This window comes from Aeromonas schubertii (assembly GCF_000820105.1).
GTDB lineage: Bacteria > Pseudomonadota > Gammaproteobacteria > Enterobacterales > Aeromonadaceae > Aeromonas > Aeromonas schubertii.
The window spans coordinates 1-41,136 of the sequence record NZ_CDDB01000037.1 but is presented as its reverse complement, the minus strand read 5'-3'; the positions used below and the strand labels follow the sequence as shown (position 1 = coordinate 41,136).

At 61.2% G+C, this 41,136-nt stretch carries 43 protein-coding genes and 1 pseudogene; 32 read left to right on the top strand and 12 right to left on the bottom strand.

Annotation, left to right across the window (positions count from 1 at the left end):
* The 12 genes and pseudogenes from BN1133_RS20295 to BN1133_RS06995 all read left to right on the top strand — a co-directional run.
* A pseudogene (locus tag BN1133_RS20295) lies at positions 1 to 438 on the top strand (alpha-amylase family glycosyl hydrolase); the annotation flags it as partial.
* A gap of 394 nt (positions 439 to 832) precedes the next feature.
* The gene (ribH, locus tag BN1133_RS07045; protein WP_050665834.1) at positions 833 to 1,303 is read left to right on the top strand and encodes a 6,7-dimethyl-8-ribityllumazine synthase; all 471 of its coding nucleotides are present in this window, start codon (positions 833 to 835) and stop codon (positions 1,301 to 1,303) included.
* 14 nt (positions 1,304 to 1,317) lie between these two features.
* Positions 1,318 to 1,731 (top strand): transcription antitermination factor NusB, encoded by a 414-nt coding sequence (gene nusB, locus BN1133_RS07040; protein WP_050665833.1) that lies wholly within the window; start codon positions 1,318 to 1,320, stop codon positions 1,729 to 1,731.
* 54 nt (positions 1,732 to 1,785) lie between these two features.
* Complete coding sequence (gene thiL, locus BN1133_RS07035) at positions 1,786 to 2,745, top strand: thiamine-phosphate kinase (RefSeq protein WP_050665832.1); 960 nt, start codon at positions 1,786 to 1,788, stop codon at positions 2,743 to 2,745.
* The gene (locus BN1133_RS07030; RefSeq protein ID WP_050665831.1) at positions 2,742 to 3,224 is read left to right on the top strand and encodes a phosphatidylglycerophosphatase A family protein; all 483 of its coding nucleotides are present in this window, start codon (positions 2,742 to 2,744) and stop codon (positions 3,222 to 3,224) included. Before thiL ends, BN1133_RS07030 begins: the two co-directional genes overlap by 4 nt.
* A gap of 487 nt (positions 3,225 to 3,711) precedes the next feature.
* Positions 3,712 to 5,436, top strand: coding sequence for a dipeptide ABC transporter ATP-binding protein (locus tag BN1133_RS07025; RefSeq protein ID WP_050665830.1), 1,725 nt, complete (start codon positions 3,712 to 3,714; stop codon positions 5,434 to 5,436).
* Positions 5,437 to 5,463: 27 nt separating this feature from the next.
* A complete protein-coding gene (locus BN1133_RS07020; RefSeq protein ID WP_050665836.1) occupies positions 5,464 to 7,020 on the top strand; it encodes an ABC transporter substrate-binding protein in 1,557 nt (518 codons plus the stop codon).
* Positions 7,021 to 7,111: 91 nt separating this feature from the next.
* Positions 7,112 to 8,086 (top strand): ABC transporter permease, encoded by a 975-nt coding sequence (locus BN1133_RS07015; protein ID WP_050665829.1) that lies wholly within the window; start codon positions 7,112 to 7,114, stop codon positions 8,084 to 8,086.
* A gap of 2 nt (positions 8,087 to 8,088) precedes the next feature.
* Positions 8,089 to 9,024 (top strand): ABC transporter permease, encoded by a 936-nt coding sequence (locus BN1133_RS07010; RefSeq protein WP_050665828.1) that lies wholly within the window; start codon positions 8,089 to 8,091, stop codon positions 9,022 to 9,024.
* Between the two features lie 90 nt (positions 9,025 to 9,114).
* Positions 9,115 to 9,708, top strand: a complete 594-nt coding sequence (locus tag BN1133_RS07005; RefSeq protein WP_050665827.1) for a DUF2057 family protein — start codon at positions 9,115 to 9,117, stop codon at positions 9,706 to 9,708.
* A 57-nt stretch (positions 9,709 to 9,765) separates the two neighbouring features.
* A complete protein-coding gene (locus BN1133_RS07000; protein WP_050665826.1) occupies positions 9,766 to 10,191 on the top strand; it encodes an HIT domain-containing protein in 426 nt (141 codons plus the stop codon).
* A gap of 113 nt (positions 10,192 to 10,304) precedes the next feature.
* Positions 10,305 to 11,000 carry a DUF3334 family protein gene (locus tag BN1133_RS06995; RefSeq protein WP_050665825.1) on the top strand — a complete coding sequence of 232 codons (696 nt, stop codon included), beginning with the start codon at positions 10,305 to 10,307 and terminating at the stop codon, positions 10,998 to 11,000.
* 42 nt (positions 11,001 to 11,042) lie between these two features.
* Here BN1133_RS06995 and BN1133_RS06990 read toward each other — a convergent pair whose 3' ends face one another.
* Together BN1133_RS06990 and BN1133_RS06985 are read right to left on the bottom strand one after the other, a co-directional pair.
* Positions 11,043 to 12,152: an anhydro-N-acetylmuramic acid kinase gene (locus tag BN1133_RS06990; protein WP_050665824.1), complete on the bottom strand. Its 1,110-nt coding sequence runs from the start codon at positions 12,150 to 12,152 to the stop codon at positions 11,043 to 11,045.
* Complete coding sequence (locus BN1133_RS06985) at positions 12,149 to 13,426, bottom strand: peptidoglycan DD-metalloendopeptidase family protein (protein ID WP_050665823.1); 1,278 nt, start codon at positions 13,424 to 13,426, stop codon at positions 12,149 to 12,151. The genes BN1133_RS06990 and BN1133_RS06985 overlap by 4 nt, the downstream gene beginning before the upstream one ends.
* A gap of 111 nt (positions 13,427 to 13,537) precedes the next feature.
* Here BN1133_RS06985 and tyrS point away from each other — a divergent pair, with 111 nt between their 5' ends.
* The gene (tyrS, locus tag BN1133_RS06980; RefSeq protein ID WP_005349086.1) at positions 13,538 to 14,737 is read left to right on the top strand and encodes a tyrosine--tRNA ligase; all 1,200 of its coding nucleotides are present in this window, start codon (positions 13,538 to 13,540) and stop codon (positions 14,735 to 14,737) included.
* Positions 14,738 to 14,744: 7 nt separating this feature from the next.
* Here tyrS and BN1133_RS06975 read toward each other — a convergent pair whose 3' ends face one another.
* Positions 14,745 to 15,653: a LysR family transcriptional regulator gene (locus tag BN1133_RS06975; RefSeq protein ID WP_050665822.1), complete on the bottom strand. Its 909-nt coding sequence runs from the start codon at positions 15,651 to 15,653 to the stop codon at positions 14,745 to 14,747.
* 109 nt (positions 15,654 to 15,762) lie between these two features.
* Here BN1133_RS06975 and budA point away from each other — a divergent pair, with 109 nt between their 5' ends.
* Positions 15,763 to 16,554: an acetolactate decarboxylase gene (budA, locus tag BN1133_RS06970; protein WP_050665821.1), complete on the top strand. Its 792-nt coding sequence runs from the start codon at positions 15,763 to 15,765 to the stop codon at positions 16,552 to 16,554.
* 17 nt (positions 16,555 to 16,571) lie between these two features.
* Complete coding sequence (gene alsS, locus BN1133_RS06965; RefSeq protein WP_050665820.1) at positions 16,572 to 18,242, top strand: acetolactate synthase AlsS; 1,671 nt, start codon at positions 16,572 to 16,574, stop codon at positions 18,240 to 18,242.
* Here the strand turns inward: alsS and BN1133_RS06960 are convergent.
* Positions 18,239 to 18,796 (bottom strand): DJ-1 family glyoxalase III, encoded by a 558-nt coding sequence (locus BN1133_RS06960; RefSeq protein ID WP_050665819.1) that lies wholly within the window; start codon positions 18,794 to 18,796, stop codon positions 18,239 to 18,241. The two genes, alsS and BN1133_RS06960, sit on opposite strands and share 4 nt — an antisense overlap.
* Positions 18,797 to 18,812: 16 nt before the next feature.
* Positions 18,813 to 19,733, bottom strand: coding sequence for a ketopantoate reductase family protein (locus BN1133_RS06955; protein WP_050665818.1), 921 nt, complete (start codon positions 19,731 to 19,733; stop codon positions 18,813 to 18,815).
* Between the two features lie 201 nt (positions 19,734 to 19,934).
* Between BN1133_RS06955 and BN1133_RS06950 the strand changes: the two genes are divergently transcribed.
* Positions 19,935 to 20,417 (top strand): YajQ family cyclic di-GMP-binding protein, encoded by a 483-nt coding sequence (locus tag BN1133_RS06950; RefSeq protein WP_050665817.1) that lies wholly within the window; start codon positions 19,935 to 19,937, stop codon positions 20,415 to 20,417.
* A gap of 93 nt (positions 20,418 to 20,510) precedes the next feature.
* Here the strand turns inward: BN1133_RS06950 and BN1133_RS06945 are convergent, their stop codons facing one another.
* From BN1133_RS06945 to BN1133_RS06925, 5 genes are all read right to left on the bottom strand, one after another.
* Positions 20,511 to 21,338 carry a nucleoside-specific channel-forming Tsx family protein gene (locus BN1133_RS06945; RefSeq protein ID WP_050665816.1) on the bottom strand — a complete coding sequence of 276 codons (828 nt, stop codon included), beginning with the start codon at positions 21,336 to 21,338 and terminating at the stop codon, positions 20,511 to 20,513.
* Between the two features lie 127 nt (positions 21,339 to 21,465).
* The gene (locus BN1133_RS06940; RefSeq protein ID WP_050665835.1) at positions 21,466 to 22,839 is read right to left on the bottom strand and encodes an AmpG family muropeptide MFS transporter; all 1,374 of its coding nucleotides are present in this window, start codon (positions 22,837 to 22,839) and stop codon (positions 21,466 to 21,468) included.
* Positions 22,840 to 22,923: 84 nt separating this feature from the next.
* Positions 22,924 to 23,496 carry a peptidylprolyl isomerase gene (locus BN1133_RS06935; RefSeq protein ID WP_050665815.1) on the bottom strand — a complete coding sequence of 191 codons (573 nt, stop codon included), beginning with the start codon at positions 23,494 to 23,496 and terminating at the stop codon, positions 22,924 to 22,926.
* A gap of 24 nt (positions 23,497 to 23,520) precedes the next feature.
* Positions 23,521 to 24,093 (bottom strand): YajG family lipoprotein, encoded by a 573-nt coding sequence (locus BN1133_RS06930; RefSeq protein ID WP_050665814.1) that lies wholly within the window; start codon positions 24,091 to 24,093, stop codon positions 23,521 to 23,523.
* An 11-nt stretch (positions 24,094 to 24,104) separates the two neighbouring features.
* A complete protein-coding gene (locus BN1133_RS06925) occupies positions 24,105 to 25,235 on the bottom strand; it encodes a methyltransferase (RefSeq protein ID WP_050665813.1) in 1,131 nt (376 codons plus the stop codon).
* Between the two features lie 78 nt (positions 25,236 to 25,313).
* On the opposite strand from BN1133_RS06925, the gene BN1133_RS06920 reads away from it, so the two are divergent.
* The 10 genes from BN1133_RS06920 to nqrM all read left to right on the top strand — a co-directional run bounded on the left by BN1133_RS06920 (position 25,314) and on the right by nqrM (position 33,698).
* Positions 25,314 to 25,892 carry an alpha-ketoglutarate-dependent dioxygenase AlkB family protein gene (locus tag BN1133_RS06920; RefSeq protein ID WP_050665812.1) on the top strand — a complete coding sequence of 193 codons (579 nt, stop codon included), beginning with the start codon at positions 25,314 to 25,316 and terminating at the stop codon, positions 25,890 to 25,892.
* 36 nt (positions 25,893 to 25,928) lie between these two features.
* Positions 25,929 to 26,240: a BolA family protein gene (locus tag BN1133_RS06915; RefSeq protein ID WP_050665811.1), complete on the top strand. Its 312-nt coding sequence runs from the start codon at positions 25,929 to 25,931 to the stop codon at positions 26,238 to 26,240.
* A gap of 380 nt (positions 26,241 to 26,620) precedes the next feature.
* Positions 26,621 to 27,961 (top strand): Na(+)-translocating NADH-quinone reductase subunit A, encoded by a 1,341-nt coding sequence (locus tag BN1133_RS06910; RefSeq protein ID WP_050665810.1) that lies wholly within the window; start codon positions 26,621 to 26,623, stop codon positions 27,959 to 27,961.
* Positions 27,962 to 27,964: 3 nt separating this feature from the next.
* Positions 27,965 to 29,194, top strand: coding sequence for an NADH:ubiquinone reductase (Na(+)-transporting) subunit B (locus BN1133_RS06905; protein ID WP_050665809.1), 1,230 nt, complete (start codon positions 27,965 to 27,967; stop codon positions 29,192 to 29,194).
* Positions 29,184 to 29,957, top strand: coding sequence for a Na(+)-translocating NADH-quinone reductase subunit C (locus tag BN1133_RS06900; protein WP_050665808.1), 774 nt, complete (start codon positions 29,184 to 29,186; stop codon positions 29,955 to 29,957). The genes BN1133_RS06905 and BN1133_RS06900 overlap by 11 nt, the downstream gene beginning before the upstream one ends.
* Positions 29,950 to 30,582 (top strand): NADH:ubiquinone reductase (Na(+)-transporting) subunit D, encoded by a 633-nt coding sequence (locus tag BN1133_RS06895; protein ID WP_050665807.1) that lies wholly within the window; start codon positions 29,950 to 29,952, stop codon positions 30,580 to 30,582. The genes BN1133_RS06900 and BN1133_RS06895 overlap by 8 nt, the downstream gene beginning before the upstream one ends.
* A 3-nt stretch (positions 30,583 to 30,585) precedes the next feature.
* On the top strand, positions 30,586 to 31,182 hold the full coding sequence (nqrE, locus tag BN1133_RS06890; RefSeq protein ID WP_050665806.1) for an NADH:ubiquinone reductase (Na(+)-transporting) subunit E: 597 nt from the start codon (positions 30,586 to 30,588) through the stop codon (positions 31,180 to 31,182).
* A 16-nt stretch (positions 31,183 to 31,198) separates the two neighbouring features.
* Positions 31,199 to 32,422, top strand: coding sequence for an NADH:ubiquinone reductase (Na(+)-transporting) subunit F (nqrF, locus tag BN1133_RS06885; RefSeq protein WP_050665805.1), 1,224 nt, complete (start codon positions 31,199 to 31,201; stop codon positions 32,420 to 32,422).
* Between the two features lie 3 nt (positions 32,423 to 32,425).
* Positions 32,426 to 33,472, top strand: coding sequence for an FAD:protein FMN transferase (locus BN1133_RS06880; protein WP_050665804.1), 1,047 nt, complete (start codon positions 32,426 to 32,428; stop codon positions 33,470 to 33,472).
* 1 nt (position 33,473) lies between these two features.
* On the top strand, positions 33,474 to 33,698 hold the full coding sequence (nqrM, locus tag BN1133_RS06875; RefSeq protein WP_005349134.1) for a (Na+)-NQR maturation NqrM: 225 nt from the start codon (positions 33,474 to 33,476) through the stop codon (positions 33,696 to 33,698).
* A 37-nt stretch (positions 33,699 to 33,735) separates the two neighbouring features.
* Here nqrM and BN1133_RS06870 read toward each other — a convergent pair whose 3' ends face one another.
* Positions 33,736 to 33,945 (bottom strand): hypothetical protein, encoded by a 210-nt coding sequence (locus tag BN1133_RS06870; RefSeq protein WP_050665803.1) that lies wholly within the window; start codon positions 33,943 to 33,945, stop codon positions 33,736 to 33,738.
* 137 nt (positions 33,946 to 34,082) lie between these two features.
* Here BN1133_RS06870 and dinB point away from each other — a divergent pair, with 137 nt between their 5' ends.
* The 6 genes from dinB to rlmM all read left to right on the top strand — a co-directional run bounded on the left by dinB (position 34,083) and on the right by rlmM (position 40,621).
* Positions 34,083 to 35,135, top strand: a complete 1,053-nt coding sequence (gene dinB / locus BN1133_RS06865) for a DNA polymerase IV (protein WP_153006739.1) — start codon at positions 34,083 to 34,085, stop codon at positions 35,133 to 35,135.
* Between the two features lie 68 nt (positions 35,136 to 35,203).
* The gene (locus BN1133_RS06860) at positions 35,204 to 37,333 is read left to right on the top strand and encodes a methyl-accepting chemotaxis protein (protein ID WP_050665801.1); all 2,130 of its coding nucleotides are present in this window, start codon (positions 35,204 to 35,206) and stop codon (positions 37,331 to 37,333) included.
* 289 nt (positions 37,334 to 37,622) lie between these two features.
* A complete protein-coding gene (locus tag BN1133_RS06855; protein ID WP_050665800.1) occupies positions 37,623 to 38,540 on the top strand; it encodes a transcriptional regulator GcvA in 918 nt (305 codons plus the stop codon).
* Positions 38,540 to 39,154 (top strand): alpha/beta family hydrolase, encoded by a 615-nt coding sequence (locus tag BN1133_RS06850; RefSeq protein ID WP_050665799.1) that lies wholly within the window; start codon positions 38,540 to 38,542, stop codon positions 39,152 to 39,154. Before BN1133_RS06855 ends, BN1133_RS06850 begins: the two co-directional genes overlap by 1 nt.
* On the top strand, positions 39,151 to 39,537 hold the full coding sequence (locus BN1133_RS06845) for a DUF423 domain-containing protein (protein WP_050665798.1): 387 nt from the start codon (positions 39,151 to 39,153) through the stop codon (positions 39,535 to 39,537). Before BN1133_RS06850 ends, BN1133_RS06845 begins: the two co-directional genes overlap by 4 nt.
* Positions 39,530 to 40,621, top strand: coding sequence for a 23S rRNA (cytidine(2498)-2'-O)-methyltransferase RlmM (rlmM, locus tag BN1133_RS06840; RefSeq protein WP_050665797.1), 1,092 nt, complete (start codon positions 39,530 to 39,532; stop codon positions 40,619 to 40,621). Before BN1133_RS06845 ends, rlmM begins: the two co-directional genes overlap by 8 nt.
* On the opposite strand, the gene BN1133_RS06835 is transcribed toward rlmM, so the two are convergent.
* Positions 40,618 to 41,034 (bottom strand): hypothetical protein, encoded by a 417-nt coding sequence (locus BN1133_RS06835; RefSeq protein WP_050665796.1) that lies wholly within the window; start codon positions 41,032 to 41,034, stop codon positions 40,618 to 40,620. The genes rlmM and BN1133_RS06835 overlap by 4 nt on opposite strands.
* Positions 41,035 to 41,136 lie beyond the last annotated feature (102 nt).

The following is a 41,136-nucleotide window of genomic DNA, read 5'->3' as shown; positions in this document are numbered from 1 at the left end:
CTGCTGACGGAGTCGGCGCTGCTCGCCTGCATGGCCTATGTGGAGCTCAACCCCATCCGCGCCAAACTCGCCGACCGACCCGAGGAGAGCGACTACACCAGCGTCAGCCAGCGTCTGGGAAGGGCCAAAACCACCGAGTTGCCACCCCTGCTGCTGCCGTTTGCCAAGCAGGGGGAACCCGAGTCACTCCCCTACACCTTCAGCGACTATCTGGCGCTGGTTGACTGGACTGGCCGTGCCATTCGCGACGACAAGCGGGGCCATATTCCGGCGGCGCTTTCCCCCATCTTGCAACGGTTGCAACTCGACGGTGACGACTGGCTCAAGCAGGTGAGGCTGTTTAAGCGAAGCGGCATCCGGGCCATCGGCCACGGCGTGGCGCGAGAGCGTTACGCCCACCACTGCGGCCAGCGACGGTGTCATCAGCCCGCTACCTGATTATTTGTGCATCTGGATACCACCGTATCATCCATGCGTCTCCTGCATGACCCACTGCTATTGCCATCGTGTGGATTGCGCATCCACAGCAGCTATATGATGACCGCCGATCCTCTGCTCAGCAGCCAGTCGTTAGATTCTTAGAGACCCCAAGAGCCGCAGTGATGGATTGTTTGTCTCTTATACAAAAAGGTGGATGTCCCAAGATAAAGAGGGGGGCATATTTGCATCAGAAGGTGCGTTCGGAGCTCCCTTGTGTGGAGGCGGCGTCGCTGCCGGCAAGAAGGGACGTTGGGGCGGGAGACGGGCAAGTCGTTATGCCGGTTTTGGTCCCTGACCCTTTGTGCTAGAATGTGCCCCACTTTGACTCAAGGCCTCTATCACAGGACTGCCCATGAAGGTTATCGAAGGGAATATTGCCGCCCCCGAGGCGCGTGTCGCCATCGTCGTGGCTCGTTTCAACAGCTTCATCAATGACAGCCTGGTAGAAGGCGCCCTTGATGTGCTCAAGCGTCAGGGCCAGATCGCCGATCACAACATCACCCTGGTCAAGGTACCGGGTGCTGTCGAGATCCCGCTGGCGGTCAAGAAGCTGGCCAAGAGCGGCCAGTACAATGCCGTTGTGGCGCTGGGTACCGTGATCCGGGGTGGCACTTACCACTTCGATCTGGTCGCCAATGAAAACAGCAAGGGCATGGCCCAGGTGATGATGGAGTACGAGATCCCCGTCGCCTTTGGCGTGCTGACCACAGAAAATATCGAACAAGCCATCGAGCGCGCCGGTACCAAGGCGGGTAACAAGGGTGCAGAGGCTGCACTGAGTGCGCTCGAAATGATCAACGTCCTGAAGCAACTGGACGTGTAACGAGGAGAGAGAGATTGAAACCGTCTGAGCGCCGCAAAGCCCGCCATTTCGCCATCCAGGCCATCTATCAATGGCAGATGACCAAGGATAACGTGGGCGATATCGAGGAGCAGTTCAAGGTCGAGCAGGAGACCAAGGGCGTGGATCTCGCCTACTTCCGCGATCTGCTGTTTGGCGTTTCGCTGTATTGCAACGATCTGGACAAGGTCTTCTCGCCCTTCCTCTCCCGTCCGCTGGAAGAGGTGGATCTGGTGGACAAGGCGATCCTGCGCCTGGCTACCTACGAGCTGACCCGTCGTGATGATGTGCCGCCCCGTGTGGCCATCAACGAGGCGATCGAGCTGGCCAAGGCCTTCGCCGCCGAAGACAGCCACAAGTTTGTCAACGGTGTGCTGGACAAGGTCGTCAAATCCCTGGGTAAGCAGTAAGCGCGGCCCAAAACCGAATAAGAGAGGAGCCAGCGCAAGCTGGCTTTTTATTGCATGGGTGAATTCGAGCTGATCGACAAGTACTTCAAGGTGGCCCACCACCGCAAGGATGTGGTGTTGGGGCCGGGGGATGATTGTGCCCTGCTGACCCTGCCTCCCGATACCCAGCTGGCGGTGAGCACCGATACCCTGGTGAGCGGGGTACACTTCCTGCCCGAGATGGACCCGGTGGATCTCGGCTACAAGGCGCTGGCGGTGAACCTCTCGGATCTCGCCGCCATGGGCGCCGAGCCCCGCTGGGTCTCCCTGGCCCTGACCCTGCCCGCCATCAACGAGCCCTGGGTCGCCGGCTTTGCCGAAGGATTTCTGGAGCTCGCCGAGTACTACAACGTGGCCCTGGTCGGCGGTGACATGACCCGTGGCCCACTCTCCATCACGGTTTCTGTCAAGGGAACTGTGCCCAGCGGCAAGGCCCTGCTGCGCAGCGGCGCCAAGGCCGGTGACGGCATCTATGTGACCGGGACGCTCGGTGACGCCGCCCTGGCCCTGAGCCACCTGCTGGCCAGACGTACCCTGAACGAAAACCAGCTGGCGGCCGTGCTGCCCCGCCTCGATCACCCTCATCCCCGCATCCTGGCGGGTCAGGCCCTGCGTGGCATCGCCAACGCGGCCCTCGATCTCTCCGACGGACTGGCGTCGGATCTGGGGCACGTGCTGCGCGCCTCCGGTGTGCGCGCCCAGATCGATCTGGACGCCTTGCCCCTGTCGCCGGTGCTGCAGGATGCGGTCTCCCCTGAGCAGGCGTGGCAGCTGGCCCTGGCCGGCGGCGACGACTACGAACTCCTCTTCACCGTGCCCGAAGAGCATCGCGGCGTGCTCGATACCGCCCTGGCCCATAGCGGGGTCAAGTTCACCCGTATCGGTCGCATTCTGGCCGGTGAGCCGGGAATCGAGTGGTTGCTGGCCGACAAGCCGGTCAGCCTGACCCTCAAGGGGTGGGACCACTTCGCATGATCAAACCCGAGCTGAAACGTCTTAACCTTGCCAACCCCCTCCATCTGCTGGCGGTGGGGTTTGGCTCCGGCCTCTCCCCCAAGGCCCCGGGAACCATGGGGACCCTGGTCGCCGTCCCCCTCTATCTGTTGGTGAGCGGCCTGCCTACCCCCTGGTTTATCGCCCTGTTGGTCGTGGGCTTTGTGGCCGGCATCCATATCTGTCAGGTGGCGACCGATGCCATCGGCATGGCCGATCACGGGGGGATCGTCTGGGACGAGATCATCGGTTTCGGGGTTACCATGATAGCCGCCCCGGCCGGCTGGGCCTGGGTGGTGGCCGGGTTCGCCCTGTTTCGCCTCTTCGATGTGATCAAACCCTGGCCCATCTCCTGGTTTGATCGCCGCATCCACGGTGGGTTCGGCATCATGCTCGATGATCTCATCGCCGGCCTCTTCGCCCTGATCTGTATGCAATTATTGGCCCACTGGTGGGGATGAGGGGTCATCCGGCAGAAGGGGACGCCATGGCGTCCCCTATTTTTTTCTGATTAATTGTTAATCACTGGTGCTCTATGCCAAGTAGAAGGCTTTGTGAATAAAAATTCACTACAAAGCTTCGTAAGAATCCTTTTGTCAAAAAAGAGAAACACTCTGCTTGTTGTGCTCTTGTTTATTAGTGATTTCTGCTCGAGCATGATTGTGTGGGATTTATAGCTGTTTTTCTGCTTATATTGTGATTTTTTATCTGTTTACACTCTTTCGGTCGATGCCGAGGTGACGGAATTGTATAAATCCATCATTTACACGGGGGGGTAAACAGTTTAGGTTACAGGCGGGTTATTCCAAAAAAATGCAAAAAACCCGCGCGGATCGCTGGTTTGCCTGTCTCACGGAGTGAGCCTGCCGAGGCTCGAGACCAATCCGGCATCTGCGGACTGTTTATGGACGAATTTGTTTGGGACGGATGTCCCCCGCAGAGGTAACCATGTCCTTGCTCGAAGTAAAGAACCTGCGGATCGAGTACCCCTCCCGCTACGGGGTGCACGCCGCGGTAAAGGATCTCTCTTTCTCCATTGAGAAGGGGGAGATCGTCGGTGTGGTCGGTGAGTCCGGCGCCGGCAAATCCACCATAGGCAATGCCATCATCGATCTGTTGAGTCCACCGGGGCGCATCGCCCGGGGGGATATCTATCTCAATGGAGAACTCATCTCTGGCCTTGGCCAGGGAGCGATGCGCGCCATCCGTGGCTCGCGTATCGGCTTCATCTTTCAGGATCCCATGACCTCCCTGAACCCCCTGTTCACGGTAGAGCGGCAGCTGGTCGAGACCATACTCGCCAACACCGAGCTAACCCGTCAGCAGGCCTTCGACAAGGCCCTTGAGCTGATGCAGGCGGTGGGGATCCCAAGTCCGGAGCTGCGCATCAAGCAGTATCCGCACCAGTTTTCCGGCGGCATGCGCCAGCGGGTGGTGATCGCCATCGCCCTGTCGTGCGACCCCGAGCTCATCATCGCCGACGAGCCGACCACGGCGCTGGACGTCTCTATCCAGGATCAGATCCTCCAGCTCATTCGCACCCTGTGCAAGGAGCGTCAGGTGGGCTGCATGCTGGTCACCCACGACATGGGGGTGGTCTCCAACGTCACCGACAAGGTGGTGGTGATGTATCGCGGTGATCTGGTGGAGTTTGGCACCACAGAGCAGGTGCTGGGCGCCCCCGAGCACCCCTATACCCGCAGCCTCATCTCGGCGGTGCCGCGCTCGGATGTCAAGCTGGTGCGCTTCCCGCTGGTCTCCTACATCGAGGATGCCAGTGCCCCCGACACCAGCATCGATCTCAAGACCCACTGGCTAGGCCAAACCCAGGATGAGCGCCCCTATGAGGGGGCCCTGTTGCGGGTCGAGCATGTGGATCTCAAGTTTGTCACCAAAGACTCCCTGTTCCCGAGTCGTCGCCAGTATGTGCAGGCGTGCAGCGACATCAGCTTCGAGATCTTCGAAGGGGAGACCTTCGGTTTGGTGGGGGAGTCGGGCTCCGGCAAGTCCACCATAGCCCGCGCCATCACAGGCCTCTATCCGCCCGACAGCGGCAAGATAGTGTTTGAGGGGGTCGATCTCACCGCCCTCAAGGGTGAGCACGAGCGCCGTCCCCTGCGTCGCCAGATGCAGATGGTGTTCCAGAATCCCTATTCGTCGATGAACCCGCGCATGAAGGTGCGTGACATCATCGCCGAGCCGATCCGCTTCCACCGCCTCGCCCAGAGCGAGCGACAGATAGAGCAGATCGTCGGGGACCTGCTCGATCACGTGGGGCTCGGCCGCGGGGCCGGAGTCAAGTATCCCCATGAATTTTCCGGCGGCCAGCGCCAGCGCATCTCGATCGCCCGAGCCCTGGCTACCCGTCCTCGTTTCCTCATCTGCGACGAGCCGACCTCGGCGCTGGATGTGTCGGTGCAGGCCCAGATCCTCAACCTGCTCAAGGATCTGCAGCAGGAGTTGGGGCTCACCATGCTGTTTATCAGCCACGACCTGCCGGTCATCCGCCAGATGTGTGACCGCATCGGGGTGATGAAACACGGTCATCTGGTCGAGGTGGCCGAGACCGAGAAGCTGTTTACCAATGCCGAGCATGAGTACAGCCGCAAGCTGATCTCGTTGATGCCGGAGTTCAAGGGAATGTCCCGCGAGGGGCTGGAAATCGCAAGCTAAAACAAAGAGATACGCATGGAGAACAAGATGAAGAAAGGAATGTCCAAGGTTGCAATGGCGCTGCTGGCCGCTGGCCTGGCCTTCAATGTCTCTGCCGCCGATATCAAGGTGGCCGTGGCCTCCGACCCGACCTCGCTGGATCCCCAGGAGCAGCTCTCCGGCCAGACCCTGGAGATGTCTCACCTGGTGTTCGATCCCCTGATGCGCTGGACGCAAGATCTGCAATTCGAGCCGCGCCTGGCCGAGAAGTACGAGCGCATCGACGACAAGACCGTCCGCTTCCACCTGCGCAAGGGCGTCAAGTTCCACTCCGGCAACGACTTTACCGCCGATGACGTGGTGTGGACCGTCAACCGTCTGAAGGCCTCCCCGGACTTCAAGGCGATCTTCGATCCCATCGCCGAGGCCAAGAAGGTCGACGACTACACCGTCGATCTGGTGACCGTGAACCCCTATCCGCTGATCCTGCAGACCGTCACCTATATCTTCCCGATGGACTCCAAGTTCTACACCGGCAAGACCGAGGATGGTAAGGACAAGGCCGAGATCGTGAAAAATGGTGCGTCGTTTGCCTCCACCAACGTCTCCGGTACCGGTCCGTTCACCGTCAAGTTCCGCGAGCAGGGGGTCAAGCTCGACTACGCCTGCAACCCCAACTACTGGGACAAAGCCTCCAAGGGTAACGTCGAAAACCTGACCCTGGTGCCGATCAAGGAAGACGCGACCCGCGTGGCCGCCCTGCTGGGTGGCGATGTGGACGTCATCTACCCGGTCGCCCCGAATGATCTGGACCGCGTCGAGAAGGGGGCAAGCACCCAGCTGGTGACCCTCTCCGGTACCCGCGCCATCATCATCGAGCTGAACCAGAACACCAACCCGGCCCTGAAAGACAAGCGCGTACGCCAGGCCATCGACTACGCCATCAACCAGGTGGGTATCGTCGAGAAGATCAACAAGGGTTTCGGTACCCCGGCAGGGCAGTTGAGCCCGAAAGGCTACGCCGGTTATAACGAGGCACTGACCCCCCGTTACGATCTGGCCAAGGCCAAGGCGCTGATGAAGGAAGCGGGTTACGAGAAGGGGCTCAAGCTCTCCTTCATCTCCCCGGCCGGTCGTTACGTGAACGATGTGAAGATTGCTCAGGCCGTCTCCGCCATGCTCTCCAAGATCAACATCAAGGTAGATCTGAAGACCATGCCGGTAGCCCAGTACTGGCCGGAGTTTGACAAGTGCGCCGCCGACATGCAGGTGATTGGCTGGCACTCCGACACCGAGGACAGCGCCAACTTCTTCGAATTCCTCACCTTCAGCAAGGACGCCAAGACCGGCATGGGTCAATACAACTGCTCCGGCTATGCCAACGCCGAGGCTGACAAGCTGGTGACCGAGGCCAACGCCGAGACCGATCCGGCCAAGCGTGCCGCCATGTTGCAGAAGGTCGAGGCGATCCTGGCCGAGGATGCTCCCTTCGTGCCCCTGCACTGGGAAAACCTCGCCTATGGGGCCAAGAAGAGTGCCGACATCAAGCCGGTGGTCAACGTGATGAACTTCCCCTACTTCGGGGATCTGGTCATCAAGCAGTAAGGCGTCTGCCACCAAGGACCCGGCGGGGGCGCGAGCCCCCGCCTTGATGGAAAGCCTGCACCCATAAAGCAGGCCACGTAGAAGGACCAGCATGTTTACATTTCTGCTCAAGCGGCTCTACCAGGCGATCATAGTGATGTTCGTCATCAGCCTGGTGGCCTTCTCAATTCAGGACAACCTGGGTGACCCCCTGCGCGAGCTGGTGGGGCAGTCGGTGTCCGAGGCGCAGCGCCAGATCCTGCGCGATCAGATGGGGCTCAACGATCCCTTCCTGGTGAAATATGCCCGCTTCCTCAAGGGGGCCATTCACGGGGATCTCGGCACTTCCTACTTCTTCAAGCGACCGGCCCTCGAGGTGATCCTCGACAAGCTGGTAGCGACCCTGGAGCTGGTCTTCGGGGCTTCTCTCATCATCGTCTTCGTCTCGATTCCGCTCGGGGTCTATTCCGCCATTCGCCCGCGCAGCATACTGACCAAGATCATCATGGGGGCGAGCAGCATCGGCATCTCTATCCCTGTGTTCCTCACCGCCATCATGTTGATGTACCTCTTCTCCATCCACCTGGGCTGGCTGCCGGCCTATGGTCGCGGCGAGACCGCCAACGTGCTGGGATGGGAGTCGGGCTTCTTCACTCTGGACGGTATCTTGCACCTGATCCTGCCGAGTGTGGCCCTCTCCTCCATCATGCTGCCCCTGTTTATCCGGCTGGTACGCTCAGAGATGCTCGAGCAGCTCTCCTCCGAGTATGTGAAATTTGCCCGGGCCAAGGGGCTCGATGACAACCAGGTCTACTATCGCCATGCGCTCAAGAACACCATGCTGCCGGTCATTACCGTCGGTGGCGTGCAGATCGGCACCATGGTGGCCTACACCATACTGACCGAGAGCGTGTTCCAGTGGCCGGGAACGGGGTTTCTGTTTCTTGAGGCGATCCACCGGGTTGATACTCCGCTTATCACCGCCTACGTCATCTTCGTCGGGCTCATCTTCGTGGTGACCAACACCCTGGTGGACCTCCTCTATGGTCTCATCAACCCGACCGTTAACCTGACAGCCAAGGGGTAAGCATGACTCACGCCGTGACCGCGAGCCGCTGGGCCCGCTTCAAAAACTCCGACATCGTCTACTACTTCCTGCGTGACAAGGTGGCGATGTTCAGCTTCGTGGTGTTTCTGGTCTATGTGGTGGCCGCCCTGCTGGCCCCCTGGATAGCACCGCACAATGTGTACGATCAGACCAGCTTCGATCTGATGGATGCCGAGATCCCGCCCTCCTGGCTGGAGGGGGGCGATCCCCGCTTCTGGCTCGGTACCGATAACCAGGGGCGTGACATCTGGAGCACCATCCTCTATGGCTCGCGTATCTCGCTCACCATAGGCCTGTTTGCCGTGGGTCTGCAGATGACCCTGGGGGTGGTGATCGGACTCATGGCCGGTTACTTCGGCGGTCGCATCGACAACCTGTTGATGCGCTTCGCCGACGTGCAGTTGTCGTTCTCCACCATGATGGTGGCCATCATCGTCTCGGCCATCTTTCAGGCGGCCTTTGGCTCTGATTTCTTCTCTCAGTACGCCATCCTGATGCTGGTGGTGATCATCGGCGTGGCCGAGTGGCCCCAGTACGCCCGTACCGTGCGCGCCTCGGTACTGGCCGAGAAGAAGAAGGAGTATGTGGAGGCGGCCAAGGTGATGGGCTTTCGTGCCCCGCGCATCATGTTTCGCCACATCCTGCCCAACTGTCTGTCGCCGATCCTGGTGATCTCGACCGTGCAGGTGGCCAACGCCATCATGAGCGAGGCGGCCCTCTCCTTCCTGGGCCTTGGTATGCCGGTGGACCAGCCGTCGCTGGGGTCGCTGATCAGCGTGGGCTTTAACTACATCTTCTCCGGCTCCTGGTGGATCACCGCCTTCCCGGGCATCTGTCTGGTGCTGCTGGTGCTGGTCATCAACCTGCTCGGTGACTGGTTGCGAGACGTGTTCAACCCCAAGATCTACAAGGGATAATCCTTCCAACAGGGCCTGCGGGCCCTGTTATCTTTCTGTCATCTTGAAGGGGTAAGGTGCCTGCCAGCCCCATGACAGAAGGATGTCACCATGAAACGTTCCCTGGCCGCACTCTGCCTCACCGCCCTCTGCGCCGCCCCCGCGCAGGCCGAAGTGCGCCTCACTCTTCCTGACGACCTGGTACTGCTTGGCTCCGCTCAAGGCCACGCGCAGGGGCAGAGCGTGACCCTGCCTGACGGGGTCAATCAGCTTCTGCTGCAGTATGACGGCGTAGAGGAGAGCCGCAGCTCGAGCGAGAGTGATCGCCACTACCGCTCCCGTCCCCAGGTGCTGCGCTTCGAGGCGAGCAACACCAGCCTGCAACTGACGGGATTGCCGGATGAGCGGGGCGACAAGGCGCGCTTTGCCGAGCACCCGGTGCTGACCCTGCACGACGGCGCCGGCCAGCCGGTGATCCTGGTACAAGACGAGCTGGCCGTGAGCGGCCTGCAGATCGGGGTGGACTGGAGTGGCAAGCTGGACGACTACAACCGCGGCACCGGCAAGGCCGCTTGGGCCGCCACCGGCGTCGTGTCTGCCACGGCGCCTGCCGACACCCTGGAGGCCGAGTTGCAGCGCCTCTTCCTCGGCGCCGATCCTGCCCTCAAGCGCCGCTTCATCGGCTGGGCCGCCAATCAGCTTTGAGTTCCTCCTCCCTTGCAGTATGGTGGGCGCAGTCTTGTGTCCACCGGAGTCCTCTCCATGTTTGAACTGCATCCCCGCCTCGCCGCCGACACCCGGGTACTGGGCGACCTTCCCCTCTGCCGCGTGTTGCTGTCGCGCGATAGCAACTACCCCTGGCTCATCCTGGTGCCGCGCATCGACAACTTGCGCGAGATCCACCATCTGGCTGAGGCCGACCGCCAGCAGCTGATGCGTGAGTCCTGTGCCGTTGCCGCCCTGATGGAGGCGAGCCTGCAGCCGGACAAGATCAATATCGGCGCTCTCGGTAACCTGGTGCCCCAGCTGCACCTGCACCATGTGGCTCGTTTCACCGGCGACGCCGCCTGGCCGGGCCCCATCTGGGGGGCCAAGCCGGCGCAACCCTATGAGGAGGCCGGACTCGAGAAGCAGGTGGCCCTCTGGCAACACCGCCTGGTGGGGGTAGAGGGGTTCGTATCGGCCTGATTGGTGATGCAGGCCTCAACTGGGAGCCAGATCTCGGCCTGTCCATGATCTCGCTCCGGGCAAAGCGGGACTATGGTATAGATAGTCCCACCGCAACGTGTTCAGGATGTCACATGATGTTTAACAAAGATGAAGAGTCCCGGGTATTGACCACAGAGGATGTGCTGCTCAGCCTCTGCCATTCGGTAACCGGTGTACTCAGTGCCGCTACCCAGAGCCAGGTCCGTTTCTCCGGCATGGTACAGCGCATCAGCAAGACCTGCCTCAAGCCCGATATCGGTTGCTTCGTGCTGTTCGACGGTGGTTTCTCCGGCCTGGTGGTGATCAACTTCTCCGCCGCCGCCGCCATGGAGCTCTATCAAAACTACATGTTGAGCATGGGGCTCTCCAAGGAGGATCTGGCCATCTCTCACACCTCGGATGAGGTGAGCAATGTGATGGGTGAGTTGATGAACCAGATCGTCGGCAGCTTCACCGGCAAGGTCGGGCGTGAGCTGCAGACTCACATCACCCAGAACCAGCCCAAGATGCTGGCTCTTAACAAGCAGGTGATGCTGAGTGTCGACACCAATCTGGACCATCCCGAGTCTCGCCGAGTCACCTTCTTTACCTCCAATAACAACATCTTCTACCTGGAGCTTGCCATGGACCGTACCGAGTTCATCAAGATTCACGATGGGGAGGTGCACGAGGAGATCGATCCGGACGAGCTGATCGCCCAGGCCAACCAGGCCAAGCCTGCCGCCCCGGCGCCGGCTGCCGCAGGGGGGGGCGATCACGACGATCTGCTCGACTCACTCGGGATCTGATCCCTCATAGCAAGAGGCCACCGCGAGGTGGCCTTTTTCGTTTTAAGGGGCAGGAAAGAGGGCGCCAAGTACGGCGGGGCGTGCGGCTCCCGTCACCGCCGGCAAATTGCCGGGCTCACGGGCGAGAAAGCGCTGCGCCAGCCAGGCGAAGGCTGCACCTTCGACCCAGTCCGGGTGGATGCCGAGGGCACAGGTGTCCGCTATCTGCCAGCGGGGTGACAGGGCTGCCAGGCGAGCCATCAGAAGCGGGTTATGGGCCCCGCCGCCGCAGACGAAGAGTGAGCCTGCCCGGGCCGGCAGAGCATCGGCAATGGAGCGGGCGGTCAGCTCCAGCAGGGTCCGCTGCACATCGGCCGGCGCCAGTGCGGGGTATCCGGTGAGCAAGTGATCGAGCCAGGCCAGGGTAAAGGTCTCGCGCCCCGTGCTCTTGGGGTGGGGCTGGGCGAAGTAGGGGTGGGCAAGCAGCTCCCCGAGCAGCGCCTCGTGCACCTCTCCCTCAGAGGCCCAGGCCGCGCCGGCATCGAAGCTGCCGCCCCGGTGGCGCCGGTGCCAGCCGTCGAGCAGGGTGTTACCCGGGCCTGTATCGAAGCCGTAGACCCCCTCAGGGGGGCCCGGCAGCACCGAGAGGTTGGCGATGCCGCCGATGTTGAGGACTACGCGAGGCTCTGTCTGGCTGGCAAAACAGGCCTGATGGAAGGCGGGCACCAGGGGGGCCCCCTGACCGCCCAGGGCCATGTCCATGGTGCGAAAATCGGCCACCACGTCGATCCCTGTCAGGGCGGCCAGCCGGTGGCCATTGCCGATCTGCAGGGTGAAACCGAGCTCGGGTCGGTGGCGTACCGTCTGACCGTGGGAGCCGATGGCCCTGATGTCATTCGCCGTCAGCCCCGCCTTGGCCAGCAGGGCCAGGGTGGCGGCGGCAAACTCGTCGGCCACCCGGTTATCGGCGACCCCGAGCCTGTCTATTTCGTTCTCTCCGGGCATGCAGAGCGCATGCAGCTCGTCGACCACTGTGGTGGGCCAGGGGTGGCACAGGGCACTCTCTACCTCCCAGCACGTCTGGTCGCCTTGGGAGGGGCTGCGGCGTATCAGCACCGCATCGATGCCATCCATGCTGGTGCCGGACATGAGTCCTATGTAGCGCTCTCTCATGGTTTCTCCCGGCTCATGGCCAATCTGTCATCCCCCGGACTGTCGAGGCGGGCGAGCAGGGGGGCGCTGCTGGCGCGAAACGCCTTGAGCTCCCGTCCTGCCAGTGCCTCGGCCTTGGGCAGGGTGACGGTGCGTGGATTCTTGTGCACACCCGCCACCAGAAACTCGTAGTGCAGGTGCGGGCCTGTGACGCGCCCGGTGCCACCCAGCAGGCCGATGGTCTCACCCTGTTTGACCCTCTGCCCCTTGTTGACCATGCGCTTGGAGAGGTGCAGGTACTTGGTGACATAGGTGCTGTCGTGGCGGATGAAGACGTAGTTACCGTTGAACTGGTTGTAACCGGCGGCCACCACGTTGCCGGAGCCGGAGGCCATGATGGGGGTACCCACAGGTGCCACATAGTCGATGCCGTTATGGGGGCGAACCTTGCCGGTGACCGGATGCAGGCGGCGCGGGTTGAAGTTGGAGCTGATGTAGCGGAAGTTGACCGGTGCGCGCAGGAAGCTCTTGCGCATCGCCTTTCCCTCCGGGGTGTAGTAGGTACCATCCTCCCCCAAAATGGCGCGATAGCGCTCCCCCTGATTGACGAACTCGGCGGCCAGTATGTCGCCGGCGGCGACCCGCTCGTCGTCCCGGTATTTGTCCTGGTAGATGACGGTGAAGCGATCGCCCGGTTGCAGGTCCTGGGCAAAGTCGATATCCCAGCCGAAGATGGTGGCCAGACTCATGATCTGCGGCTCGTCCAGGCCGGCCTCCACCGCCGAGCCCCAGAAGCTGGCGCGGATCTCCCCCTGAGCCAGGCTCTCGCGGGTATCGAGGTCAATCTTGAGGTGGCGGGCCGCGAAACGCTCTCCATCCCGGCTCACCCTGAGGGTCTGATCCAGGCTATGGGGGTAATAGAGGCTGTGGAGATCCCCTTGCGGGGTCAGCTTGAAGGTGAGCTCGTCGCCGGGCTTGAGGCGGCGCAATGGCTCTGCCGCTGCCAGCTGATCGATGGTGTGCAGATCGCCGCTGTCGAGGCCAAGGCGCTGGAAGATGACGCCCATGTTATCCCCGCTGCGTACCGTGACATTGCGGGTCACCAACTTGGGCTTGACGGGCGCCACCGGCCCGGATGGCACGAGCTGAGGGGGCGGCGACGGTTCGGACACGGTGCGAATCGCTTCGACACGCTCGCTCGGCCAGATGGCCAGCATCATGGTCAGAATTCCCACGATCAGCACCATTCGGCGGTGCCAATGGGGGAGGTTAATAAAGGCGTTCCAGATAGCCATGAAAAAGGGGGGACAAACGAGCACAATGCCGCGATTTTACAGGCTTTCCAATTGTCCTGCCATTCCAGTAAGATGAGCGGTCTTGTGGAAACGTGATTGGAGAGTCAAAACATGTCCCAGCTCGAGATGGCGCTGGCCGAGATCAAACGCGGAGCAGAAGAGATCCTGGTTGAAGAGGAACTGGTTGCCAAGTTGAAGGAAGGGCGCCCGCTGCGCATCAAGCTGGGGATGGATCCGACCGCCCCGGACATTCACCTGGGCCACACCGTCATCCTCAACAAGCTGAAGACTTTCCAGGATTTGGGCCATGAGGTGATCCTGCTCATCGGTGACTTCACCGCCCTGGTGGGGGACCCCTCCGGCAAGAACGCCACCCGTCCGCCGCTCTCCGAAGAGGCGATCAAGCACAACGCCATGACCTACGCCGAGCAGGCGTTCAAGATCCTCGACCCGGCCAAGACCCGTATCGAGTACAACTCCAGCTGGCTCAAGGAGCTGGGGGCGACCGGCATGATCAAGCTGGCGGCCAAGCAGACCGTGGCCCGCATGCTCGAGCGCGACGACTTCAAGAAGCGCTACGCCGGCGGTCAGTCCATCGCCATTCACGAGTTCCTCTACCCGCTGCTGCAAGGCTATGACTCTGTGGCCCTCAAGGCCGACGTCGAGCTGGGCGGTACCGACCAGAAGTTCAACCTGCTGATGGGGCGCGAGCTGCAAAAGGACGCCGGCATGGCGACCCAGTGTGTGCTGATGATGCCACTCTTGGTGGGGCTGGACGGGGTCAAGAAGATGTCCAAGTCGGCCAATAACTACATCGGTGTGCACGATGCCCCGAACGAGATGTTCGGCAAGATCATGTCCATCAGCGACACCCTGATGTGGAACTACTACGAGCTGCTCTCCTTCCGTCCCCTGAGCGACATCGAAGGGTTCAAGGCGGGCATCGAGGCCGGTACCCTCAACCCGCGTGACGTGAAGATCTGGCTGGCCAAGGAGATCATCGCCCGTTACCACGACGAGGCGGCGGCCGAGGCGGCTCACGAGGACTTCACCCAGCGCTTCTCCAAGAACGCCATCCCGGACGAGATGCCGGAGCTGACCCTGGCCCTGGAAGGGGAGGGGATGCCGGTGGCCAACCTGCTCAAGGAGGCCGGCCTGGTGGAGACCACCTCCGAGGCCCTGCGCATGATCAAGCAGGGGGCGGTCAAGATCGACGGCGAGAAGCTGGATGACGGCAAGGCGCTGCTGGGTGCCGGTACCGCCGTCTATCAGGTGGGCAAGCGCAAGTTCGCGCGCATCACCCTGGCGTAAGCGGTGCTTACCTTGCCAAGAGGCCTCCTTCGGGAGGCCTTTTTTGTATCTGACAAATGAGCCGGCGCAGGGCCGCGCTGCGCGGGTGGGGGCGGGTGGCCAGGCTCACCTCGGTGATGAGCCCCCCTCCCAGCACAGGGTGATAGCTCACTCCTTGGGGATGCAGGGCTGCCACCGAGCGCGGCACCAGCGTGATGCCAAACCCCGCCTGCACCATGCCTACCGTCGAGATCACCTGGGGGCACTCGTGGCCGAGCCGTGGCACAAAGCCGGCCCCCTGGCACAGGCCGATCACCCCGTCGTAGAGACCGGGACCTATGTCGCGCGGGAACAGGATAAAGGACTCATCGCGCAGCTGATGCATGGCCAGAGCATCGGCACCGGCCAGGGGATGCCGGGCGGGCAGGGCGATCACCAGTGGTTCGCGCTCAATCAGGTGATGCGCCAGGTCGGCACTGGCGCTGCACGGCAGGCGAAGAATGGCGGCGTCGAGCCGCTCGTCGTAGAGGGCGGCGACCAACCCCGGCATGCTCCCCTCCTGGGGAGTGAGCATGACCTCGGGGTGGCGCTCGCGAAAGTCGTGCAGCAAGGCCAGCACCGCCGGATGGAGCACGGTGGAGCCGGCGAAACCGATACGCAGGACCCCCGCCTCGCCGCGGGCGATGCGTTCGACCCGCTGACGTGCCCCTTCCGCCAGGGACAGGATGCGGGCCGCATCTTGATAGAGGCTCTCGCCCGCTTCGGTGAGCTCGACGCTGCGGGTCAGGCGGCGCAGCAGGGGAGTGCCCAACCCCTCCTCCAACTTGCGAATTTGCTGGCTCAGGGGCGGTTGAGCCATGCCGAGGCGCTCGGCGGCGCGGGTGAAGCTGCGCAGCTTAGCCACCGTCATGAAGTATCTGAGGGTTCGCAGTTCCATATCGAAGGCGTCTCGAAGTCGTGGGTGCTGAGTATTGGTCATCGGAGTGTGAAATGGGTCACCATTGACTCCGAACAGTAACAGGACGAGATCGAGAGGTGAAACTCAAATGGGAGAGATTGCCGTATCTGACAGCCAGGATAGCTGCGCGCTTGAGGTGAGTCGCCAGTTTGACCGCTGGCGCCGCCATCAGGATGAGGGTGTGATCTATCAGAGCTCCCTGATGAGCGCCCTGCTGGCCGGCGTTTACGAGGGGGAGACCACCATGAGTGAGCTTCTGCACCATGGAGACTTTGGTCTCGGCACCTTCAACCACCTCGACGGGGAGCTGATCGCCTTCGAGCGGCAGATCCATCAGCTGAAAGCCGACGGCTCCGCGCGTCGGGCCGATCCCTGGCAGAAGACGCCGTTCGCCGTGATGACCCAGTTTCGCCCCTGCCTGGAGCGGCACTTCGACCACCCCCTGAGCCGGGATGAGATCCACCAGTGGGTCGATCGCCTGGTGGGGTCGGACAATGTCTTCGTGGCCCTGCGTCTCGATGGTCGATTCGAAACCGCCAAGGTGCGCACAGTGCCGCGCCAGAGCCCACCCTATAAGCCCATGCTGGAGGCCATCGAGGCGCAGCCGCTGTTTCGCCTGGCCGGGGTGGAGGGAACCCTGGTTGGCTTTCGCTGCCCCCCTTTCGTGCAGGGGATCAACGTGGCGGGATTTCATGAGCACATGATCACAGAGGATCGCTGCTGCGGAGGCCACCTGCTCGACTACGCCATGGCGCACGGTACGCTGCGCCTCTGTGTGGTGCGCCATCTCAATCTGACACTGTCGCCCGACACCGCTTTTCGGGGCGCCAACCTCTGCCCGGCCGAACTGGATCGGGCGATCCGCGCCGCCGAAGGCTGACACACAAGGAGGATTCGATGGAAAACACGCAGTGGCAGTGTGGCGCCCAGCTGGTGGTGCGCCACCTTGAGGCGCAAGGAGTCAGACAGGTGTTCGGCATCCCGGGCGCCAAGATTGATCGGGTATTCGACGCCCTGGAGGAGTCGCCCATCGAGACCATAGTGGTGCGCCACGAGGCCAACGCGGCCTTCATGGCGGCGGCGGTGGGGCGCTTGACCGGCAAGGCGGGAGTGGCGCTGGTCACCTCGGGGCCGGGTTGCACCAACCTGGTGACCGGGCTCGCCACCGCCACGTCCGAGGGGGACCCCATGGTCGCCCTGGGAGGGGCGGTACGGCGGGCCGATGGCCTCAAGCTCACCCATCAGAGTCTCGATACGGTGAACCTGTGTCGGCCGGTCACCAAGTTCAGCGCTCAGGTTAGCAGTGGCGCGGCGCTCTGCGAGGTGATGGCCAATGCGTTTCGTGCTGCCGAACTGGGGCGACCGGGGGCGGCCTTTGTCAGCCTGCCGATGGACATCATCAACAAGCCGGTGCAGGGGCGGGTGCTGGTGCCGCGCGAGGTGCCCGAGCCCGGCTGTGCCGATGAGCGTAATCTGGAGCAGGCGCTCGCTCTCATCAGTGAGGCGGACAATCCGGTGGTGCTGCTCGGTCTGATGGCGAGCCGGCCTTCCACCGCCGAGGCGGTGCGCGCCTTTCTCGACAAGGTGCGTTTGCCAGTCACCGGCACTTACCAGGCGGCCGGGGTGGTCGACAGCGAGCACTTCGATGACTTTGCCGGCCGGGTCGGCCTGTTTAACAACCAACCGGGTGATCAGTTACTGGCGGGGGCGGATCTGGTGATCTGCATCGGGTACAGCCCCATCGAGTACGATCCCGTGCTGTGGAATGGGGATCGTTCGCGGCGCATCCTGCACATCGACGTGCTGCCGGCGGAGATCGACAGCTGCTACTGCCCGAATGGCGAGCTGGTGGGGTCGATCAGCGCCAACCTGCAGCGACTGACACACACCCTGGGTCATCCCAAGGAGCGTACTACCGAGGTTCAACGCCTGCTGCATGGCGTCCGTCAGCAGCGGCTGCGATTGGCCCTGCGCGCCGACGATCTGCACGGCATGCCGGTGCACCCCTTGCGCATCGTGCGCGAGCTGCAGGATCTGGTGCGTGGCGACATGACCCTGTGCGTCGACATGGGCAGCTTCCACATCTGGATCGCCCGCTATCTCTACAGCTTTCGGGCCCGCCAGGTGCTTATCTCCAACGGTCAGCAGACCATGGGGATCGCACTGCCCTGGGCTATTGGTGCGACCATGGTACGGCCGGGGGAGAAGGTGGTGTCGGTATCAGGGGACGGCAGTTTCATGCAGTCGAGCATGGAGCTGGAGACGGCGGTACGCCTTGGCAGCAACATCTTGCACATCATCTGGGTCGATAACGGCTACAACATGGTGGCGATGCAGGAGGAGCAGAAATACCGGCGCACCTCGGGGGTGGCGTTCGGTCCCATCGACTTCAAGCGCTATGCCGAGTCGTTCGGGGCGGCGGGATTTGCGGTGAGGTCGGCCGACACCCTGCGCGCCACCCTGAGGGCGGCGCTGGAGGTCGACGGGCCGGCCGTGGTGGCCATTCCGGTGGATTACTCGGACAACCCGAGCCTGATGGCCCAGTTGAGTCCCGAGGTGATGGCCTAGACCACCATGGGGGCGGCGACCTGGCGCGCCAGATCGTCTCCTCTCAGCTCGGCGAGGATGGTCAGGGCGAATTCGAGGCTGGTGCCCGGCCCCTGGCTGGTGATGAGGCGATGCGTCCGATCGACAACCACCCTGTCTGTGCTCAGCTGGGCGGCGGGCAGCCGCTCCTGAAAGCCCGGGTGGCAGGTGACGCGGGCGCTACCTATCAGGTCGTGGTGGGCCAGCACCAAAGCGGGAGCGGCGCACAGGGCGGCGCGCCAGCGCCCCGCGGCGGCTTGACGGCGCAGCAGGGCGATAGCCTCATCGCTGTCGCGAATGGCCTCGCTGCCGGGCACCCCCCCCGGCACCGCCACCAGATCCCAGGGCTCATCGGGCAGATCCCGCACATGGCCATCGGTCACTATCTTCACTCCGCGCGAGGCGGTGAGGGTGAGCGCACCATCCTGGGCGCAGGAGGCGAGCGTCACCGCCACGCCACCACGCACCAGCACATCGACCAGGGTCACGGTCTCGATCTCCTCCGAGCCCGGCCCCATCAGGACCACTGCCTTCATCCCTGCCTCCCAGGCATCAGCCTGCTTTTTGTGAAATGGCCTCAAACAGGCTGCGGTTAACCGGCACGGCGATGCCGTGATGGTCGGCGCGCGCCAGCAGATAGCCCGTGATGGCGTCGATCTCGGTGACGCGTCCTGCCTCCCTGTCTTGCAACATGGAGGAGTGGTTATCCGCCGTCAGCTCTGCCACTGTGAGGGCCCGGCGCAGCAGTTCGTCGGCGCCCGCTTCCATCCCCTCTGCCTGCATCACGTCGGCCAGCTCCACCGAGAGCTGGGTCAGGGCGTCGCCAAAGCGGGGGGTGGAGAGCTCGCCATTCTTGACCCTGTGCAGGGCGGTAAGCGGATTAATCATGCAGTTGATGGCGAGCTTTTGCCACTGACGACGCTGGATCTGCTCGTCCCATTCGGCTTGGCCGAGGGCTCGGGCCAGGTCATCGGCGATATGGCGGTGTTGGCGACCCGCCTCATTGAAGGGGCCGATCCAGGTCTCTCCCTTGCCGGTATGGCGAAAGCTGTAGTGCTGACCGCGCATGGCTCCGTGGCTGGTTACCCCCACCAGCAAGGGATTGTCGGGGAACAGCTCGGCCACTTGTTCGGCGATTCCCATGCCATTGTGCAGCAGCACTATGGGCACCTCGCGCCCGAGTATTCCCTGCAGAGGGCGCAGCGCCTCGACCACCTGACCGGCCTTGGTCATCACCAGCAGGCGGCGGGTCGTGGCGCCGTCGCTGGCGAAGCAGCGCGGGATGGGGAGCAGATGCGCCGAGCCATCCAGGGCGGTGAAGTCCAGGGTCGGGTGCAGGCGCGAACGCTGGCTGTCGCGCACCATGAGACGTACTCCCTGGCCGCTTTGGGAGAGCAGGCTGGCGAAGACACCGCCGAGGGCGCCGGCACCGAGCAGGGTCCAGAGGGGGGGGAGTGTATTGCTGCGTGGCATCGAATTCTCGTTATGCGGGCGGGGACCCGGCTCCTGCCGATCGGCCGCCTGATGGTGGTACGTGAGCAATGGCCCTGTATGGGGCTTATCCATCATGCTTCGGGGTGGCATTCTAGCAAGGGGGCAAAGTGGGGTCAGCTTTTTTGGCGGGATTTTGGTAGAGTGTGCCCCCTGCGATTCAGATTAGATGAGGAGGCCCAGATGCCGTCATTCGATATTGTGTCCGAAGTCCAGATGAACGAGGTGTTGAACGCGGTGGACAACGCCAACCGCGAGCTCTCGACCCGCTTCGATTTTCGTGGTGTCGAGGCCTCGTTCACCCTCAGCAAGGAAGTGGTGAAGCTGGAGGCGGACGCCGATTTTCAGCTCAAGCAGATGGTCGACATCCTGCGCGAGAAGCTCATCAAGCGGGGCATAGATACCAACTCCATGACGGTGGGGGACTCGGTCCACTCCGGCAAGCGCTTCTCCCTCGAGGTGAGCTTTAAGCAGGGGATCGAGAAGGAGACCGCCAAGAAGCTGGTGAAGCTGATCAAGGACTCCAAGATCAAGGTGCAGGCCGCCATCCAGGGCGACGAGGTGCGCGTCACCGGCAAGAAGCGTGACGATCTGCAGGAGGCCATCGCGCTCATTCGCGGTGCCGAACTGGATCAGCCGTTCCAGTTCCAGAACTTCCGCGACTGAGTATCAAGGGGGCAGGGCACTGCCCCCTTGCTTATCAGGGGCAATAAAAAAACCGGAGCAGATGCTCCGGTTTTTTGGTTACCCGAGGTTCGATTAGAACTTGTAGGTAACGGAGAAGTAGTGGCCAAAACCGGTGGACTTGAAGCCATCGGAGTTGTTGACGCCGTACACGTCGTTGAAGTACTTCAGGCCGTAACCGACGGCGTAGCGGTCGGAGTGCCAGTACAGGCCGTGGAAGGTGGCAACGCCAGTGGCATTGCGGTCGGCGCGGCCATAGGTGTCGGCGCCGAACAGGTAGTCCAGGTAGCCCTGATAGGAGATGAAGGAGCCGTTGGAGAAGGTGTAGAAGGGCTTGAACCAGTTCATGGAGAACTGATAGCCGTTCCAGGTACCCTCTTCTTCCTGGAAGTACTTGCTCTCGGTGGCGTGACGAGCGTACAGGTTCATGCCCACCTTGCCAAACCAGGGAACCATCACATCGGCGCCCAGACCGATCTGGTTCTCCATCATGGTGTCATCGACGTTGTTCAGGGAGGCGATGTAGAGCTCTTGAACCGGGCCGAAGGAGAGATCTTTACCGGTCAGGGCATCCAGGGAGAGACGCGGGGCAAACTTCATGAAGATGTTTTTGCCATCGCCATAACCATGCTTTTCGCTGTGACGGTTGTCGAAGATATCGAAGACGTCGACATAGCCGTACAGATCGAACAGGCCGGAGCGACCACCAAACTCCATTTCGAGGTAGGTGTCGTTGTAGTCGTGATCGCCACTCGGCAGCTGGCCGATGGTGTGCATCACGTTGAACTGCATCCACTTGTAATCGTTCTTGTGGATGTCACCGCTGTAGTCGGCGGCGAAGGCGGGGGTAGCGGCGGCGGCCAGCAGGCCGGCGGCGATCAGGGATTTGGTGAACTTGGCCATCTTCTTATCTCTTATGTCCGTAGTTGAGGATTTCCGTAGCCCGCTCCAGCGAGGGAGCGAGTGGATTCTAGGCCAAACATCCCGGGGGATAAATAAATTGTTGGGAACTTTGTGATGAAGTGTGAGTCTAATCACCCCCACTATTTCGCAAACGATTATCTTGTGACCGCTCTCTCGTGATAGCCGTTGTCCGTTTGGAGACGATCGGGATCAGGCAGATGGCGGGAATACCCAGCAGGGCGGTGCCAATGAAGAAGTGGCTGTAGCCAATTTGCTCCACCACGGCGCCGGAGAAACCGGCCAGAAATTTGGGCAGCAGCAGCATCATCGAGCTGAACAGGGCGTACTGGGTGGCCGAGAAGGCGACGTTGGTGAGGCTCGACAGATAGGTGACAAAGGCGGCGGTGGCGATGCCGGCGGCCAGGTTATCCAGCGAGATGATGACGGTGAGCAGCCAGGTGTTGTGTCCCACGACCCCCAGCAGGGAGAAGAGCAGATTGGTGCTGGCGGTGAGCAGGGCGCCGATCAACAGGATGCGCAGGGTACCAAAGCGCATCACCAGCACCCCCCCGACGCTGGCGCCCACCAGGGTCATGATGACGCCGTAGACCTTGGTGATGGTGGCCACCTCGGTCTTGCTAAACTGCAGGTCCACATAGAAGCTGCTGGTCATCACCCCCATCACCACATCCGAGATGCGATAGCAGGCGATAAGCGCCAGGATCAGCAGCGCCGTCTTGCCGTAGCGCTCGAAGAAGTCGCTGAAGGGACGCCAGATAGACTCGATGCACCAGGCTCCCACAGCGGCGATAGCTGGGGGCCAGCCCCGCTCCAGCAACGACGCTTTACAGGCGGCTTGCTCCTCGCTCTGGCGTTGCAGATCGGCTTCTGGCTCATGACAGAGCAGTGTAGTGACAAGGCCGACGCTCATGCAGGCGGCCATGATGAAATAGGTCAGTTGCCAACCATCCCGAGAGTAGCCAGTATCACTGCCGAGCCAGGCGGCCAGGGCCAGGGCGCCGGCGCCGGCCAGGATCATGGCGAGTCGGTAGCCCGTCATGTAGGCCGCCGCCATGGCCGCCTGCAGGCGCTCGGGGGCAGACTCGATGCGAAAGGCGTCGATGACGATATCCTGGGTCGCCGAGGCGAAGGCCACCAACAGGGCAAACAGGGCGAGATGGGTCAGGCTCAGTTTGGGGTCGCTCATCCCCATGCCGATCAGGGCACCCATGACCAGTAGCTGGGAGAGCAGCATCCAGCTGCGTCGCCGTCCAAGCAGGCTCGAGAGCAGAGGCAGGGAGAGGCGATCGACCAGTGGAGACCACACCCACTTGAAGCCATAGGCCAGGGCCACCCAGCTCATGTAGCCGATATCAGTGAGGCTCACCTCGGCCTCTCTCAGCCAGAAGGAGAGGGTGCCAAAGACCAGCAGCAGGGGCAGCCCCGACGAGAATCCCAACGTCAGCAGGGTGAGAACTCTGGGCTCCAGATAGATGGCCATGGCCTGCAGCCAGCCGGATGTGTTGCGCACCTTGCACTCCTCGCAATAACAAAGTGAAAGGCGGGCTCTGGGCCCGCCTGAGGCTTACTTGCTCTTCTTGGCTGCCGGCTGATCGGGCAGCAGGGTGACATGCCGCAAGATGACGGGGGTGGTGGGCACGTTGTTGGCGCGCAGTATGCTGCTGTACTGGGTCGGGGTCTGGGCCAGCTTGTCCAGCACCTCGAGTCCGCTCACCACCTGGCCAAACACGGTGTAGCCCGCTTGCCCGGCGCCATCCAGATTGGTGTTGTTGACCAGGTTGAAGTAGAACTGGCGAGTGGCGCTGTCCACCGCCTGGGTTCGGGCCATGGCGATGGTGCCCCGCTTGTTGGAGAGGCCACCGATGGATTCATTGACCACGGGATCATAGGTAGGGAGCTGCTGATACTGCTGGTTATAGCCTCCCCCCTGTACCACGAAACCCGGTACTATGCGGTGGAACAGGCTGCCATCGTAGCTGCCGTCGGCCACATAACGCAGGAAGTTTTTGACCGTCTGTGGCGCCGCCTTGGGGGCGAGCTCGACCACGACATTGCCATGATTGGTTTCAAACTGAACCCTTGGCGCAGCCTGCAGCAGAGCAGGCAACAGGCTGGCAGCCAATGCCAGCACACTCATCCATCTTTTCATCATGACTCTCCGTTAGCCCGGTTGGCCCTTGAGGTAGCTGCGCAGCTGCTGATCCGCCAGGATCTGTTGCAGCAGATTACCCAACTGCTGGTTCAGGGTGGACTCCAGATCGCTCATGTCCGGCTCACCCGGCCCCTCTTTGGAGGAGGTGGCGTTGAACTGCTTGCTCACCCGATTGCCCTGGAAATCGGCGGTGGCCTTGAGGCTCACTCTGGACTTGGTCACATAGGTGAAGGTCTTCTCCTCCACATTGACGGCCGCCTGCAGCACCTCCAGTTGCAGGTGTGTCGAGCCGATACCGCCCACGTTCAGCCCCTGGCTGCGCAGCCCTTCGGATAGCTTGTCGGCGAGGACCTGCCCGAGAGGGGCGTAGGCGTTGACCAGCACCGGGGCCTTCTCTCTCTTCTTGACCGAGATGACATAGGCTGCCTCACGGCGATCGACGCCCTCCAGGGTGATGCTGTTACCCGAGTAGTATTGCTGGTTGGCCGGGATGATTTGGGGATTGATATAGGCCGTTTCCGGCCAACTGGTGGCACAGCCGCCGAGCAGCAGTGCCCCCATCAGGATGAGAGACTTCTTCATCTGGGGTTCCTTTAACGTTTGATGGCTTTCAAGATAACGAATTTTTTATTGCCTGCAATGAGTTGAGCATTGCCAAACAACCGCTTGAGCTTGAGGTGGTAGTCGAGGTGGCGGTTGCCCACCACCCAGAGATCCCCACCGCGCGGGAGCACCCTGTGTGCATCCTGGAACATCTGCCAGGCGATGTGGTCTGTGATGGCTTGCAACTGATGAAACGGGGGGTTGCAGAGGATACGATCTGCACTGCCTGTGGCCATTCCGTCAAGACAGTTATTGACCATAAAGTGGGCGCGTTCGAGAGCATCGGGCAGGTTCTTCTGCACGTTTTCCCTGGCCGAGGCGATGGCCATGTAAGACTCATCGCAGAAGGTGACAGCGACTTGCGGATCCCTGGCGAGCAGAGAGAGCCCCAGCACCCCGTTGCCACAACCGAGATCGATCACCTGACGGGCACTCATCACCGGCAGGTGATCAAGCATGAAGCGGGCCCCGATATCGAGGCTGGTGCGAGAGAAGACGTTGGCGTGATTGCGCAGCACCATGTCGGTCCCCTCCAGTGGCCAGATGGTGGGGTAGGGGTCGCTGGCCTTGCAGGGCTCGCCGCGCGGCACGCAGTGGATGAGGCGTGCCTTCTTCCAGGCCAGCGAGGTGGTGGTGGCCCCGAGCCACTTCTCAAACAGCTGCAGGGTGGAGGTGTGGATCTCCTTGGCCTTGCCGGCGGCGAGGATACGGGTCTGCGGTGTCACCACCCGGGAGAGGGCGATCAACTGCTGCTCGAGCAGGGCCTGGTACTTGGTCACCTTGATGACGACCAGCGCCGGTGCCGCAGGCAGAGGAGCCAGGGCATCCTGCCAGACGACGCTGTCGGGAGCCAGGCCGTTGCGCCTGAGGTTCTCTTCGGCGCCGCGGCGGCTGACGAAAGAGTCGCTGACAAAGTGCGGGTGATGGGCGTGCAAAAATGCGGTGAGTGCACCAAAACTGTCATTCATGATCACCACGGCGCCGGCCGCTATCCCCTCCTCGGCCAGGGTGGTGATCAGGTATTCGTCGGCAGCATCCCAGGCCTGTAACGGGTCGTTGGCTTGTGGCGGATAGCGCAGCAGCTCAAACTGGCAATGGGGATGATCGAGACGGGTCAGCATCAGGGCTCCGGCGTGACATAAACGGGGCCGCTATTTTAGCGGCTCGGCGTCAGAAGTCATATCTCATCGGGAGGATAAATGAAGGCCACTCATCCGGAGGGGGCCGCCCTGCGGTATTGGCCCGGCTGGCTCACGCAAGAGGAGCAAGTGTGGTGGTGGCAATGGCTGGAGGAGATAAGGTGGCAGCAATACCGGGTACGGCTGTTTGGCCGGACTCTGCCACAGCCGAGGCTGAGCGCCTGGTATAGTGACAGCCCCTACCACTATTCGGGCTTGCAGCTCCCCGCCACCCCCTGGCCTGAGCCCTTGGCACAGCTGCGCGACAGGGTCTGCACCGCCACGGGATATGCCTTTAACAGCGTGCTGCTCAATCACTACCGAAGCGGCAGTGACAGCATCGGGTGGCATCGGGACGATGAGGCCGAGCTTGGTGCGGATCCTGCGGTGGCGGCCGTCTCTTTGGGGGCATGCCGACGCTTCTTGCTGCGCCGACTGGAGGATCATCGGTGCCGCGAGGAGTGGTGGCTGGAGCCTGGCTCCTTGCTGCTGATGGCGCCGGGTCTGCAGTCATGCTGGCAGCACTGCCTGCCCAAAACCCGGAGTCGGGTCGGGCCGCGCATCAGCCTCACCTTTCGTTTGATCCAGCCGGGCCGTTAGAATGGCTCTCCATCGTCAGTCAGCGGAGTCTGTTTTATGCAGTTGCAAACCCACATCGAGCAAAAGTTACGGGAGGCCCTCGCCCCGAGCCATCTCGAGGTCATCAATGAGAGTCACATGCATCGTACCGAGCCGGGGGCCGAGAGCCACTTCAAGGTGATTGTCGTGAGCGAATGCTTTGCCGGTGAGCGTCTGTTGGCACGTCATCGCAGAATCAATGCCCTGTTGGCCGAGGAGCTGGCAAGTACTCTGCACGCCCTGGCTCTGCACACCTACACTGACGCCGAGTGGCAGGCTCGGGAAGGGGCGCCCCGCACGCCTTCCTGTGTGGGCAAACCGACACTGTAAGGCACTGTGTTCCCTCATCGGTCGGCAATCGATGGTGCTTTATCCGGTGTCAGGATGGATTTTAATCATTAAATTTTCTTGACCATGGAGGGGATAAATTTTGTTTATCCCTTAATGGGTATGTTGGGGTTATCCCCTTGTCCTGCTTGAAAAGTCACTTCGAATTCACTATCACAGTTTGTAGGGTGATTTTTGTGATGTTGCGTGAATTTTCCTGTTTTGTCATGGCGGGGGGAATCACCGAGATGATAAACTCAATCGCTTTTTGAATTTCCATGGATGTGGTCGCCTTCGACTACATCCCGGAGAGTCAATCCACAGTCGGGAGCCTCTCCCGGCACTTACCAACCTGTCTTCCCGTAACGGTAGTGCAAGTGAGTATGATTACAATTAAAAAAGGACTGGACATCCCCGTGTTGGGTGCGCCAGAGCAAGTAATCTACGATGGCCCCGCCATCACCCGTGTCGCTACACTCGGCGAGGAGTACGTGGGGATGCGTCCCACCATGGCCGTCAAGGTCGGGGATCGCGTCAAGAAGGGCCAGATTCTTTTTGAAGACAAGAAGAATCCTGGCGTGAAATTCACTGCCCCTGCTGCCGGTGTCGTTGCCGAGATTAACCGTGGTGACAAACGAGTTCTGCAATCCGTCGTGATCGATATCGACGGCGACGAGCAGATCACCTTTGCCGCCTTCTCTTCCGCCGAGCTGCCCCAGCTTGACCGGGCCAAGGTCCAGGAGATCCTGGTCGAGTCCGGCCAGTGGGTCGCCCTGCGCACCCGCCCGTTTAGCAAGGTGCCCGCCGTGGGTAGCGCTGCGCGCGCCATCTTCGTCACCGCCATGGACTCCAATCCGCTGGCTGCCAGTGCCGAGCTTGTCATCCGCGAACAGGCCCAGGCCTTCGTCGATGGTCTGGCGGTACTGAGCCGTCTGACCGATGGCAAGGTGTATGTGTGCAAGGCCGAGGGTAGCCTGCCCCAGTCCACCCTGTCTCAGGTACAGGAAGAGGTCTTTGTGGGCCCGCACCCGGCCGGTCTGCCCGGTACCCACATCCATTTCCTGGATGCGGTGAGTGCCCACAAGTGTGTCTGGCACATCAACTACCAGGATGTGATCGCCTACGGCAAGCTCTTCACCTCCGGTGAGATCTGCACCGACAAGGTAATCTCCCTGGCCGGTCCGAACGTGCTCAAGCCGCGTCTGCTGCGTACCCGCATCGGTGCCAGCATGGCTCAGCTGACCAATAACGAGCTGCGTGCCGACGAGAACCGCATCATCTCCGGCTCTATCCTGAGCGGTGTGCATGCCAGGGGTGAAGTCGCCTACCTGGGTCGCTACCACAATCAGGTCAGCGTGCTGGGTGAAGGGCGCGAGAAGGAGTTCCTCGGCTGGGCCAATCCCAGTGCCGACAAGTTCACCATCACTCGTACCACCCTGTCCCACCTCTTCAAGGGCAAGCTGTTCAACTTCACCACCAGCACCAACGGTAGTGATCGCTCCATGGTGCCGATTGGTAACTACGAGCGAGTGATGCCGCTGGACATCTTGCCGACCCTGCTGCTGCGCGACCTGGTCGCCGGTGACACGGACGGTGCCCAGGCTCTCGGTTGCCTGGAGCTGGATGAAGAGGATCTGGCCCTGTGTACCTTCGTCTGCCCGGGCAAGACCGAATACGGTCCGATTCTGCGCCACTGCCTGACCAAGATCGAACAGGAAGGTTAAGCGATGAGTTTTAAGCAACTTCTTGAAAAGATGGAACATCACTTCGAGCCGGGCGGCAAGTACGAGAAGTACTATGCCCTGTTCGAAGCGGCGTACACGCTTTTCTATACCCCGGGTTCCGTGACCCGCTCCTCTTCCCACGTCCGTGATGCGCTCGATCTCAAGCGCATGATGATCATGGTGTGGCTGGCCGTCTTCCCGGCCATGTTCTGGGGCATGTATAACGTCGGTAACCAGGCCATGAGCGCCGTCGCCCAACTGGGCAGCGTCGCCGGCCTCGATACCTGGCAGTACACCCTGGCCTCCCTGCTGGGGGCTTCTCTGGATCCGGCCGTGGCGGGTGTCGGCAGCAAGATGCTGATCGGTGCCGCTCACTTCTTCCCGATCTATATCACCGTCTTCTTCGTCGGTGGTTTCTGGGAAGTGCTGTTCGCCATGGTGCGCAAGCACGAGATCAACGAAGGCTTCTTCGTGACCTCGATCCTGTTTGCCCTGATCGTGCCGCCCGAACTGCCCTTGTGGCAGGCTGCACTGGGTATCACCTTCGGTGTGGTCATGGCCAAGGAAGTGTTCGGTGGTACCGGCAAAAACTTCCTGAACCCGGCCCTGGCCGGTCGTGCCTTCCTGTTCTTCGCTTACCCGGCCCAGATCTCCGGTGATGCAGTCTGGGTTGCCGTCGATGGCTTCTCCGGCGCCACCGCGCTGAGCCAGTGGGCCCAGGGTGGTCAGGCTGGTCTGGTCAATGCGGCGACCGGTCAGGCTATCAGCTGGATGGACGCCTTCCTCGGCAACCTGCCGGGCTCTATCGGCGAAGTCTCTACTCTGATGATCCTGCTCGGCGGCGCCATGATCGTCTACATGCGCATCGCCTCCTGGCGCATCATCGCCGGCGTGATGATCGGCATGATCGCCACCTCCCTGCTGTTCAACGTGGTCGGTTCTGATACCAACCCCATGTTCAGCATGCCGTGGCACTGGCATCTGGTGCTGGGCGGTTTTGCCTTCGGCATGATGTTCATGGCCACCGATCCTGTCTCTGCCTCCTTTACCAACACCGGTAAGTGGTGGTATGGCGCCCTGATCGGCGTGATGGTGGTGCTGGTGCGCGTGGTTAACCCTGCGTTCCCGGAAGGCATGATGCTGGCCATTCTGTTTGCGAACCTGTTTGCCCCGCTGTTTGACCATTTCGTAGCACAGGCGAACATCAAGCGGAGGATCGCTCGTGGCGTTTAACAAAGATACGACTATCGGCACCGTCAGCGTCGTTGCTGGCCTGTGCCTGGTCTGCTCCATCGTCGTCTCCGTGGCGGCCGTGGGTCTGCGCCCTGCCCAGCAGGCCAACAAGGCCCTCGACAAGCAGTCCAACATCCTCTCCGTTGCCGGTCTGGATGTGAGCAATGTGACCAAGACCTATGGCGAGAAGATCGAGGCTCGTCTGGTCGATCTGGCCAGTGGTCAGTTCGTGGAAGGGGATGCCGACGGCTTCGACATGCTGGCCGCCGCCAAAGACCCGTCACGAAATTTCCTGATCCCCGCTGACGCCGATCGTGCCGGTATCAAGCGCATCTCCAAGACCATGCCTGTGTTCCTCGCCAAGGGGGAAGATGGCAAGGTGGAGAGCGTGATCCTGCCGATCTATGGTCAGGGCCTCTGGTCCACCATGTACGCCTTCCTGGCGGTCGCGCCGGATGGCCAGACCATCAAGGGCATCACCTATTACGATCAAGGTGAGACCCCGGGTCTGGGTGGTGAGGTCGAGAATCCGGCCTGGCGCGAGCTGTTTGTTGGCAAGAAGCTGTTTGATGCTGATGGCAAACCGGCCCTGCGCGTGATCAAGGGTCATGCGCCGGAAGGCTCCGAGCACGAGATCGACGGTCTCTCGGGTGCCACTCTGACCTCCAACGGCGTCCAGCACACCTTCGAGTTCTGGATGGGTTCCAATGGCTTTGGTCCGTTCCTGGCCAAGCTGCGTGCAGGAGAGCTCAACAATGGCTGACAAGAGCGAAATGAAAAAGCTGCTGCTCACCCCTGTGATCGGCAACAACCCCATCGCCCTTCAGGTGCTGGGTGTCTGTTCCGCTCTGGCGGTGACCAGCCAGATGAAGACGGCATTCGTGATGACCCTGGCCGTAACCGCGGTCACGGCCTTCTCCAACCTCTTCATCTCCCTGATCCGTAACCAGATCCCCAACAGTGTGCGGATCATCGCCCAGATGGCGATCATCGCCTCTCTGGTTATTGTGGTGGATCAGGTGCTGAAGGCGGTCGCCTATGACATCTCCAAGCAGCTCTCCGTGTTCGTTGGTCTTATCATCACCAACTGTATCGTGATGGGGCGCGCCGAAGCCTATGCCATGAAGAGTGCCCCGCGGCCCTCCTTCCTGGATGGTATCGGCAACGGCCTGGGTTACGGTGCCGTGCTGCTGACCGTGGCCACCGTGCGCGAGATCCTGGGCTCAGGTACCTGGTTTGGCATCGAACTGCTGCCGCTGGTAAACAACGGTGGTTGGTACGTGCCCAATGGCCTGCTGCTGCTGCCGCCGAGTGCCTTCTTCCTGATCGGCCTCATCATCTGGGCGGTCCGCACCAAGGATCCCAAGCAGGTGGAGGCGAAGGAGTAAGAGATGGAACACTATATCAGTCTGTTAATCCGCTCGGTCTTCATCGAAAACCTGGCACTCTCCTTCTTCCTCGGGATGTGTACCTTCCTGGCGGTCTCCAAGAAGGTTAAAACCGCCATCGGTCTCGGCATCGCCGTGGTCGTGGTGCAGACCATCGCCGTACCGGCCAACAACCTCATCTACAACTTCGTGTTGAAAGACGGGGCCCTGGTGACTGGCCTGGATCTCAGCTTCCTGAGCTTCATCACCTTCATCGGTGTGATCGCGGCTCTGGTGCAGATCCTGGAGATGGCGCTGGACAAGTATTTCCCGGCCCTCTACAACGCCCTGGGTATCTTCCTGCCGCTTATCACGGTGAACTGCGCCATCTTCGGTGGCGTCTCCTTCATGGTGCAGCGTGATTACAACTTTGCCGAATCCGTCGTCTATGGCGTGGGCTCCGGCTTTGGTTGGATGCTGGCCATCGTGGCCATGGCGGGTATCCGCGAGAAGATGAAGTACTCCGATGTGCCGGACGGCCTGCGCGGTCTGGGTATCACCTTCATCACCGCCGGCCTGATGGCGCTGGGCTTCATGTCCTTCTCTGGTATCTCCCTGTAATCGGAAGGAACGATAGATGGAAATTATTTTGGGTGTGGTCATGTTCACCGTGATCCTGCTGGCGCTGGTGGCAGTCATACTGTTCGCCAAGTCCAAGCTGGTGACCGCGGGCGACGTGACAATCGTGATCAACGATGACCCGGCCAAGGCGGTGAAGACCCCGGCCGGTGGTAAGCTGCTCGGGGCCCTGGCCGGCAGCGGTATCTTCGTCTCCTCCGCCTGTGGTGGCGGTGGCTCCTGTGGCCAGTGTAAGGTTCGGGTGAAGGCGGGCGGTGGTGATATCCTGCCGACCGAGCTGGATCACATCAGCAAGCGTGATGCCCGCCACGGTGAGCGTCTGGCCTGCCAGGTGACCGTGCGTCAGGACATGGACATCGAGCTGCCTGAAGAGATCTTCGGCGTGAAGAAGTGGGAATGTAGTGTCATCTCCAATGACAACAAGGCCACCTTCATCAAGGAGCTCAAGCTGCAGATCCCCGACGGGGAGAGTGTGCCGTTCCGCGCCGGTGGTTATATCCAGATCGAAGCGCCGGCTCACAAGGTGGAGTACAAGAACTTCGACATCCCCGAGATGTATCGTGGTGACTGGGATCGCTTCAAGCTGTTCGACCTGGTGTCGACCGTCAACGAGCCGATCATCCGTGCTTACTCCATGGCCAACTATCCGGAAGAGTTCGGCATCATCATGCTGAACGTGCGGATTGCCACGCCGCCCCCCAGCAACATGCAGTTGCCGCCGGGCCAGATGTCCTCCTTCATCTTCAACCTGAAGGCGGGTGACAAGGTGACCATCTCCGGTCCGTTTGGTGAGTTCTTTGCCAAAGAGACCGACAACGAGATGGTGTTCATCGGGGGTGGTGCGGGTATGGCGCCGATGCGTTCCCATATCTTCGACCAGCTGCGTCGCCTGAAGTCCAAGCGCAAGATGAGCTTCTGGTATGGTGCCCGCTCCAAGCGCGAAATGTTCTATGTGGAAGATTTCGACATGCTGCAGGCGGAAAACGACAACTTCCAGTGGCATGTGGCGCTCTCGGATCCGCAGCCGGAAGACAACTGGACCGGCTACACCGGCTTCATCCACAACGTGCTCTATGAGAACTACCTCAAGAACCACGAGGCCCCGGAAGACTGCGAGTTCTACATGTGTGGTCCTCCCGTGATGAACGCCGCCGTCATCAACATGCTCAAGAGCCTGGGCGTGGAAGACGAAAATATCCTGCTCGACGACTTCGGTGGCTAATCGATGCGTTCTGCGGTAAAGACATGGCTGGCCCTTATCGGGCTGGCCTTTTTCTTGACAGGGTGCGGTCAGGAGAAGGTCAACACAGGGCCGGAGATCCACATCACCGGCAGCACCATGGGAACCTATTACTCCATCAAGGTCGCCGACAAGATAGCCAAGACCCCCGAGGCCTTTCAGGCCGAGGTGGATGCGCTGCTCGAGCGGGTCAACGACCAGATGTCCACTTATCGTCCCGACTCCGAGCTTTCCCGTTTCAACCAGACCCGCGACAGCAAGCCTGTGGTCGTCTCTCGTGACACTGCCCGGGTGGTGACCGAGTCGCTGCATCTGGGCCGTGAGACCCGGGGGGCGCTGGATGTGACGGTTGGCCCTCTGGTTAACCTGTGGGGCTTTGGCCCTGACAAACGGCCTACCAAGGTGCCGAGTGATGAGCTGATTGCCCAGACCCGTCAGAAGACAGGCCTGGGTAATCTTCATGTGACCACCTCGGTCGATGCGGATACCCTGCAAAAGGACATACCGGATCTCTATGTGGATCTCTCCTCCATCGCCAAGGGATTCGGTGTGGACAAGGTAGCCGAATACATAGAAGCGCTCGGCTCGCGCAACTACCTGGTCGAGATTGGCGGTGAGCTGCGTATCAAGGGGCTCAACGGCAAGGGACACCCCTGGCGGGTGGCCATCGAGAAACCGGTAGCCGGTAGTGCGGAAGGCTCGGTGCAGGAGGTGATCGTGGTTGGTGACAACGGCGTCGCCACCTCGGGAGACTACCGCAACTACTACGAGATGGATGGCAAGCGCTTCTCCCACACCATAGATCCGGCGACCGGCAAGCCCATCACTCACCGTCTGGTATCAGTGACCGTGGTGCATCCCTCCTGCATGACGGCGGATGGGTTGGCTACCGCCTTGACCGTGATGGGACCGGAGAAGGGAATGGCCTATGCCAGGGAGAAGGGATTGGCTATCTTCATGGTTACCAAGACCGACGAAGGGTTCCGTGAGGAGTACTCGGATGCCTTCAAGCCCTATCTGGTGAGAAAGTGATATGCAAATCTTTCTGATAACCTTCGCCGTCTTCCTGTTGTTTGTCGCGGCCATGGCCATCGGCTACATCATCAAGAAGAAGACCATCTCCGGCTCCTGCGGGGGACTGGGTGCCATCGGCATCGAGAAGGAGTGCGACTGTCCCGAACCCTGTGACAATCGCAAGAAGAAGATGGCCGCCGAAGAGGCGCGCCGCAAGATGCTCGAAGAAAATCGCATCATCTAGTAATCACAGCGCGGGGCCATCGGCCCCGCGCTGTTTTTCAGTAGTCATACTGGTGACACTCCTTCTTCCTGAACTCACCCCGCCAGCGAGTCAGCTCTTCCCGGGTGCCGAGGGTATCTCCCTTCTTGATCGCAATTTCCAGCGTCTCGATACGATCGTGGAGCCATTGGCACTCGGCCGTGGGGTTATTTTTGGCGGCCAGTGGCATGGCCAGTATTACCATCAGCCAGGCGGCTTGTGCGTCCATTTGCTTCTCCTGGGGCCATTAGTCCCCTAGGGATAGCCCCTTTCTCTCGGGAGCGGACTGTCAAAATGCACAGGTGAACCTGTATACTGTTTTTTTATCCAGCGCTTGGCATGTCACCGGTCGGTTTGGAGGGCACAATGGGACGTAAAATCATCCATATCGACATGGATTGCTTCTATGCCGCCGTGGAGATGCGCGACGATCCGGCCCTGCGTGAGGTGCCTATGGCCATAGGTGGCAGCGTCGAGCACCGTGGCGTCATCTCGACCTGTAACTATGTGGCGCGTCGCTTCGGGGTCCGCTCAGCCATGCCGACGGCGGTGGCTCGCCGTCTCTGCCCACCCCTGGTATTGCTGCCCGGGAGGCTTGCCTATTACAAGGAGGTCTCCGGTCAGCTGCATGATATCTTCCGCCGTTATACCTCTCTCATCGAGCCCCTCTCTCTGGATGAGGCCTATCTGGATGTGACCGAATGTCCCCTGCTGGGAGGCTCGGCGACCCGGATCGCCGCCGAAATCCGAGAGCGGATCAGGGAGGAGTTGGCCCTGACCGCCTCTGCCGGTGTTGCCCCCAACAAGTTTCTGGCGAAGATCGGCTCCGAGCGCAACAAGCCCGATGGCCAGTTTGTTATCGCCCCCCATCAGGTCGATGAGTTTGTGTGCCAGTTGCCGCTCTCCCAGATCCCCGGCGTGGGACGCAAGAGTGCCGAGCGGATGGCGGCGCTGGGCTTTATTACCTGCGAAGATCTCAGAGCCCTCGACCTCGAGCGGGCTCGCCGTCTCTGGGGGAAACCGGGAGAGGCACTGCTCGAGCGAGCCTGGGGGAGAGATGAGCGACCGGTGGCAGTGAGCCGGGAGCGCAAGAGCGTGGGAGTGGAGACCACCCTGGATGAGGATCTGCCCCCTCATGAGCCCTTGGTTCTCACCTGTCTCGAGGCGCTCTGGCCCGAGTTGCTGCGTCGTCTCGAGCGCCATCAGGGGCGTCGACCGGTACGGGGAGTGGGGATCAAGCTCAAGTTTGCCGATTTTCAGCAGACGACCGTCTATCGTAGTTGTGAAAGGCCCGATGCCGCATTGCTTCCGACGCTGCTGCGCGAGGGGCTGCTTCGGGCTCGCGGCCGGGGCATTCGCCTGGTGGGCGTGGTGGTTGGAGTAGGGGACTCGTCTGAACAGTTAGCTCTTGATTTATAAATATATTATTAAGTTATGAAGCATGGCCGCCGATATAATTCGGTATCGAATACAACAAGGATGTTTCCATGAAATCTCTCTCGGTCCAGTGGCGCATCACCCTCTCTGCCGGTCTCTGCCTGTTGCTGCTCTCGGTTTCACTCATCAGCTTCTCCCTCTATCAAGGGCGTGAAGTGCAGTCTCGCATCGAGATGCGCACCGCCGAGAGTGCGCGTGGTGCCGCCCAGCAAGTGATGCAGGCTCAGGGATTGGCCCAGTCCGCCAGGGTGACGGCCTATCTGGATGAGTCTTTCTATCGGGCCTCCCTGCTGGCTCAGGGGATCCTCTTCCAGCGCAAGAATGCCCAAGACAATTTCATGCACTCCGAGGCCCTGCGCGGTGCCCTCAACCAGATGTTGCACGAGTCGTTGCTGGCGGCTCCCAACTTGCTCGGTGTCTACGGGGTATTCGAGCCCGATGCCCTCGATGGTGAGGATGCCAACTATGTTGATTCGAGTGCCCTGGGCTCCAACGAGAAGGGGCGCTTCTCCGTCTACTGGGCGCGCGGCAAGGAGGGCATAGTCGCCGAGACCATGAGTGAGGAGGATCTGGCCGACAGCGCTCCCGATGAGAGTGGTACCCCTGCCAATTACTGGTATCGCTGTAGCCTGGAGAGTCGCAGCAGCTGCCTGCTCGAGCCCTATCTGGATGAGGTCGAGGGACAATCCCGTCTGATGACCTCGGTCACGGTTCCGCTCATGGAGGAGGGGAAGGTGATCGGTATCGTGGGTGTGGATCTGGCCCTGGACAGTCTGCAGCAGGTGGTGCAGGGCATGGATGAGGATCTTTACCGGGGCAGCGGCGATGTGATGCTGATAAGCCAGGGAGGGACTGTGGCCGCCCAGAGCGGTTTTAACACCCCGGTAGGCAAGCCGCTTGGCGGCGATCCCCTGGGGGGGCAGCTCAAGGGCTGGCTCAAGGAGGGAGTGCCACTCTCACGCTGGAGCGAGGATGGGGCCTGGCTACAGAGCTTCACGCCGATCCGGGTGGTGGGCCACAGCTGGGGGGTCTATATCCAGCTGCCCCGTGCCGTGGTATTGGAGGAGGCCGATCGGCTCAGTGCCGAGCTGGCCGAGCAGGCCGCCAGCAGCGGCTGGATGCAAATTGAGATCGGCATCCTGATCACCCTGCTTGCGCTCGGTGCCATTACCCTGTTGGCGCGCCAGGTGGTCTCACCCATTCGTGCAGTGGTCAGTCGGTTGCGGGATATCGCCAGCGGTGAGGGGGACCTCACCCAGCGGCTGCAGATAGACCGCCAGGATGAGCTCGGGGAGTTGGCTCGCTGGTTCAATCTCTTCCTCGACAAGCTGCAGGGCACCGTCTCCCAGGTGGTAGAGACGGTGGCGGGAACTCGCGAGACGGCGAGCCAGGCGGCAGCGGTGGCCGAGCGTACCCGCGACAGCCTGCAGGCCCAGTTCAAGGAGGTGGAGATGGTCGCCGCGGCCTTTGAGGAGATGAATGCCAGCGCCGCCGAAGTGGCCGGGAGTGCCGGCAGTGCCGTGGCCTCGGCCAAGGAGGCCGAGGGGATGGCGCGTCATGGACAGCAGGCGGTCAATGAGAGCCAGCGCGCTATGGATGAGCTGATGCAGGTGATTGAGGCGGCCAGACCCATGGCTGAGCGGCTCTCCGATGAGAGCGACAATATCGGCAATATTCTCGAGGTGATCCAGGCCATCGCCGAGCAGACCAATTTACTGGCCCTCAACGCCGCCATCGAGGCTGCCCGGGCCGGTGAACAGGGTCGGGGATTTGCCGTGGTGGCCGATGAAGTGCGCAGCCTGGCGGGAAGGACCCAGGACTCCGTGGTCCAAATCCGCGAACTCATCGAGAAGCTGCAAGGGGGAACGAGCGGCGTGGTGGAGGCCATCGTCGAGAGTCACGCCAGGGCCGGCCGTACCCGGGAGCGAGTGGAGGCCTCGGTCACCATGCTCGAGCAGATCCTCGAGGCGGTTGGCTCGATTGAGCAGATGAACGATCTCATCTCCCGCGCCGCCGGTCAGCAGAGCGAGGTGATCCACTCCCTTAACCACAATGTGGCAACCATCAGGGATGTGAGCCAGAACATCAGCGAAGAGGCCATATCCTCTGCCAGGATTGGTCGGGAGATGTTTACCCTGGCCGATCGCCAGCAGGCCCTGATGGGGCAGTTCAAGGTGTGAGGGGTCACGCCAGACAGAAAAAAGGCGCCATCCTGAGGTGGCGCCAAACAATTCAGATGACAGACAGGTCAAATCGGAAAATTTGAACCTTTTCTTCCCGGGGGAAGATTACACAACACCACAATCGACAGTCACTGACTCGGAAAATTGCCCTTCCCACAGGGTTTCATGGGGAAGTGCGAGCCATATGGCAACTGATTGTGCGGCGAATTATGTTTATTCGCTGGTGGCGTCGCAACCGACAATTTATAATGCAGACCATTAGAAAATCTCATCTTTGGCAGGAGTCATGTCGCGTCGTCTTCCTCCCCTCAACGCCCTCAAGGCTTTCGAGGCGGCGGCTCGCCACCTGAGTTTTACTCGGGCGGCGGAAGAACTGTTTGTCACCCAGGCTGCCATCAGCCACCAGATCAAGGCGCTGGAGGAGTACCTGGGGATTAAACTGTTTCGCCGCAAGAATCGTTCCCTGCTGTTGACCGAAGAGGGGCAGGGCTATTTTCTCGATATCAAGGATATCTTTGCCTCCATCTCTGAGGCCACCGAGAAGCTGCTGGCACGCAGTGCCAAGGGGGCACTGACCGTCTCTTTGCAGCCCAGTTTCGCGATTCAGTGGCTGGTGCCTCGCCTGGTGCGCTTTAGTGAGCGTCATCCGGATATCGATGTGCGTATCAAGGCCGTGGATCTGGATGAGGGATCGCTCACCGACGATGTGGATGTGGCCATCTATTACGGGCGCGGCAACTGGCCCGGGCTCAGGGCCGACAAGTTGCATACCGAGTATCTGATCCCGGTCTGCTCGCCCATGTTGCTGACCGGGCCCAAGCCCCTGCGTACCCCCGAAGACCTGACCCGTCATACCCTGCTGCACGACACCTCGCGCCGCGATTGGAAGGCCTGGTTTCGCCAGCTGGGGATCGATGCCCCCAACGTCAATCAGGGGCCCATCTTCAGCCACTCGACCATGGTGATCCAGGCTGCCATTCACGGTCAGGGAGTGGCGCTGGGTCACAGCGTGCTGGCCCAGCCCGAGATCGATGCCGGTCGCCTGATCTGCCCCTTCGAGCAGGTGCTGGTGAGCAAGAACGCCTTCTACCTGGTCTGTCAGGAGCAACAGTCGGAGCAGGGCAAGATCGTCGCCTTCCGCGACTGGATGCTGGAGCTGGTCGAGCAGGAAGAGGCGCGCCGCCGCGCCCAGGTCAAACCCTGATGACAGAGACCCAGGGGGCGGTGGACGCCCCGGTTCGTCTCTTGCTGGCTCACGGCGCCGGGGCCGGTATGGATCATCCCTTTCTTGTCACCCTGAGTGCTCTGCTGGCCGATGAGACGTTGCAGGTGGTGCGTTTTAACTTTCCCTATATGGCGCGCATGCAGAGGGAAGGAGGGCGCCGCCCTCCCGATCGGGCTCCCGTGTTACTCGAGTGCTGGCGCGAGGTGATTGCCGCCCATGCCCATCCCAGGCTCATTCTGGCGGGTAAATCCATGGGAGGGAGGATGGCCGCCGAGCTTGCCGATGAAACGGGGGCTGCGGGATTGGTGCTACTGGGGTATCCTTTCCACCCCGTCGGTAAGCCCGAGCGTTGGCGTGGTGAGGTGCTCAAGCAGATCGTCACGCCGACCCTGCTGTTGCAGGGGGAGCGAGACGCGTTTGGCTGTCGTGAGGAGTTGGCCGGTTTTCCCTTCTCCCCGGCGGTGCGTTGCCACTGGCTACCGGACGGAGATCACAGCCTGAAACCGCGCCAGCGCAGCGGCTTGACCGAGGCGGACAATCTGGCTTCGGCGGCCCGTCTGATCCGGGCGTTTTCCCATGAGGTGAGAGGATGAAAGCGCAACGAATCGAACTCATGGTGGCGGCTCTGATGGGGTTGTCGGCCACTCTGCTGGGCGCCTATGGCGCTCATGGTTTGCCGGCGACCGGCATTGCCCCCGATAAGCTCTCCGCCTTCAATACGGCGGTGCAGTACCAGTTTTTTCACGCCCTGGCGCTGTTGGCGCTCGGGCTCTCTCCCCTGCGCGGGCGTGGTCTGGCCCTGGCTGCCGGCCTCTTCGTGCTGGGCACCCTGGGTTTTAGCGGCAGTATCTACGCCATGGTACTGCTGGGAACCAAAGGAATTGGCCTGCTGACGCCGGTCGGGGGAGTCTGTTTTATGTTGGGATGGGCAACCCTGTTTTGGGTTGGCTGTCGTCTTGGAGGAAGAAATGAATAACCTGCTGATTTATTGCCGTCCCGGCTTTGAGAAAGAGGCGGCGGCAGAGATCACCGAGCGTGCCAGCGACATGCAGTGCTACGGCTTTGCCCGGGTCAAGGACGACAGCGGCTATGTGCTCTTCGAGCTCTATGAGGAGGGACAGGCCGACCTGCTGGCACGCAAGCTCCCCTTCCGTGAGCTCATCTTTGCCCGCCAGATGCTGGTGTTGACCCACGATCTCTCCGATCTGGATCTGGGGGATCGGATCCGTCCCATCGTGGAGGCGTGCCGTGACTATGCCATCTGTGGGGATCTGAGGGTCGAAACGGCAGACACCAACGAGGCCAAAGAGCTCTCTGCCTTCTGCCGCAAGTTCACGGTACCCCTGCGTCAGGCCCTGCGTAGCAACGAGATCCTGACCAGCAAGGAGACCCCCAATCGGCCGGTCTTCCACGCCTTCTTTGTGGCGACCGATCATGTGCTGCTTGGCTACTCCTACTCGTTCAATAATTCTGAGTTCCATATGGGAATTCCTCGTCTGCGCTTCCCCTCCGACGCTCCGAGCCGCTCGACTCTGAAGCTCGAGGAGGCGTTTCATGTCTTCGTACCCAAGGAGGAGTGGGATCTGCGCCTCACCTCCGGGATGAAGGCGGTGGATCTGGGCGCCTGTCCGGGAGGCTGGACCTATCAACTGGTGCGCCGTGGCATGATGGTGACCGCCGTGGACAACGGCATGATGGCAGACTCTCTGATGGAGACGGGCCAGGTCAAACACCTGCGCGATGATGGCTTCATGTGGAAGCCGGTGAAGAAAAACACCTACTGGCTGGTGTGCGACATGGTCGACAAGCCGGCGCGGGTGGTGCAGATGATCGGTGACTGGTTCCAGGACGGGCTCTGTCAGGAGGCGATCTTCAACCTTAAGCTGCCCATGAAGAAGCGCTTCGTAGAGTGCGAGCACAACCTGAATGTGCTGCGCGAGCGGCTTGCCGAGATCGATCCCGGCTTCGTGGTACAGGCCAAGCAGCTCTACCATGACCGCGAGGAGATCACGGTACACGTCTACAACCGCTATGCCCTCTCCAAGCTCAAACCGGCCTAAAAGCGATAGTCGAACTTAAGGCTTGATTCGTCGTCGGTGATCTTCAGCTCTATCTGCATGGGGATCGTCTTGTCGCTGGGGGTGAGCTGGACCTTGATGCCATCTCCCCTCAGCTTGACCGCCGTGTCCATGGTGCCGGCGCGAAACTTGACTCTGGGTCTGAGATTTTCGAAGCCCACCGAAACACGCTTGTCGGGGGTTAGATTGAGCCTGTGGTAGGGGGCGAGGGTCGCCTCGCCACTGTCGTTGCGTTTGACCTCAAGGCTAAGGCTCGAGTAACGGCTGAGACTCAGCTCCTCTCGGGAGCTCTGCCAGCGGGCGACTTCATCGCTGTCAAGGGCGCTCTTCCAGCTGGCTTCATCGAGCGCCATGACAGGCAAGACCGGCAGGAGCAGCAGAAAAAGCGCACGCATCAGAGATCCCTCCCTTCTCTGATACAAACATAGATCAGGGTGTCCCGGCCTGAGCAAAATGGGCAAAATAAAAGGAGCCGTAAAGGCTTAATGCCAGTCAGT

What these genes read in the sequence shown, in the direction of transcription:
- BN1133_RS06935 (WP_050665815.1), bottom strand. Translation starts at nt 23,496, where the DNA reads ATGAGTGTGCTGGCATTGGCTGCCAGCCTGTTGCCTGCTCTGCTGCAG.
- BN1133_RS06925 (WP_050665813.1), bottom strand. Translation starts at nt 25,235, where the DNA reads ATGCTGACCCGTCTCGATCATCCCCATTGCCAGTTTGAGCTGCTGCGC.
- nqrF (WP_050665805.1), top strand. Translation starts at nt 31,199, where the DNA reads ATGGAAATTATTTTGGGTGTGGTCATGTTCACCGTGATCCTGCTGGCG.
- nqrE (WP_050665806.1), top strand. Translation starts at nt 30,586, where the DNA reads ATGGAACACTATATCAGTCTGTTAATCCGCTCGGTCTTCATCGAAAAC.
- BN1133_RS07020 (WP_050665836.1), top strand. Translation starts at nt 5,464, where the DNA reads ATGAAGAAAGGAATGTCCAAGGTTGCAATGGCGCTGCTGGCCGCTGGC.
- tyrS (WP_005349086.1), top strand. Translation starts at nt 13,538, where the DNA reads ATGTCCCAGCTCGAGATGGCGCTGGCCGAGATCAAACGCGGAGCAGAA.
- budA (WP_050665821.1), top strand. Translation starts at nt 15,763, where the DNA reads ATGGGAGAGATTGCCGTATCTGACAGCCAGGATAGCTGCGCGCTTGAG.
- thiL (WP_050665832.1), top strand. Translation starts at nt 1,786, where the DNA reads ATGGGTGAATTCGAGCTGATCGACAAGTACTTCAAGGTGGCCCACCAC.
- BN1133_RS06860 (WP_050665801.1), top strand. Translation starts at nt 35,204, where the DNA reads ATGAAATCTCTCTCGGTCCAGTGGCGCATCACCCTCTCTGCCGGTCTC.
- BN1133_RS07000 (WP_050665826.1), top strand. Translation starts at nt 9,766, where the DNA reads ATGTTTGAACTGCATCCCCGCCTCGCCGCCGACACCCGGGTACTGGGC.
- BN1133_RS06920 (WP_050665812.1), top strand. Translation starts at nt 25,314, where the DNA reads ATGAAGGCCACTCATCCGGAGGGGGCCGCCCTGCGGTATTGGCCCGGC.
- BN1133_RS06950 (WP_050665817.1), top strand. Translation starts at nt 19,935, where the DNA reads ATGCCGTCATTCGATATTGTGTCCGAAGTCCAGATGAACGAGGTGTTG.
- BN1133_RS06930 (WP_050665814.1), bottom strand. Translation starts at nt 24,093, where the DNA reads ATGAAGAAGTCTCTCATCCTGATGGGGGCACTGCTGCTCGGCGGCTGT.
- BN1133_RS07010 (WP_050665828.1), top strand. Translation starts at nt 8,089, where the DNA reads ATGACTCACGCCGTGACCGCGAGCCGCTGGGCCCGCTTCAAAAACTCC.
- BN1133_RS06835 (WP_050665796.1), bottom strand. Translation starts at nt 41,034, where the DNA reads ATGCGTGCGCTTTTTCTGCTGCTCCTGCCGGTCTTGCCTGTCATGGCG.
- BN1133_RS07030 (WP_050665831.1), top strand. Translation starts at nt 2,742, where the DNA reads ATGATCAAACCCGAGCTGAAACGTCTTAACCTTGCCAACCCCCTCCAT.
- BN1133_RS06945 (WP_050665816.1), bottom strand. Translation starts at nt 21,338, where the DNA reads ATGGCCAAGTTCACCAAATCCCTGATCGCCGCCGGCCTGCTGGCCGCC.
- BN1133_RS06870 (WP_050665803.1), bottom strand. Translation starts at nt 33,945, where the DNA reads ATGGACGCACAAGCCGCCTGGCTGATGGTAATACTGGCCATGCCACTG.
- BN1133_RS07005 (WP_050665827.1), top strand. Translation starts at nt 9,115, where the DNA reads ATGAAACGTTCCCTGGCCGCACTCTGCCTCACCGCCCTCTGCGCCGCC.
- rlmM (WP_050665797.1), top strand. Translation starts at nt 39,530, where the DNA reads ATGAATAACCTGCTGATTTATTGCCGTCCCGGCTTTGAGAAAGAGGCG.
- nqrM (WP_005349134.1), top strand. Translation starts at nt 33,474, where the DNA reads ATGCAAATCTTTCTGATAACCTTCGCCGTCTTCCTGTTGTTTGTCGCG.
- BN1133_RS06995 (WP_050665825.1), top strand. Translation starts at nt 10,305, where the DNA reads ATGATGTTTAACAAAGATGAAGAGTCCCGGGTATTGACCACAGAGGAT.
- BN1133_RS06990 (WP_050665824.1), bottom strand. Translation starts at nt 12,152, where the DNA reads ATGAGAGAGCGCTACATAGGACTCATGTCCGGCACCAGCATGGATGGC.
- dinB (WP_153006739.1), top strand. Translation starts at nt 34,083, where the DNA reads ATGGGACGTAAAATCATCCATATCGACATGGATTGCTTCTATGCCGCC.
- BN1133_RS06845 (WP_050665798.1), top strand. Translation starts at nt 39,151, where the DNA reads ATGAAAGCGCAACGAATCGAACTCATGGTGGCGGCTCTGATGGGGTTG.
- BN1133_RS06905 (WP_050665809.1), top strand. Translation starts at nt 27,965, where the DNA reads ATGAGTTTTAAGCAACTTCTTGAAAAGATGGAACATCACTTCGAGCCG.
- BN1133_RS06975 (WP_050665822.1), bottom strand. Translation starts at nt 15,653, where the DNA reads ATGGAACTGCGAACCCTCAGATACTTCATGACGGTGGCTAAGCTGCGC.
- BN1133_RS06955 (WP_050665818.1), bottom strand. Translation starts at nt 19,733, where the DNA reads ATGCCACGCAGCAATACACTCCCCCCCCTCTGGACCCTGCTCGGTGCC.
- BN1133_RS06910 (WP_050665810.1), top strand. Translation starts at nt 26,621, where the DNA reads ATGATTACAATTAAAAAAGGACTGGACATCCCCGTGTTGGGTGCGCCA.
- BN1133_RS06855 (WP_050665800.1), top strand. Translation starts at nt 37,623, where the DNA reads ATGTCGCGTCGTCTTCCTCCCCTCAACGCCCTCAAGGCTTTCGAGGCG.
- BN1133_RS06985 (WP_050665823.1), bottom strand. Translation starts at nt 13,426, where the DNA reads ATGGCTATCTGGAACGCCTTTATTAACCTCCCCCATTGGCACCGCCGA.
- BN1133_RS07015 (WP_050665829.1), top strand. Translation starts at nt 7,112, where the DNA reads ATGTTTACATTTCTGCTCAAGCGGCTCTACCAGGCGATCATAGTGATG.
- BN1133_RS06850 (WP_050665799.1), top strand. Translation starts at nt 38,540, where the DNA reads ATGACAGAGACCCAGGGGGCGGTGGACGCCCCGGTTCGTCTCTTGCTG.
- BN1133_RS06940 (WP_050665835.1), bottom strand. Translation starts at nt 22,839, where the DNA reads ATGGCCATCTATCTGGAGCCCAGAGTTCTCACCCTGCTGACGTTGGGA.
- BN1133_RS06895 (WP_050665807.1), top strand. Translation starts at nt 29,950, where the DNA reads ATGGCTGACAAGAGCGAAATGAAAAAGCTGCTGCTCACCCCTGTGATC.
- BN1133_RS06915 (WP_050665811.1), top strand. Translation starts at nt 25,929, where the DNA reads ATGCAGTTGCAAACCCACATCGAGCAAAAGTTACGGGAGGCCCTCGCC.
- BN1133_RS07025 (WP_050665830.1), top strand. Translation starts at nt 3,712, where the DNA reads ATGTCCTTGCTCGAAGTAAAGAACCTGCGGATCGAGTACCCCTCCCGC.
- alsS (WP_050665820.1), top strand. Translation starts at nt 16,572, where the DNA reads ATGGAAAACACGCAGTGGCAGTGTGGCGCCCAGCTGGTGGTGCGCCAC.
- BN1133_RS06880 (WP_050665804.1), top strand. Translation starts at nt 32,426, where the DNA reads ATGCGTTCTGCGGTAAAGACATGGCTGGCCCTTATCGGGCTGGCCTTT.
- ribH (WP_050665834.1), top strand. Translation starts at nt 833, where the DNA reads ATGAAGGTTATCGAAGGGAATATTGCCGCCCCCGAGGCGCGTGTCGCC.
- BN1133_RS06960 (WP_050665819.1), bottom strand. Translation starts at nt 18,796, where the DNA reads ATGAAGGCAGTGGTCCTGATGGGGCCGGGCTCGGAGGAGATCGAGACC.